48 protein-coding genes (1 of these 48 running past the window's edge) are annotated in these 57671 nt (G+C 32.4%); 28 read left to right on the top strand and 20 right to left on the bottom strand.

The window, feature by feature from the left end; all coding sequences use genetic code 11:
* Window positions 1-168: 168 nt before the first annotated feature.
* Together ABXT06_RS00005 and ABXT06_RS00010 are read right to left on the bottom strand one after the other, a co-directional pair.
* Window positions 169-1056: a cupin-like domain-containing protein gene (locus tag ABXT06_RS00005; RefSeq protein WP_354588915.1), complete on the bottom strand. Its 888-nt coding sequence runs from the start codon at window positions 1054-1056 to the stop codon at window positions 169-171.
* Window positions 1057-1145: 89 nt separating this feature from the next.
* The gene (locus ABXT06_RS00010) at window positions 1146-2393 is read right to left on the bottom strand and encodes an ABC transporter permease (RefSeq protein ID WP_354588916.1); all 1248 of its coding nucleotides are present in this window, start codon (window positions 2391-2393) and stop codon (window positions 1146-1148) included.
* Window positions 2394-2558: 165 nt separating this feature from the next.
* On the opposite strand from ABXT06_RS00010, the gene purH reads away from it, so the two are divergent.
* The 6 genes from purH (at window position 2559) to rodA (ending at window position 9825) form a co-directional block, all read left to right on the top strand.
* Window positions 2559-4085, top strand: a complete 1527-nt coding sequence (gene purH / locus ABXT06_RS00015; RefSeq protein WP_354588917.1) for a bifunctional phosphoribosylaminoimidazolecarboxamide formyltransferase/IMP cyclohydrolase — start codon at window positions 2559-2561, stop codon at window positions 4083-4085.
* A gap of 56 nt (window positions 4086-4141) precedes the next feature.
* Window positions 4142-5170, top strand: coding sequence for a rod shape-determining protein (locus tag ABXT06_RS00020; protein WP_008466528.1), 1029 nt, complete (start codon window positions 4142-4144; stop codon window positions 5168-5170).
* A gap of 110 nt (window positions 5171-5280) precedes the next feature.
* Window positions 5281-6105 (top strand): rod shape-determining protein MreC, encoded by an 825-nt coding sequence (mreC, locus tag ABXT06_RS00025; protein ID WP_111426075.1) that lies wholly within the window; start codon window positions 5281-5283, stop codon window positions 6103-6105.
* The gene (locus ABXT06_RS00030; protein WP_125723313.1) at window positions 6098-6604 is read left to right on the top strand and encodes a rod shape-determining protein MreD; all 507 of its coding nucleotides are present in this window, start codon (window positions 6098-6100) and stop codon (window positions 6602-6604) included. Before mreC ends, ABXT06_RS00030 begins: the two co-directional genes overlap by 8 nt.
* Entirely contained in the window at window positions 6601-8574 is a 1974-nt protein-coding gene (gene mrdA / locus ABXT06_RS00035; RefSeq protein ID WP_354588918.1) for a penicillin-binding protein 2, read from the top strand. Before ABXT06_RS00030 ends, mrdA begins: the two co-directional genes overlap by 4 nt.
* Window positions 8575-8589: 15 nt before the next feature.
* Complete coding sequence (gene rodA, locus ABXT06_RS00040; RefSeq protein ID WP_354588919.1) at window positions 8590-9825, top strand: rod shape-determining protein RodA; 1236 nt, start codon at window positions 8590-8592, stop codon at window positions 9823-9825.
* 258 nt (window positions 9826-10083) lie between these two features.
* Here rodA and ABXT06_RS00045 read toward each other — a convergent pair whose 3' ends face one another.
* From ABXT06_RS00045 to xrtF, 6 genes are all read right to left on the bottom strand, one after another.
* Window positions 10084-10764, bottom strand: a complete 681-nt coding sequence (locus ABXT06_RS00045; protein WP_354588920.1) for a DedA family protein — start codon at window positions 10762-10764, stop codon at window positions 10084-10086.
* A 133-nt stretch (window positions 10765-10897) separates the two neighbouring features.
* Complete coding sequence (locus ABXT06_RS00050; RefSeq protein ID WP_354588921.1) at window positions 10898-11239, bottom strand: heavy-metal-associated domain-containing protein; 342 nt, start codon at window positions 11237-11239, stop codon at window positions 10898-10900.
* Between the two features lie 29 nt (window positions 11240-11268).
* Window positions 11269-13275 carry a TonB-dependent receptor plug domain-containing protein gene (locus tag ABXT06_RS00055; protein WP_354588922.1) on the bottom strand — a complete coding sequence of 669 codons (2007 nt, stop codon included), beginning with the start codon at window positions 13273-13275 and terminating at the stop codon, window positions 11269-11271.
* A 119-nt stretch (window positions 13276-13394) separates the two neighbouring features.
* Window positions 13395-13793, bottom strand: coding sequence for an HYC_CC_PP family protein (locus tag ABXT06_RS00060; protein ID WP_354588923.1), 399 nt, complete (start codon window positions 13791-13793; stop codon window positions 13395-13397).
* A 46-nt stretch (window positions 13794-13839) separates the two neighbouring features.
* Window positions 13840-14286 carry an exosortase F system-associated membrane protein gene (locus ABXT06_RS00065; RefSeq protein ID WP_502909018.1) on the bottom strand — a complete coding sequence of 149 codons (447 nt, stop codon included), beginning with the start codon at window positions 14284-14286 and terminating at the stop codon, window positions 13840-13842.
* Window positions 14276-14812 (bottom strand): exosortase family protein XrtF, encoded by a 537-nt coding sequence (gene xrtF / locus ABXT06_RS00070; RefSeq protein WP_354588925.1) that lies wholly within the window; start codon window positions 14810-14812, stop codon window positions 14276-14278. The genes ABXT06_RS00065 and xrtF overlap by 11 nt, the downstream gene beginning before the upstream one ends.
* A gap of 70 nt (window positions 14813-14882) precedes the next feature.
* Here xrtF and ABXT06_RS00075 point away from each other — a divergent pair, with 70 nt between their 5' ends.
* From ABXT06_RS00075 to rpe, 15 genes are all read left to right on the top strand, one after another.
* Window positions 14883-15338, top strand: a complete 456-nt coding sequence (locus ABXT06_RS00075) for an XrtF-associated fRMsr-like GAF protein (RefSeq protein ID WP_354588926.1) — start codon at window positions 14883-14885, stop codon at window positions 15336-15338.
* Window positions 15339-15371: 33 nt separating this feature from the next.
* Window positions 15372-16058: a toxin-antitoxin system YwqK family antitoxin gene (locus ABXT06_RS00080; RefSeq protein ID WP_354588927.1), complete on the top strand. Its 687-nt coding sequence runs from the start codon at window positions 15372-15374 to the stop codon at window positions 16056-16058.
* Window positions 16059-16241: 183 nt separating this feature from the next.
* Window positions 16242-16508, top strand: a complete 267-nt coding sequence (rpsO, locus tag ABXT06_RS00085) for a 30S ribosomal protein S15 (protein WP_008466503.1) — start codon at window positions 16242-16244, stop codon at window positions 16506-16508.
* Between the two features lie 179 nt (window positions 16509-16687).
* The gene (locus ABXT06_RS00090) at window positions 16688-18832 is read left to right on the top strand and encodes a polyribonucleotide nucleotidyltransferase (RefSeq protein WP_354588928.1); all 2145 of its coding nucleotides are present in this window, start codon (window positions 16688-16690) and stop codon (window positions 18830-18832) included.
* Window positions 18833-19184: 352 nt separating this feature from the next.
* Complete coding sequence (locus tag ABXT06_RS00095; RefSeq protein WP_354588929.1) at window positions 19185-19898, top strand: hypothetical protein; 714 nt, start codon at window positions 19185-19187, stop codon at window positions 19896-19898.
* A gap of 19 nt (window positions 19899-19917) precedes the next feature.
* Window positions 19918-22680: a TonB-dependent receptor gene (locus tag ABXT06_RS00100; protein WP_354588930.1), complete on the top strand. Its 2763-nt coding sequence runs from the start codon at window positions 19918-19920 to the stop codon at window positions 22678-22680.
* An 18-nt stretch (window positions 22681-22698) separates the two neighbouring features.
* Window positions 22699-23871, top strand: coding sequence for a DUF4249 domain-containing protein (locus tag ABXT06_RS00105; RefSeq protein WP_354588931.1), 1173 nt, complete (start codon window positions 22699-22701; stop codon window positions 23869-23871).
* 71 nt (window positions 23872-23942) lie between these two features.
* Window positions 23943-25535 carry a hypothetical protein gene (locus tag ABXT06_RS00110; protein ID WP_354588932.1) on the top strand — a complete coding sequence of 531 codons (1593 nt, stop codon included), beginning with the start codon at window positions 23943-23945 and terminating at the stop codon, window positions 25533-25535.
* Between the two features lie 291 nt (window positions 25536-25826).
* The gene (locus tag ABXT06_RS00115) at window positions 25827-26570 is read left to right on the top strand and encodes a hypothetical protein (protein ID WP_354588933.1); all 744 of its coding nucleotides are present in this window, start codon (window positions 25827-25829) and stop codon (window positions 26568-26570) included.
* The gene (locus tag ABXT06_RS00120) at window positions 26571-29354 is read left to right on the top strand and encodes a TonB-dependent receptor (protein WP_354588934.1); all 2784 of its coding nucleotides are present in this window, start codon (window positions 26571-26573) and stop codon (window positions 29352-29354) included.
* A 4-nt stretch (window positions 29355-29358) separates the two neighbouring features.
* The gene (locus tag ABXT06_RS00125) at window positions 29359-30585 is read left to right on the top strand and encodes a DUF4249 domain-containing protein (protein WP_354588935.1); all 1227 of its coding nucleotides are present in this window, start codon (window positions 29359-29361) and stop codon (window positions 30583-30585) included.
* 13 nt (window positions 30586-30598) lie between these two features.
* On the top strand, window positions 30599-31789 hold the full coding sequence (locus ABXT06_RS00130) for a DUF4249 domain-containing protein (protein ID WP_354588936.1): 1191 nt from the start codon (window positions 30599-30601) through the stop codon (window positions 31787-31789).
* Between the two features lie 17 nt (window positions 31790-31806).
* Complete coding sequence (locus ABXT06_RS00135) at window positions 31807-33594, top strand: hypothetical protein (RefSeq protein WP_354588937.1); 1788 nt, start codon at window positions 31807-31809, stop codon at window positions 33592-33594.
* Window positions 33595-33767: 173 nt separating this feature from the next.
* Window positions 33768-34631, top strand: coding sequence for a sigma-70 family RNA polymerase sigma factor (locus ABXT06_RS00140; RefSeq protein WP_007804760.1), 864 nt, complete (start codon window positions 33768-33770; stop codon window positions 34629-34631).
* A 435-nt stretch (window positions 34632-35066) separates the two neighbouring features.
* Complete coding sequence (rpe, locus tag ABXT06_RS00145) at window positions 35067-35729, top strand: ribulose-phosphate 3-epimerase (protein ID WP_354588938.1); 663 nt, start codon at window positions 35067-35069, stop codon at window positions 35727-35729.
* 64 nt (window positions 35730-35793) lie between these two features.
* On the opposite strand, the gene glsA is transcribed toward rpe, so the two are convergent.
* The 3 genes from glsA to ABXT06_RS00160 form a co-directional block, all read right to left on the bottom strand.
* Window positions 35794-36819, bottom strand: coding sequence for a glutaminase A (gene glsA / locus ABXT06_RS00150; protein ID WP_354588939.1), 1026 nt, complete (start codon window positions 36817-36819; stop codon window positions 35794-35796).
* A 44-nt stretch (window positions 36820-36863) separates the two neighbouring features.
* Window positions 36864-37649 (bottom strand): DNA/RNA non-specific endonuclease, encoded by a 786-nt coding sequence (locus tag ABXT06_RS00155; protein WP_354588940.1) that lies wholly within the window; start codon window positions 37647-37649, stop codon window positions 36864-36866.
* A gap of 92 nt (window positions 37650-37741) precedes the next feature.
* Window positions 37742-39925 (bottom strand): carboxy terminal-processing peptidase, encoded by a 2184-nt coding sequence (locus ABXT06_RS00160; protein WP_354588941.1) that lies wholly within the window; start codon window positions 39923-39925, stop codon window positions 37742-37744.
* A gap of 214 nt (window positions 39926-40139) precedes the next feature.
* Between ABXT06_RS00160 and surE the strand changes: the two genes are divergently transcribed.
* The 5 genes from surE (at window position 40140) to ABXT06_RS00185 (ending at window position 44938) form a co-directional block, all read left to right on the top strand.
* A complete protein-coding gene (surE, locus tag ABXT06_RS00165) occupies window positions 40140-40919 on the top strand; it encodes a 5'/3'-nucleotidase SurE (RefSeq protein WP_111426051.1) in 780 nt (259 codons plus the stop codon).
* The gene (locus tag ABXT06_RS00170) at window positions 40912-41181 is read left to right on the top strand and encodes a hypothetical protein (protein ID WP_354588942.1); all 270 of its coding nucleotides are present in this window, start codon (window positions 40912-40914) and stop codon (window positions 41179-41181) included. Before surE ends, ABXT06_RS00170 begins: the two co-directional genes overlap by 8 nt.
* Before the next feature lie 62 nt (window positions 41182-41243).
* Entirely contained in the window at window positions 41244-42365 is a 1122-nt protein-coding gene (gene lpxB / locus ABXT06_RS00175) for a lipid-A-disaccharide synthase (protein ID WP_111367702.1), read from the top strand.
* Window positions 42366-42371: 6 nt separating this feature from the next.
* Entirely contained in the window at window positions 42372-42857 is a 486-nt protein-coding gene (locus ABXT06_RS00180; protein WP_354588943.1) for a C40 family peptidase, read from the top strand.
* A gap of 50 nt (window positions 42858-42907) precedes the next feature.
* Window positions 42908-44938: a ComEC/Rec2 family competence protein gene (locus ABXT06_RS00185; protein ID WP_354588944.1), complete on the top strand. Its 2031-nt coding sequence runs from the start codon at window positions 42908-42910 to the stop codon at window positions 44936-44938.
* 2 nt (window positions 44939-44940) lie between these two features.
* Here ABXT06_RS00185 and ABXT06_RS00190 read toward each other — a convergent pair whose 3' ends face one another.
* The 6 genes from ABXT06_RS00190 to ABXT06_RS00215 all read right to left on the bottom strand — a co-directional run bounded on the left by ABXT06_RS00190 (window position 44941) and on the right by ABXT06_RS00215 (window position 52204).
* Entirely contained in the window at window positions 44941-45390 is a 450-nt protein-coding gene (locus ABXT06_RS00190; RefSeq protein WP_354588945.1) for a thioredoxin family protein, read from the bottom strand.
* Between the two features lie 261 nt (window positions 45391-45651).
* Entirely contained in the window at window positions 45652-46104 is a 453-nt protein-coding gene (locus ABXT06_RS00195; RefSeq protein ID WP_111367694.1) for a thioredoxin domain-containing protein, read from the bottom strand.
* Window positions 46105-46317: 213 nt separating this feature from the next.
* Window positions 46318-46785 carry a thioredoxin family protein gene (locus ABXT06_RS00200; protein WP_354588946.1) on the bottom strand — a complete coding sequence of 156 codons (468 nt, stop codon included), beginning with the start codon at window positions 46783-46785 and terminating at the stop codon, window positions 46318-46320.
* Window positions 46786-46832: 47 nt separating this feature from the next.
* Window positions 46833-48317 (bottom strand): peptide MFS transporter, encoded by a 1485-nt coding sequence (locus ABXT06_RS00205; RefSeq protein WP_354588947.1) that lies wholly within the window; start codon window positions 48315-48317, stop codon window positions 46833-46835.
* A gap of 3 nt (window positions 48318-48320) precedes the next feature.
* Window positions 48321-49994, bottom strand: coding sequence for a peptide MFS transporter (locus tag ABXT06_RS00210; RefSeq protein ID WP_354588948.1), 1674 nt, complete (start codon window positions 49992-49994; stop codon window positions 48321-48323).
* A 38-nt stretch (window positions 49995-50032) separates the two neighbouring features.
* On the bottom strand, window positions 50033-52204 hold the full coding sequence (locus ABXT06_RS00215; protein ID WP_354588949.1) for a S9 family peptidase: 2172 nt from the start codon (window positions 52202-52204) through the stop codon (window positions 50033-50035).
* Between the two features lie 180 nt (window positions 52205-52384).
* On the opposite strand from ABXT06_RS00215, the gene ABXT06_RS00220 reads away from it, so the two are divergent.
* Window positions 52385-53698 carry a hydroxymethylglutaryl-CoA reductase, degradative gene (locus ABXT06_RS00220; RefSeq protein WP_354588950.1) on the top strand — a complete coding sequence of 438 codons (1314 nt, stop codon included), beginning with the start codon at window positions 52385-52387 and terminating at the stop codon, window positions 53696-53698.
* Between the two features lie 95 nt (window positions 53699-53793).
* Window positions 53794-54702 (top strand): GYDIA family GHMP kinase, encoded by a 909-nt coding sequence (locus tag ABXT06_RS00225; protein ID WP_354588951.1) that lies wholly within the window; start codon window positions 53794-53796, stop codon window positions 54700-54702.
* Window positions 54703-54721: 19 nt separating this feature from the next.
* On the opposite strand, the gene ABXT06_RS00230 is transcribed toward ABXT06_RS00225, so the two are convergent.
* The 3 genes from ABXT06_RS00230 to ABXT06_RS00240 form a co-directional block, all read right to left on the bottom strand.
* On the bottom strand, window positions 54722-55162 hold the full coding sequence (locus ABXT06_RS00230) for a hypothetical protein (RefSeq protein WP_201998900.1): 441 nt from the start codon (window positions 55160-55162) through the stop codon (window positions 54722-54724).
* A 270-nt stretch (window positions 55163-55432) separates the two neighbouring features.
* The gene (locus ABXT06_RS00235) at window positions 55433-57532 is read right to left on the bottom strand and encodes a peptidylprolyl isomerase (RefSeq protein ID WP_354588952.1); all 2100 of its coding nucleotides are present in this window, start codon (window positions 57530-57532) and stop codon (window positions 55433-55435) included.
* A gap of 107 nt (window positions 57533-57639) precedes the next feature.
* A protein-coding gene (locus tag ABXT06_RS00240; protein ID WP_354588953.1) for a hemolysin family protein crosses the window boundary here: on the bottom strand, window positions 57640-57671 show its end. Its footprint extends 1225 nt past the window's final position; the window shows 32 of its 1257 coding nt (coding positions 1226-1257); the start codon falls outside the window, past its right edge — the gene reads right to left on this strand; the stop codon is at window positions 57640-57642.

A 57671-nucleotide genomic window follows, 5' to 3' on the forward strand; every position in this document is an offset into this window, starting at 1 on the left:
CTATTACAATCATGAAAGACCGCATCAGGGAATTGATGGAAAAAAGCCAATCGAAATGATAAATCCGTTACCGAAATAAGTAACTTTTACAGAAATGACAAACTTTACGGATGATCAATGGAATAAATTCCGTTGCTACCGATATTTAATTCCTACGGAATTTTGAAACTAACTCGCTTTTCTCAAATCCTTCTTTAATTCTTTCTCCGCAATTTTAAAAGCTAGTTTTTCTCGCCATACAGCATAACGCTCCCTAAAAATCACTTTTATACCGCTGTCTACAGCTCCATGCATAAATAAACTCCAAACGCTGGCAATTTTCCTAGAAACAGATTGATCCCATGCACGAAGTGTTAAAGAAAAAGAACCATCTATGTAACGCATCCAATGCCACATTCCTGTTGGCATAAACAACGTATCACCATGCTCAAGAAAAACTTCATAACCCTCTACTCCTTTCAAAGCAGGAAATTTTTCAAAATCGGGATTCGCAACATCATAATCTTCTAAGGCATAAGTGGTATTTGGAAGACAATACAATCTTTTTTTCCATTTATTATCAAATAATATAATATGTTTTCGTCCGCCAAAATGAGTGTGAAAAAGATGCGGCAAATCGATATCATAATGCAGAAAAGTAATCGCCTTTGAACCTCCAAAAAACATAGCTGGCATACTTTCTATAAAACCTCCCATTAATTCTTTAGGAACTTTCACATCGTCAATTAATTCAGGTCTGTGTTTGAAAAGATTGAAGAAAAAAATACGCAATTGTGTTGGTTCGCGTTTTATCAAATCCAGATATTCTCCAAATTTCATACTTGCTATAGAAGCGTTAATCACTTTTGCTGGATCTGCTTTTGAGTTGTCTACAAGTTTAACCTCTATATCTCCAGCAATCTGCTTGAAATACTCTGTTGACCATTTTTCTCTTGCTGGCCAATCCTTAGTGAGTCCCTTTATAATTAAAGGTTTTCTTTTGTCTAAATAATTCTTTTTGAAATCTTCTCTAGAAATAGACTCAACGGTATCGACAGATCTAAGATTAAAGCTCATATATTTAGCGATTTATGTTCTTGGTCTATCAAAAATATCTAATTATTTTGAGTCATCAAAATTTACAGTAAAATAACACAAAAGCAATATTACATTCCTGTTCGAATTGCTTCAACCGGATCTAAATTTGCCGCAGAAACCGCTGGCAGAATACCAGAAACTAAACCAATAAAGGCCGCTAAACTTGTTCCTAAAATTATATTGCCAAAACTCAAAACAAATTCAAAATCCAACAGTTTTGTCAAAATCAAAGCAATTCCCCAAACCATAAGAAGGCCAATAATTCCACCAATGACTGATAAAATAATGGCTTCAAACAAAAATTGGAATAAGATGAATTTATTTTTTGCTCCTAATGATTTTTGAATTCCGATAAGATTTGTTCTTTCTTTTACCGAAACAAACATAATATTAGCAATTCCGAAACCTCCAACTAAAAGAGAAAATCCGCTGATGATCCAGCCTACAAAATTCATCTGACCTAAAATTCCATCAATAAAATCAGTAAATCCAGAAAGCACATTAATAAAGAAATTATCCATTTCTCCAGCTTTCATTCCGCGGATTGCTCGAAGTTTCTGAGCAATTTCTGCTTTGTACGCATCCATGTCTACACCTTTTTCTGGCTTTAAAACTATAACCGGAGTCATCGAATCACTGTCTCCATACATTCTTCTTAAAAAATTTGCTGGAAGATAAACCGAAGTGTCATTACTGTCTCCAAAGAATCCGGCTCCTTGTTTAGCCATTACACCAATTACTGTAAATCGCTGTCCGTATAAGCGAATGTTTTTTCCGATTGGATCACTTGACCCAAAAAGTCCATCAGCTATATCATATCCTAAAACAATAACTGGAGATCCAGAGTTAGATTCAGATTCATTATAAAATCTTCCTTTATCAAAACTCAGTCCGTCAATATCGACCATTTCGCTTGACGACGGAATAATATTTACATCACTTACAGTTTTAGAATCGTATTTTAAACTTTCTCTGTTTACAAAAAGCTGATATGCTACTTGATCAGTATTATTCATTGAGTTCTTCAGTCCAATATACTCGTCGTATTTTACATTTGGAAACTGTTCTCTCTTCCATTGCGGAATTTCAGACGGTCCAAAGCAGTATTTCATTAAATAAATCGTATTTTTATCTAAACTGCTCAAATCTTTAGAGATTTTTTTGTCTAATGAGTCAACGGCAGCCAAAACAGCAATAATTGAAAAAATACCGATTGTTACGCCTAAGAGCGACAATAAAGTGCGTAATTTATTATTTCGCAAAGCATTGATGGCAAAGCTCAGACTTTCCTTTAATAATCTTAGATAAACAATCATATTTTTGTATTTTTCAATAAAGTAAAATTCAATAATTTAAATTCAAAAACCTAATAAAAGTTAACTTACTCATCAGTAGAATTTTTTAGCATTTTGTTACACTTATTTTCTTTAATATAATATATAAAAAAACTACTTTTGCAGTCTCAAAATCATAACTACACAATGAGCACAACAAAAAAAATACAATCGGCATTAATTTCTGTTTTTTCTAAAGATGGATTAGAACCAATTGTTAGAAAATTACACGAACAAAATGTAACACTTTATTCAACTGGAGGAACTGAAGATTTCATCAAAAACCTTGGTATTCCAGTAGTTCCTGTTGAAGATATTACTTCTTTCCCTGAAATTCTTGGCGGAAGAGTAAAAACTTTGCACCCAAAAATCTTTGGAGGAATTTTGAATCGTCAGGATAACGAAAGTGATGTTCAACAAATGAAGGAATTTGACATTCCTCAAATTGATTTGGTAATTGTTGATTTATATCCTTTTGAAAAAACGGTTGCTTCTGGAGCAAGTGAGCAAGATATTATCGAAAAAATTGATATCGGTGGTATTTCATTAATTCGTGCTGGTGCAAAAAATTTCAAAGACACTGTAATTGTAGCTTCGGTAAATGAGTACAGCTTACTTTTAGATTTGATTACAGAGCAAGATGGAGCAACAACTTTGGAGAACAGAAGATTGTTAGCTACTAAAGCATTCCATGTTTCATCTCATTATGACGGGGCTATTTTTAATTATTTCAATACAGACGAGACTATTTACAAAGAAAGTATTGCAAACGGTCAAATTTTAAGATACGGTGAAAACCCTCACCAAAAAGGATTCTTCTTTGGAGATTTTGACGCTATGTTCAACAAACTTCACGGAAAAGAATTATCATACAACAACTTGCTAGATGTTGATGCTGCAGTTAACCTAATTGCTGAATTTAAATCTGACGGACCAACATTTGCAATTTTAAAACATAATAACGCTTGCGGATTGGCTTCAAGAAAAACAATCAGCGAAGCTTATTTAGCAGCTTTAGCTTGCGATCCTACTTCAGCTTTTGGAGGAGTGTTAATTTCTAATACTAAAATTGATTTAGAAACAGCACAGGAAATCAACAAATTATTCTGCGAAGTGGTAATTGCTCCAGCTTATGATGATGAGGCAGTTACAGTTTTACAAGAGAAGAAAAACAGAATCATTTTGGCTCAAAATGAAGTTGAATTGCCAGCTCGTCAAGTTAGAACTTGTCTTAATGGTTTGTTAATTCAGGACAGAAATAATATTACGGATAATAAAGAGCATTTAAAAACCGTTACAATTACAGAACCTACTGCTCAAGAGATCGAAGATTTGATCTTTGCTTCTAAAATCTGCAAGAATACAAAATCAAACACTATTGTATTTGCTAAAAACGGAACATTGATTTCATCAGGTACAGGTCAGACTTCAAGAGTTGACGCTTTAATTCAAGCTGTTGACAAAGCAAAAGCTTTTGGATTTGATTTAAATGGAGCTTCGATGGCAAGTGATGCATTTTTCCCATTTCCGGATTGTGTAGAATTAGCTAAAAAAGCAGGAATAACTGCTGTAATTCAGCCAGGAGGTTCGATAAAAGACGAATTAAGTATAAATTATTGCAATGAAAATAATCTTGCGATGGTATTTACAGGAACTCGTCATTTTAAACATTAATTTGTTTAACTTTGTTCGATAAATAATTTATAACATTTTAAACCCCTAAAAAACTTATGGGATTTTTTGATTTCATGACCGAGGATATTGCGATAGACCTTGGAACCGCAAACACTTTAATCATTCATAATGATAAAGTTGTCATTGATAGTCCATCTATCGTTGCACGTGATAGAGTATCAGGCAAAATCATTGCTGTTGGTAAAGAAGCCAACATGATGCAAGGTAAAACACATGAAAACATCAAAACTATAAGGCCTTTGAAAGATGGTGTAATCGCTGATTTTGATGCTTCGGAAAAAATGATCAACATGTTCATTAAAAGTATTCCTGCATTGAAAAAAAGAATGTTTACCCCAGCTTTACGTATGGTTGTATGTATTCCTTCTGGTATTACTGAAGTGGAGATGAGAGCGGTGAAGGAATCTTGTGAGAGAGTAAACGGAAAAGAAGTTTACTTGATTCATGAACCAATGGCGGCGGCAATTGGTATTGGTATTGATATTATGCAACCAAAAGGAAACATGATTGTCGATATCGGAGGTGGTACAACAGAAATAGCTGTTATCGCTTTAGGCGGAATTGTTTGTGACAAATCTGTAAAAATTGCGGGCGACGTTTTCACAAACGATATCGTGTATTACATGCGTACACAGCACAACTTATTTGTTGGAGAAAGTACTGCTGAAAAAATTAAAATTCAAATTGGAGCGGCAATCGAAGATTTAGATGGCCCACCAGAAGATATGTCTGTCCAAGGTAGAGATTTGCTTACTGGTAAACCAAAACAAGTTGATGTTTCTTACCGTGAAATTGCAAAAGCATTAGACAAATCTATTCAGCGTATCGAGGATGCAGTAATGGAAACATTATCTCAGACTCCGCCTGAGTTAGCAGCAGATATCTACAACACTGGTATTTATTTAGCAGGTGGAGGATCTATGTTAAGAGGTCTTGACAAACGTATCTCTCAAAAAACAGATTTACCTGTTTATATTGCCGAAGATCCGTTAAGAGCTGTTGTTCGCGGTACAGGAATGGCTCTTAAGAACATTGCTAAATTTAAAAGTATCTTAATCAAATAAGATTCCAAATAATAATCAATTTACTTTTATAAGGGTCAAATTTTATTGTTTGACCCTTGTAAAAACTGAAACCTTTAAGCATATCCTGAAACAAAATAACCAGACAAGAAATGCAGCAAATATTTAATTTCCTTATAAGAAACAGTAATCGATTACTGTTTTTGCTGCTTTTAGGTATTTCGTTAGGACTCACGATTCAATCTCATTCTTACCACAGAAGCAAAATAATCAGTTCTGCAAATTTCTTAAGCGGAGGTGTTTATGAAAAAATCAATCGTGTTAATGAATACATGAATTTAAGAGCTGAAAACGACGAACTTGTACTTGAGAACGCAAGATTAAAAAGTCTTTTATTCAACAAAGAAGACACATCAAAATTACCTTTACCTGATACCATTAAAGGAGTAAAGCCTGCTGATATTATTGTATCAAAAGTAATTCATAACACATACAGCACACACGAAAACTTTCTTACTTTAAATTCTGGATCTAACGAAGGCGTAAAACCAGATATGGGAGTAATAAACAGTTTAGGAATTGTGGGCATCATAGATGATACATCTCCAAGATATTCTACTGTTGTGAGTATTTTGAACATGAAATCCAGAATTAATGCCAAGTTAAAAAAATCAAATCATTTTGGTTCTTTAACATGGGATGGAAAAAGCACAGGTTTTGTACAACTTAGAGATGTACCGAGACTTGCTTCAGTTAAAAAAGGAGACACTATTGTAACAGGAGGGCAATCTGTAATTTTCCCTGAAGGAATTAACATTGGAACTGTTGAAACAATTTACAAAGAAACTCAAACAAGTTTTTATGTTATAAAAGTTAAGTTATTTAACGACATGACTAACTTAGGGCACGTTTATATCATCAAGAGCAAGGACAGAGAGGAACTTATTAATTTAGAAAACAAAGAAAAAAATGAATAGCGCTCTGTTAGTCAATATTTTTCGATTTATTATGTTACTGGCAATTCAGGTTGTTATTTTTAACAATATGAATTTCTTAGGATATATAAGTCCTTTTCCGTATATCTTGTATATCATTCTTTACCCTGTAAATAGTAATAAAGCCGGATTAATTATTTCTAGCTTTTTCCTCGGATTAATAATGGATATGTTTTGTAACTCAGGAGGAATACACGCAACTGCTTGTGTTATCTTAGCTTATTATAGGCCGTACATTTTTAAATTTTCTTTTGGTCTAAGTTATGAGTATCAAACCATTAAACTAAATGAATCTTTAACACCAGAGCGATTTTCATTCATACTGGTTTCGGTTCTAATGCACCATATTGTATTGTTTGTTTTAGAAGCATTTCAATTCAAATTTATCTGGGACATTTTGCTCCGAACCTTATTTAGTTCTATCTTTACTATAATCACCTCAATAATAATAATTTATCTTATTAAGCCCAATAAACGATGAGAAAAGTCCTGCTGCCCACTATAATTATTATTGCAGCGTCTTTGCTACTGATTAGGATTTTTTACCTGCAGATTATTGATGATTCCTTTAAACTGAAATCAGAAAATAATGCGATAAAAAAAGTGTATGACTATCCTGAAAGAGGTTATATTTATGATCGTAACGGAAAACTTCTTGTTGCGAATCAGGCTTCTTATGACATCATGGTTATTCCGAGAGATATAAAAAAAGACCTTAATATTGGTGAGTTCTGTGCTCTTTTGAATATTACTGAAGAAGAATATCATAAACGCATTGAAAAAGCAAAAGTGTACAGCCCAAGGCTTCCTTCTGTTTTTTTATCTCAGCTGAATAAAAACGAATTTGCCGCTTTTCAGGAGAAAATTAGAAAATATGATGGTTTTTACTTCCAGAAAAGATCACTTCGTGATTATGAAGTAGATTATGGTGCAAATATTTTTGGTTTTATCACACAAGTTAACGAGAAATTTATTGCCAAGAATCCGTACTATAATAGTGGAGATTTACATGGAATGCAGGGTGTAGAACAAAGCTATGAAGAAATTTTACGCGGAATAAAAGGAGTAAAATACATTCAAAAAGATAAATACAACAGAGAAATAGGCCCTTATAAAGAAGGAAAATACGACACCATCGCCGTAGCTGGAGAAGACATTAATTTAACAATTGACGCTGAACTTCAGAAATATGGCGAAGAATTGATGATTAATAAGCGCGGAGGAATTGTGGCTATTGAACCTAAATCTGGAGAAATTCTAGCATTAGTTACCGCTCCTTCTTATGATCCAGGTATTTTAGTAGGACGTCAGAGATCTAAAAATTATACTCTTTTATATCACGATTCTATTGCAAAACCATTGTACGATAGAGGACTTTTAGCAGAATATCCTCCAGGTTCTCCATTCAAAATCTTGACCGGTTTAGTCGCACTTCAAGAAGGTGTTGTTAATGAGCAGACTACTTTTATGTGTCATCATGGATTTAGTTATGGTGGAGGCCGTTTTATGAAATGCCACGGTTTTGGACCACACCAACTACATAACGGAATTTATAATTCTTGCAATACTTATTTTGGACAAGCTTATATGCTTACCATCAACAAGTACAAAGACCCTGGCCATGCTGTTGATGTTTGGAGCAGTCACGTAAAAAGTTTTGGTCTAGGTCAGTTCATGGGTTATGATTTACCTACAGGTAAAAGAGGAAATATCCCGACTTCAAAAACCTATAAAAGAATTTACCCTAACGGAGGATGGAGAAGTTCAACTATTGTATCGAACGCAATTGGTCAAGGAGAGGTTTTAATGACGCCTATTCAATTGGCCAATATGATGGCTACTGTTGCAAATCAGGGTTATTATTATACGCCTCATATCATTAAAAAGATTGAAGGTGAAAAAATAGACGAAAAGTTTACCACGAAACACGTAACTACAATTGATCAAAAATATTTTCCTCCAGTTATAAGCGGACTTTTTGATGTTTACAACAAAGGTACAGCATACAGTCTTAGGGTAGAAGGAATCGATATTTGCGGAAAAACAGGTACTGCCGAGAACTTTGCCAAAATAAACGGTAAAAGAACACAGCTTAAAGACCACTCTATATTTGTTGCCTTTGCGCCAAAAGACAATCCGAAAATTGCTATTGCTGTTATGATTGAAAATGGAGGTTTTGGAGCAACAGTAGCGGGTCCGGTTGCTAGTTTAATGATTGAAAAATATCTAAGAAAGAAAATTACAAGAACCGATCTAGAAGTAAGAGTATTAAACAAAAGCTTACTTTCAGAATATGCTAAAGTAGGCGGAATAAGCGAGGCTCTTAAAATTGAATCTGTTCCAAAAGATTCTGCATTACAAGCTAAAATTATAAAGCCAAAAGTACCAGTTACAACAGCACCAAAAACTGAAGTTAAAAAAACAGCGGTAGACACAACTAAGAAAAACTAAGAAAGATTATTTCAAATGAAAAATCAAAGTGTAAAAAATAATATTGATTGGATAAGTGTCTTTATCTACATTGCGCTGGTAACTTTAGGTTGGCTTAATATTTACTCGTCTTCTTTATTATCTACCGATGGAACGTACCAAAAACAGCTGATTTTTATCTGCTGTACTATTCCATTGATATTTGTTGTGCTTTTTGTTGACGGAAAATTTTACGAAAAATATGCCAGTATCATCTTCGGAGTTTCCTTATTATCTCTTGCTGGATTATTCCTTTTCGGAAAAACCATAGCGGGACAGCGATGCTGGTATGCCATAGGAAGCTTCACTTTACAGCCATCTGAGTTTGCAAAAGCCGCCACTTCTTTGGCATTGGCCAAATACCTAAGCGACACACAAATCAATCTAAAAGAGACCAACAGACAAATTCAGGCTTTGGCCATTATGCTGTTACCCGTACTTTTGATCTTGCCACAGCCAGACCCTGGAAGTGCTTTAATTTATAGTGCGTTTATCCTTGTTTTATATAGAGAAGGATTGCCTTCTTGGTATGTATGGACGGCATTTATAACGATTATCCTGTTTGTTCTTACTTTAGTTTTAGAGCCATACGCTGTTATTGGAATGGCTTTTATCGTTTTAGCTATTATACATTTTAAAGGCAGGGTTGTTGATCGAAATATAATTTTAAGCGGTATTTTATTAGTTTTAATCTCTGGATTCGTTTTTTCTGTTGATTACGTATTTGATAACGTTTTTAAACAGCACCACAGAGACCGTTTTAATATTTTACTAGGTAAAACTGTAGATATGAAAGGTATTGGATACAATACCAACCAGTCTGAAATTGCCATTGGATCTGGTGGATGGATTGGAAAAGGTTTTCTTGAAGGAACACAAACAAAAGGAGGATTTGTACCTGAGCAACACACTGATTACATCTTTACCACTGTTGGCGAAGAATGGGGGTTTGCAGGTTCATTAGTCGTAATTTTACTTTTCACAGGTTTACTTCTTAGGGTTATTTATTTAGCAGAAAGACAAAAAACTAAATTCAGCCGGGTTTACGGATATTGCGTTGCTGCAATACTTTTTATACATTTCTTTGTAAACATTGCCATGGTGATTGGAATTTTCCCAACAATCGGAGTCCCTCTGCCTTTCTTTTCTTATGGAGGTTCTGGACTCTGGGGGTTCACTATCTTGCTGTTTATTTTCCTTAAAATGGATGCAAATAAAGTGAACGAATGGTAGGTAACTGTTTTAAATATTAAATTCCAATTAAAACATCTCTTTATTAAACAATAAATAAATTTCATCTAAAAGCTGCAATTAGATTTTAAGAACTAATTGCAGCTTTTTTTGATTTTATATATTTTAGCTCTGATGCTTCTTTTTACCTTCGAAGAGAATATATATAGATACGGTAAGGATATTTTTGATAAGCTTTAACACAAGCATAAAAAAAATCCGAAGTTAAAAACTTCGGATTTTTTATTATTCTTTACTTGACTATATCTGTTCGTTTGGGGTCTTTTTCAAAAGTTTTACTAGAACTGGAAAAGTTGAAATAATAATGATAATAATAATGATATATTCAATGTGTTTCTTTAAATCTATTCCTTGTTTTAAGAAAACGCCATATAAATAATGCCCTGCGAAGATCAATATAAACGACCAAAGGAAAGAACTCAGAACGTTATAAAACATGAACTTCTTTCTGTCCATCGAAACGATTCCAGCTACAATTGGAGCAAATGTTCTGAAAATTGGCAAGAAGCGCGCATAAATAATTGCCTTTCCTCCATATTTTTCAAAAAAGTCTTTTGATTGAAGCAGATACTTTTTCTTAAACCAAAATGTATCTTCTTTTTTAAACAAATAATAACCGCTTTTTGCACCAAACCAATAACCAGTCATATTACCTAAAACTCCCATTATAGCAACAGCTGTTGCAAGCAGAAATACATTTAGAAAGTCATTTGGAATATAGGCAACATTTTCAATTAGATCACGACTATAGATACCCGCTAAGAAAAGCAAACTATCTCCAGGCAGAAAAAAACCTGCAAAAAGTCCTGTCTCAGCAAAAACTATAAACAGAACGATAAACAACCCAATCTGAAAACCTCCGACGCTTAACGTAATATAAAATTCAGGGTTTAGTAACTGAGTCCATTCAAAATTATTCATAAATGTGATTGGTTATTTTTTATAGTTCGTGAAAGTAACAATAATTTACCTTAACCACAATAAAATGCGGTATTTTAAACATAAATTAACTATTAAAAAAAGCCCAAACTCATTGTTTAGGCTTCTTTAATTATTATTCTCTTACATACTTACAACAGCTGTGAAGATTATCATAATCTTCAGTTGTGGCTTTAACTTCCTTAGTATCATGACCTGCCTTTGCGATTGCTTTGTTCAAATCTGAAGGAGAACATTTTTCTTCATTTAAAATAACCGAAAGCTGATGTGAACCAACATCCCAACTTGCTGTTTTTACACCCGGAACGCCGTAAGCTGCTTTTTCAATTCGTTTCTTACATTGTTCACAATTTCCATTTACTTCTGTTGTATATTTTAAATTCTTGTTCTTTTTAGTTTGAGCCTGAGCTGAAAACCCTAGAAAAACCATCATTGCGATTAAAACTATTCTATTCATTGCATTTAATTTTATTGTTGTTGAAATTGTTATTTAATTTTAAATCTAAGTCCAGCATAATACATCTGTCCAAAAATTGGCGCGTATGCAATCGATGCATCAAAATTAGGTCCAAAAGGATCATTTGCTCCTAAAATTGCTTTTTCTTGTTTATAATTCCCAATATTTTCTCCTCCTATATATACTTCAAAAACTGGAGAAAAAACGCGGGTTACTTGTGCATTCATCACAGCAAATGCAGGTGAAAAATCAGGAAATTGATCTTCGGCAGGATTTGATGCCGTATAAGGCAATTGCTGTTTTCCAGACCAATTATAAGTAAAATCAAACTTCCATTGCTTGTCATTATTCATAGTCGTTTCGTATTCTAAATTTCCTAGAAAACGATGTTTAGCCTGAAGCGGACGCTGGAATGTTCCTCTCAAATAATCAGTTTGAATGTCATAATATTTATAAGCTGTTCTTAAGTTCAAATTGTGAATCAATTCATAATTGAACTCAACTTGAAGACTGTTTGCAAAAGAACTTCCTTTCAAATCGTAAAACAAAACTTGTTGCGGACTTTGCATAACGTCTACGATAGCCTGATTTTGGAAATCGGTTCTATATAGATCAAAACCTGCATCGGCATTTCTATTGAAAAGACGGAATTTCTGAGAAAAACTCACTCCATAATTCCATGCTATTTCTGGATTTAAACCATATATTTTTCCGTTAGAATCTAAAATCGAAAAAGTTCTTGAGCTAGCAAAAAGTTGCTGATTTTCTGCAAAAATATTAGCAGAACGTTTTCCTCTTCCCGCAGAAAAACGAACTACTCCATTCTTCCAAGGATTATATCTCATGTGCAATCTTGGCGTAACAAAAAGTCCTAATCGGTTATGGTTGTCAACTCTTCCGCCTAAGATCAAACTAAAATTGTCTGTATTATCATAAGTATATTCAAAGAAAGCACCAACTGAGTTATCAATTCTGCTTACATCTGTCAGGTTTACAAATTCCTGATATTGATCGTAAGTAAAATTCAGACCTGTTGAAAATTTATGCATCGTATTATTGATGATCGAATTGAAAATCAAGTTAGAATAAAAACTATTCTGTTTGATGTCGTATTGATTTAAACCATAATAAGAATCCTGCTTATGACTGTTAAATGCATTTTGAAAACCAATACTTTGGTATGGCATATCTTTAAATACATATCCGATTTTTGTCGAAACATCAAAACGTTCCGTATTAATCTCTGAGCCCCAATAATTGGTTGTTCCACGATCTCGATCTTTATCAAAATCCAACTCTCCGGTTTGTTTTTTATCATTCATATATCTGAAATTGATAAAACTCACCAAACCACTTTCTGGATTGTAATATTGGTAACGATTTAAAACATTGATTTGTTTTCCTAACGGATTATCTAGAAAACCATCTTTGTTCATATCGTTTTTCGCTACACGTGCATTTCCATGAACAAATAGGCTGGTTGCCCATTTGTCTGATAGTTTTTTATTGAAATGCGTATTTAATTCAAAACGAGAATCTGTTGACCCATAAGCATTCAGAAAGAATGGAATATCACTTAGAGGCTTTAAAAGTTCTGTATTAATCTGGCCCGAAATACTTTCATAACCGTTTATAACACTCCCCGCCCCTTTTGTAATTTGAACGCTTTCAATCCAAGTTCCTGGTGTAAACGACAATCCATAAGCTTGAGACGCTCCTCTAACGGAAGGAATATTTTCTTCTGTAATCATTAAATATGGGCTCGTCAGACCTAGCATTTTGATTTGCTTAGTTCCCGTTAAGGCATCAGAAAAATTGACATCGATTGATGGATTGGTTTCAAAACTCTCAGCCAGATTACAACAAGCTGCTTTAAGTAATTCTTTGCTAGTAATTACAGATGTATTGGCTGTTACGGTAAAGGATTTTTTAATCCCTTTTTGCTTTTTAGTGATTTTTACTTCTTGCAGATCTTCTTGTGAAAAAGCAGAAAAAGAAAGCAAAATCATTGCAAAAAGCATTATGTTTTTTTGCATAAAAAATTGATTTTAATGTTGAAATAGAATTACATTTCCGTTTTTGCGTAAAGCAAAAGACAGCAAAAATGTAAACGCAAAGTCTTAATTAAGACTTGCAGTGCATCTTAACATTAAAATCAGGAATAGAAAATATACTGATGGTATAATTTAAATAAGGGTGGAGCATTCGCATCAGCGTAATACGAAAGAACTTCTTTCTTTTTAAAATTTGGAATTTCTAAAAAGACTATAGGTTTATAATCTTGTATAACTGCTGGGAAAGCAAATTGAAAAAAGAAGAATTTGATAGTAGCATTGTCTGATTTCTTTTCGAAATGAACAACTTTGTCTTTACAACAAGAGTTTTCCTTCTCTTTAGAACCACAACATTTCTTTTCAACAACAGGTTCTGCTGTAGTTTTTAAAGAAACCGAAGCAATTTCTCCGCCACAATAATGTACGTCAAAAGCAAACCCTATATTGGAAACCAATAAAAGGAGCGCCAAAAATAGACCTGTACACTTTTTCAAATTCATATTGCAAAGCTATTTAAAAACTGCCGATAAAAAACTAAAACAAATGTTATTTTTTTGATTTTTCAAGCTGATAATAGAATCCTGGAATGAACAACAGTACTAAAATAGGCTGAATCAAAAATCGACGCACATAAAAAAGAAGCCAGCTACTATCTGGAAAATACTCGAGAATGACGTAAAAAGCTATTAAAAACAAAACTAAAAATAAGCCGTATATAAACAAACTGAATTTAAAAATGTCTCGATCCTGAAACAAAACGAAGATCAGCCAAAGTGACAAAACCGAATTTAAAAAATAACGAAAAAAAAGCCCTGCAAAAAGCTGTAAGGTTTCAACTTGAGGATATGGTATTGAATGAAAATCGGCATTGAAATATGCTAGAAAAGGATCATAAAACAATTTTGTTTCAAATGTCCTGATCAAAGCAAAACCCATTACAACAACAATTGCAACAAAGATTGTTAATTTATTTTCTTTTAATTTATTTAGCATACTTTGAAAATCTATTAATCCAGAAAACCCATAAAATAAAAACATATCCATAAATCATCAATGGAAAGAAAATATCATGCAGGAAATGGGTATATCGCGGAAAATGATACATAAGTACAATCAAAAGCGTGATCCTAATAATATTCAAAATATAAATAGATATAAGTCCCAATATTATAAATAGCGATGTCTTTTTTAAATTCCCCGAAAAAGCACTCACAAACGACACAAACAATATCATTACACTTACAGCATTACAACCTTCGGTAATGCGTGCTATAAATCTACCCTTCAAGATTATCTCCTGCCATGGATTTTGAGAGCTTTTTTGAATGATTACATCATAATTTAAGAACTTTAACAACTGTTCTGAATTTTGACCAGAAATCATTGTTATGGCGTCAAGATCTTGTAATTGATAGCTATTTAAATAAAACTTATAAAGTATCGTAAGGACAATATAGGTCAGAAAAAAAATGCTTATAAAAATTAGGAATGGCTTAAACTGGATTAAATATTTTTTCAAGAGATTTTTTTTTCAAATTTATATATTTTTTGAGTTCAGCTTTAAATACTTTTGTATAAAATTTTATATCATGACATTTCAAGAATTACAACCACAGATAAGCAGTATTATTACTGATAATCAAAAAAATAGAGACGAAAAATTATTAGCAGTTTGCAAACTTTTAAACGAAAATGTAGAATATTACAATTGGGTTGGATTTTATTTTGCTAATCACGACGCTAAAACTTTACATTTAGGACCTTATGTTGGTGCAGAGACTGACCATACTGTTATTCCTTTTGGAAAAGGAATTTGCGGGCAAGTTGCCGAAAGCAATGCTAATTTTGTAGTACCCGACGTAAAAGCTCAAGACAATTATATTGCCTGCAGTTTAACTGTGAAATCAGAAATTGTAGTCCCTCTATTTGTTAATGGAGTAAACATTGGTCAGATTGACATTGACAGCCACGTAATTGATCCGTTTACAGAAGCCGACGAAAGATTTTTAGAGTTTGTTAATCAAGAAGTTGCTAAATTATTTTAGAAGAACTATTTTTAAGATAAAAAATAGCACTGAATGAGAAGAATCCTGCTCTTTTTCCTTCTGATAATCTCAGTTCATCTGTCTGCACAAATTAATATGGTTTCTAAAAAAATCTTTTTAGACTCCTTAAATCATGAATGCGCTCCAGAAAATTATGCCTATACAAGAGTAATTACCAATTATTCTCAGAAAAGCATACGCTACGTTGTAACTGATTTCTACAAAAACGGAAGAAAGAAAATGACAGGATCAACCTTGGATCGAGATATTTTAAAAAAAGACGGAGAGTTTATTTACTACTATAAAAATGGAGCAAAAGAGTCTGTTATAAATTATTCTGAAGATCATAAAACAGGCAAAGAGATTAGCTGGTACGAAAATCAGAATAAAAAATGTGAAAAACAGAATGTCTGGGATCCGAAGACAAAAAAACTTCAGACTTTGGTTCTTAATTGTTGGAACGAAAATAAAAATCAGACTGTATTAGATGGCAATGGTGAGTTTGAAGAAACTGATACATTTATAAGACAAAAAGGCATTCTTAAAAACGGATTGAAACAAGGTGTTTGGGAAGGAAGCGATAGTTTACGAAAGATTGCGTTTGTTGACAATTACGATCGAGGAATTTTAATTTCGGGAGTAAGCATAGATGAAGACAATGTCAAATTTTCTTATTCTTCCTTAAGCGAAAAACAATCTGGTAAAAAAATCAGAAACTAAAACATAGAAAAACGACTTAATTTAAGCAGAAAAAACGGGCGTAAATATTTAAAAACAAATTTCTTATATTCATTTTTTAGATTCTTCTATTTTTTTTTGATTTTTCTGTTTTTTTAATCTAATTTTGCACCCGTCTTACAAAAGTTGTATTGACATACATAAAAATCATTAAATAATATTGGAATGTATTTAACTAAAGAAAAGAAAGAAGAAATCTTCGCACAACACGGTGGTGCAACAAACACTGGAAGCGCAGAAGGACAAATCGCGTTGTTCACTTACAGAATCTCTCACTTAACTGAACACTTGAAAAAAAATCGTCACGATTACAACACTGAGCGTTCTCTTGTACTATTAGTAGGTAAAAGAAGAGCTTTGTTGGACTACTTGAAAAAGAAAGATATCAACAGATATCGTGAGATTATCAAAGTATTGAATATCAGAAAATAATCAATATAGAAAAGAGGTGCGAAAGTGCCTCTTTTTGTTTTTACATTACAGCTATTTATAATAAGCAAATTACAAGAAAAAAAGTTTGGTTTTTCATTGGGTTTTAGATAACAACAACTACACACAACAACAACTACAACACAACTAAAACCCATTGTATAATCAAAAAGGAAAAATTTATGATTCCACAAGTTTCACAAGAAATTATCGATTTAGGAGATGGAAGAAGCATCTCAATCGAAACTGGTAAATTAGCAAAACAAGCCGATGGTTCAGTTGTTGTACGTTTAGGAAACTGTATGCTTTTAGCAACTGCAGTTTCTGCAAGAACATCTAACCCAGGTGTTGACTTTTTACCATTAACGGTAGATTACCGTGAAAAATTTGCTGCTGCAGGACGTTTCCCTGGAGGATTTTTCAAAAGAGAAGCAAGACCAAGCGACAGTGAGGTATTAACAATGAGATTAGTAGACCGTGTTTTGCGTCCGCTTTTCCCAGACGACTACCATGCTGAAACTCAGGTTATGATTCAATTAATGTCTCACGATGATAATGTTATGCCAGACGCCTTAGCTGGTTTAGCAGCATCTGCAGCATTAGCTGTTTCTGACATTCCATTTTATAACTTAATTTCTGAAGTACGTGTTGCACGTATCGACGGAAAATTAGTAATCAACCCAAGCAGAGAAGAATTAGAAAAATCTGATATCGACATGATGATTGGAGCTTCTATGGATTCTGTGGCAATGGTTGAAGGTGAGATGAAAGAAATTTCAGAAGCTGAAATGGTTGAAGCAATTAAATTTGCTCACGAAGCTATTAAAGTTCAAATTCTTGCTCAACAAAAATTAAGAGCAAAATTAAACTCTCAAGAATACAGAACTTACGAAGGTGAAGTTGAAGACGAAGCTGTTTACGCAAAAGTAAAAGCTGCAGCTTACGATAAATGCTACGCAATTGCTCAAGAAGCTTCTGGAAAAGCTGAAAGAGGTGAAAAATTTGCAACTGTAAAAGAAGAAGCAAAAGCTTTATTTACTGAAGAAGAATATGCTGAAAATGCAGATCTTGCAGGTTTAGTTGGAAAATACTTCTACAAAACAAACAAAGAAGCGGTTCGTAACGTAATTCTTGAAAAAGGAATTCGTCTAGATGGTAGAAAAACTACAGAAATTAGACCAATCTGGTGCGAAACTGATTATTTACCTTCTGTACATGGATCTTCTTTATTTACACGTGGAGAAACTCAAGCTTTGGCTACAGTAACTTTAGGAACTTCTAAAGAAGCTAACCAAATCGATTCTCCATCTGAGCAAGGTGAAGAGAAATTCTACTTACACTATAACTTCCCTCCTTTCTCTACTGGTGAAGCAAAACCATTAAGAGGAACTTCAAGAAGAGAGGTTGGTCACGGTAATTTAGCTCAAAGAGCTCTTAAAAATATGATTCCTGCAGATTGTCCTTATACAATCCGTATTGTTTCTGAGGTTTTAGAATCTAATGGTTCTTCTTCTATGGCAACAGTTTGTGCCGGAACAATGGCTCTGATGGATGCTGGAGTTCAAATGACAAAACCAGTTTCTGGTATCGCTATGGGATTAATTACTGATGGTGAGAAATTTGCCGTATTGTCTGACATCTTAGGAGACGAAGACCACTTAGGAGATATGGACTTTAAAGTAACTGGAACTGCTGACGGTATTACTGCTTGCCAAATGGATATCAAAATCGAAGGATTGCGTTATGATATTATGGAACAAGCTTTGGCACAAGCTCGTGATGGACGTTTGCATATTTTAGGAAAATTAACTGAAACTATTGCAGCGCCAAGAGCAGAAGTTAAAGCTCATGCACCAAAAATCATTACTAGAACTATCCCAGGAAACTTTATTGGAGCATTGATCGGGCCAGGAGGAAAAGTAATTCAAGAATTACAGAAAGCTACAGGAACTACTATCGTAATCAACGAAGTAGACGAGCAAGGAGTAGTTGAAATATTAGGAACTAATCCAGACGGCATCAAAGCTGTATTAGCTAAAATCGATGCATTAACTTTCAAACCACAAGTTGGGGAGGCTTACGAAGTTAAAGTAATAAAAATGCTTGATTTTGGAGCTGTAGTAGAATATACTGCTGCACCAGGAAACGAAGTATTGCTTCACGTATCTGAGTTAGCTTGGGAACGCACAGAAAATGTTGCTGACGTAGTTAAAATGGGAGATGTTTTCCAAGTAAAATACTTAGGAGTTGACCCTAAAACTAAAAAAGAAAAAGTGTCTAAAAAAGCACTTGTTCCAAGACCTCCACGCGAGGATAAAAAAGAGTAATCAGATCTTAGTTTACTAAAGGTTTATTTATAGAAAACCCCGTTTCATGATTATGAAACGGGGTTTTTCGATTTTTACATTTACTTCAAGTCTAAAAATCATACAGTTAAAACACTAAGCTACAACGTTTTCAAGAAACACATTATTGATTAAATAGTGTTGTTGGTTTAAAAATCAATGTTGTTGGTTTAATTTATTTTTTAACAAAACCTCATTAACATAGTTTTATATGGAAAATAGCCACACAAAAACTAAAATATTGATGAGAAAGGATATTGAAAGGTTAAGAATTAAAACAATACTATTTATTATTATCTCTTTTAAATTCAAACTAGACTGCAAAAATCTATCATTGAAGAATACAAATTACTCAACAGTAATTTTCATCCTGCTATTACTTTCAATTAACAGTTTTTCTCAAACTAATGCAAAAAAGGAAGTTTCTAATTATTTTGACAAAGCAATTGGCAAAGAAATTTTAAACATCAATAATGGCAAAATTCATATTGATCCTTACAATTTAAAAAACAGCCACAACTATTATTTAAACAAAAACTTTGTTAACGGATCTGTTTTTTATGACAATCAATTATACGAAAACGTCTTAATAAAGTACGACACATACAAAGATGAGCTTGTTAAATCATTTGAGAATAATAACGCATTTGCAATAACTCTCATAAACGAAAGAACAGATTATTTTTTGATTGAAAATAAAAAATTTGTCAATATTGACAATAAGTATAAATATCCGAAAATCATCACTGGCTTTTTTGAGGAAAAATATTTAGGAAAAAATATCTCTCTTTATATTAAACCCATTAAAACAGCAAAAGAAATTATTATTGAAAATAATTTGTATAGAGAATTCAAAGAATACAATAACTACCAACTTCTTTATAATTCAAAATTTACATCTGTAAACACACAAAAAGAAATTCTCACGATATTTCCTCAACTAAAAAAAGAAATAAAAGAGTATTACAAAAAAAATAAAATCCCAGAAGAAACAGACCCATACCGGTTCAAAGCAGATTTAATAAAATTTATTGATAACAATTTATAAGCTCTATTCCAAAATCTAAATGAAAAAATACTTTATCTTCTGTTTATTTTTGTTATCGCCAATCTTTCTTTTTTCTCAGGAAAAAAATATTTCTATAGAATACTCAAATGTAACACGAAAAAAAGCTATTGAAATACTCGAAAAAAATACTTCTTTCCATTTTTATTTTAAAGATCAATGGCTATCAAATAATGAGCTTATTTCTGGTGAATTCAAGAACACCTCTATTTCTGTTGTTTTAGATGCTATTTTTGTTAACACAACCATAAATTATATTATTGATAACAACAATATTATTCTAAGCAATGGTCTTTTAATCTCAAACATTATAACTGAAAGTTATTTTGAGAACACTGACGATAAAAGTGGTATTAAGGCCACTAATTCACAAATTGTCCCTATTTACAATAAGCAATACTTAAATGATTCTAAGAAAGATTCGGACTCTATTATTTCTCTTGGAAAACAATCTTTAATAAATGCCTCTCAGACCTATACCCTATCAGGCTACATTAAAGACAGAGTTTCAGGAAAACCAGAATATAATATCACCATTAAGGTAAAAGACAAAGACATAAGCACAACAACTGATGCAAATGGTTATTACAGCTTTAGAGTTCCCGCAGGTATTAACATAATCGAGACACAATCCATCAGTCATCAGCCAAAAACAAAAAAAATTGTACTTTACAACAATGGAAAAGTTGATTTTAATTTAGACGAAAACGTAAATGCACTTAAAGAAGTTGTCATCGAAAACAAAAAAACAAGAACTATAACCTCAGCAGTTGCGGGCCTCACAAGTATTGATGTCGAAAATATCAAAAATGTACCTTTAATTTTAGGCGAAAGAGACATTTTCAAAGTTGCCACAACTCTTCCAGGAATAAAAACGGCAGGAGAAGGCTCTGCAGGCTTTAATGTCCGAGGAGGAAAAGACGATCAAAACTTATTTTTATTAGACAACGCTTCTTTATACAATCCATCTCACTTTTTAGGTTTCTTTTCTTCTGTAAATCCATTTACTACCAAAACAGCCGATATCTACAAAGGAAGTATTCCTGCTGAATTTGGAGGGCGCCTTTCTTCTGTTTTTGATATTAAATCTAAAAGCGGAAATACGGAAAAAGTTTCTGGCGAAGCTGGCATTGGTCCTGTAATGAGTAATGTTACACTTGAAATTCCGGTAGTAAAAGGAAAATCAAGCTTGGTATTTGGCGGTAGAGCAAGCTATTCTGATTGGATTCTAAAAACTATCAAAGAGCCTGAATTAGACAATAGTCAAGCTTCTTTTTATGATGTGCTTTTAAAATACAACCACAAAATTACGCAAAAAGACGAATTAGAAACCTCTGTATATTATAGTCATGACAAGTACAGTATCAATTCAGATTCCATCTACAAATACAGCAACTTATTGGCAACCTTAAAATGGGATCATGATTTCAATGCAAAAAACAAATCTTCATTAATTATTACCAATAGTCAGTATAAATTCAACATCGACTACGATTCTCAACCTGAAAAATCATTTGATTATGGTTATAAAATCAATGAAACTCAGTTTGTTTTTAAAATGAAATACAATCTGAATGAAAAGCATTTGTTTAATTATGGCATTAGTAGCAAAATATACAATGTTAATCCGGGTTTTCTGAAACCAACAGGTGACAACTCTCTAATTAAAGATATTACACTTGAAAAGGAAAAAGCTTTAGAGTCGGCTTTGTTTTTTACCGAAAATTACAAAGTCAATGATAAACTTTTACTTAATGTCGGTTTACGTTATTCTTTTTATTCTGCACTTGGTCCTTCTGCGCAAAACATTTATCCGGATGATCGTCCTAAATCTGACAGAACTGTAATCGATACCAAAACCTACGCCAACAATGAGTCCATAAAAACTTATGGTGGTTTTGAACCTAGAGTTTCTGCTCGTTATTTTATACTTCCTGACTTATCCGTAAAAGCAAGTTTTGACAGAACATATCAATATATGCATTTACTGTCGACGAATACCACGCAATCTCCAATGGATGTATGGAAACTTTCGGATTTAAATACTGAGCCACAATCTTCTAATCAATTCTCATTGGGACTTTTCAAAAATATAATTGACAAATCGTTAGAACTAAGCGTCGAGGGTTATTATAAACGTTCTAAAAATATTTTAGACTATAAAGTCGGCGCTGAATTATTTTTGAACCAAAACATAGAAACTGAACTTCTTCAGGGAGAAGGAAAAGCCTATGGTGTTGAATTTTTAATCAAGAAAGAAAAAGGAAGTTTTAATGGCTGGTTAAGCTATACTTATTCGAGAGCCCTTATAAAACTTGACAGTAGATTTGATGCTGAAAAAATAAATAACGGAGATTATTTTCCTACGAATTATGACAAACCGCATGATTTTAGTGCTATTTTAAACTATAAATTCACAAAGAGATACAGCTTGTCAACCAATTTTGTTTATCAAACCGGAAGACCAGTCACTTTTCCAATTGGATCTTATGATTTAACAGGCGAGCAATTTACTTTATATAGCAATCGCAACCAATATAGGATTCCAGATTATTATAGGTTAGATATTGGTCTCAATTTTGAAGGAAATCACAAGATAAAAAAACTCGCCCATAGTTTCTGGAATCTTTCAGTCTACAATGTTCTTGGGAGAAACAACCCTTATAATGTTTATTTTGTTACTGAAGACAGAAAAATCAAGGCTTATAAAACATCTATTTTTTCTGTTCCGATTCCGACAATAACATATAACATTAAATTTTAATTCATTTACCAGATCCATATGAATTTATCAATAATCAAAAAAACGACATTGACCTTTTTTGCATTTGCTGTTTTGTCAAGTTGTACGGAACAATATGTATATCAAAATCAAGATTTTGAAGATGCTCTGACTGTTGAAGCCACATTAACGAATGAATTAAAATTTCAGGAAATAAATATTTCACGAACAAGACCTGTTAATGACACAGTAAAAATAATCGAATCTGGAGCTAATGTTACTGTTGTTGATAGCGATGGGAAGGTATTTAATTTTGATGAAAAAGACGGAAAATATATTTCTGCAAATGAATTTAAAGCTGAACCAAATAAAACCTATCAATTAAAAATAACAACAAGTTCTGGAAAATCATATGTTTCTTCAACGGAAGCTTTGCCTACACAAAATACTATTGATCTAGAAACAACAATTGCAGACAAAGACGGTGTTAGAGGCGTTCAGGTTAACGTGAAAAGTTTTGATCCTACAAATACTTCCAAATATTATCGCTATGAATATGACGAAACTTATAAAATAATATCTCGATATTCCATCGATGAGCGAATCAAATTAGTACAACAAAACGGCCATTACATCTACCAAAAAGTTCCTGTCGAAACAAACATTAAAGTTTGCTATACAACCAAACACTCTACAGGAATAAGACAGGCTAGCACTGTTGATTTAGCAGAAGATCGGGTAAAATATGCTGTTCGTTTCATTAGTGACACCGATTATATGCTAACAAATCGATACAGTATTTTGGTTTCTCAATTTACACAGAATCAATCTGCATATGATTATTATTATAAATCAAAAAAAATAATTGATTCAGGAGAATTATTGTCTCCAAATCAGCCTGGATATATTGTCGGAAACATAAAATCGACAACAGATTTGCATGAAAAAGTTGCTGGTTATTTTGAAGTTGCATCTGTCTCTAAAAAAAGAATCTTTTTTAGTTTCAAAGATTTTTTTCCTTCAGAAAAGCCAATCGAGTATTTCACAACTTGCGATGCCAGATTTTATGGCTTTGATGAAATACAAAGTAATAATTATGACATACTTAAAACACATGAATATATTGGAGATGGTCCTGGAATGACACCTACAGGATTCTACATGGTTGAAAAAGTATGCGGCGATTGTACATCATTTTCTTCTAACGTAATACCTTCATTTTGGGAAAATTAAACATAAAATTAGCTTTTCTACTTCTATTAGTAAATTTCACTTATAAAAGCAGTGCTCAAAATAATATTGTTTTGAGTACAGAATCATTATTAGTTAAAACCAATGCCTCGGTAGTCTTAACGGGAGAAACATTATACTATCAATTATTCTGTTTAAATAAAACGAATGTGTTTTCTGATATAAGTGAAATTGCATATTTAGAAGTAATTAATGATAAAAAAGAAAGTGTCTTTAAAAATAAAATCTGTCTGAAAAATGGAATTGGATCAGGCGATTATTTTATCCCGACAACACTAACAACAGGAAACTATAAACTTATAGCATATACGAACTGGATGTTAAACAATAGTCAAAATAACTTTTTCGAAAAAGACTTTACTGTCATAAATCCATTTCAGGAGCGTATCAATATGACAATTGATACAACTTCTAAAAAACCTGATGCTTATAAAAACACATCTGAAAATATTCTTTTGAGCCTTAATAAAGAAAAATATTCTAAAAGAGAAAAAGCAACTCTTGTATTGCCCAAAACATTAGATCGAGGAAATTATTTTTTAAATATTAGGAAAATAGATCATATTCATTCATATACAGATAATGAAACTATTAATACTGATATAAATTTAAAACAAGAAATAAAGATACTTCCAGAAACAAGAGGCGAAATTATAACTGGGTATATAACTCCGAAAGTCGCAAATTCTAATTTAGATTCCAAAATAGTTACATTATCTGTCCCAGGAAAAAATTTCATCTTCAAGACTGCCGAAACAGACATCAACGGAAAATTTGTTTTTTTAATAGATAAACAAACCAGTACATCAGACTGTTATGTACAGTTATCAGGACCTGACAGAGAAAATTATACTATTGCAATAGATAAAACACCAAGTCCGGATTTATCAAATTTAGTTTTCTCCAAGAAGACCTCTATTTCTAGCAAAAATTTAAAAGCGATTCAGGATCGTTCCCTAGCAACTCAGGTCGAAAACGTTTATTTTTCAGAGAAAAAAGACAGTATTATTGAAGCTGCTAATACAGATTTATTTTTTCAACCTACCGAAAAAAATTATAATCTTGATGATTTTGAAAGATTTAGAACCTTTAAAGAAACAATAATAGAAATCGTTACTGAACTTAATTTTAAAGATTACAATCAAGTCCCTTCGTTATATTTAAGCGATTCCAAATACAATATCATACAATCTACCGAACCATGTCTTGTTTTGGTTGATGGATTACAAATTCAAGATATAAGTGCCTTGTTAAATTACAATGCTTATCAAATTCAAAACATTAGCGTTGTTGACAGACTTTACTGTTATGGCCCTAAAATATATAATGGAATCGTTAGTATCACTACAAAAAATAGCGATTTTGCCACTATTTATACTGATAAACATATTTTAAAAACGACAATTTTACGGCCGGAACCTGCAAAAGTATATTTTGAACCAAAATATGAAGCATCAAGTACCCGTAGCCGAGTTCCTGACTATAGATATCAACTACTTTGGAAACCTAATATAGTTTTAAAAAATAGTGACATGATGATTTCTTTTTATACATCTGATATTTCCGGTGATTACGAAATCATCTTAGAAGGAGTTACCGAAACAGGAAATTATGCTCATTTTTACAAAATATTCAAAACGGAATAAGCAATCAGATTTTAGTTTCCTATTATAGAAACCCTCATTCTTTATCGAATTGGGGTTTTCAGTTTAAATAAGCAAATATTATTTTTAATTAAAATGATCCGAAAATTAGAGGCTTAACACTGCCTGCCTTTTCAACCCAATTTCCTTTTTTATTCAAAAAATATACTGTAGATATAATTTTAAATCAATTCATATAATTTTTATTACATTTTAACAATATTACGTTATTTTTATAACATTTTTTTAATACTTTTGAAAATCATCAATCCAAAAACAAAAATTACATTTCCTTTGAAAAATTATCAAAAAAAAGTCATTTATCTGTCGATATTTGCAAGCCTGTTAAACATATCGTATGCGCACTCTCAATCTGCTGAAAAATCCTCACTATACGATTACTTCGACGAAACAGTCGGAAAAGACAATTTAAATATTAATAATGGAATAGTTCATAGCGAACCTTTTCGTCCATTAGCTGGAAAACACAGATATTATACTGAGGAATTTAATATTGGTGACATCAGCTTTGAAGATCAGATTTATTCTAATGTCAATCTTAAATACGACATTCTTCTTGATCAAGTCATCTATAAACAGAATGGTAGTTCGGAAAATTTACCTATAAACCTAATTAGCTCCAAGGTTGATTATTTCTTTATTAAAAACAAAAAATTTGTTAACCTTAAAGAAGAATCAGAAAAATTTCCTTCTACTATAAAAGGTATTTATGAGGAAACATACATTGGAGACAATGTTTCTCTTTACATCAAGCATTCTAAAGAAAAGGTAAAGTCTTTTCAGGCAGATATTGTCTATTATAATTTCATTTATAAAATAAATTATATTTTAAAATACAATAACTATTTCTATAAGGTTGAAACAGAAAAGGATTTCAAGAAAATTTTTCCAAATTTTAAGAAAGAAATAAACAATATTTATAATACCGATAAAAATTTAGAACGTTCCAACAAGCCCCAATTCATGGAAAATCTAACGAAACAAATCAATGGTCTTTTAAAAAAAAGTTCTAATTAAATGAAAAAAATTACTCTTATTCTATTTCTAATTGCCTTTCAACAAATAATATATTCTCAAGTAATCAGTGACAAAATATCTGTTGATTTTAAAAATGCCAATATAAAAACTGCTATTCAAGACATTGAAAAAGTATCTTATTACAAATTCTATTTTGATGAAAAATGGTTTGAAAACGATAGCACTTCTATAACTAAACAATATAAAGAGGTTAAAATTGGTGAAGTTCTTGAAGACGTTTTTCAAAATACGAGCTTTAACTTTTATATTTCTGAAAACAAAGTTATAGTAACTAATAACAGTATTATCTACAGTCAATTACCCGATGATTATTTTGGTATTCCGATTGAAAGAGACGAAAACGGGCAAATTACCCCAATATTTTATCAGCAATACGACTCGATAAAAAAGACAAACTCACGAAATCCAAATAAAAATATTCGAGATCTTGTTCTTATTGGTAAAGAAGTCAAAAACCAAAAAAAGAAATCTACTTATACCCTATCTGGATTCATAAAAGGAGGAAAAAACAATTCTGGCCTTGCCAATATTGTGGTAAAAATACCAAATTCTGAATTTTCTGCTGTAACAGACAAAAAAGGATTCTATAGCTTGCAAGTGCCAGGAGGATTAAATGTAGTGGAAACCGAAAGTTTCTCCTATAATAAGGTCACTAAAAATATAATGGTTTATAACGATGGTGCATTAAATTTTTCTTTGACAGACAATATAAACCAACTGGACGAAGTACTTATTAAAACCAATAAAAGTAAAAGCGCAAAATCTGCTATAACTGGAGTAACAACAATAGATTCTGAAGGAATTAAAAATGTTCCTTTGGTACTTGGCGAACGTGATATTCTTAAGGTTGCATTGACTATGCCTGGAATTAAAACGGCTGGAGAAGGTTCTGCAGGATTTAATGTTAGAGGAGGTAAAGAGGATCAGAATTTATTTTTATTAGATCATGCTACTTTATACAATCCGTCACATTTCTTTGGCTTTTTTACAGCGCTAAACCCTTATACAACCAAAAAAGTAGACATTTATAAAGGAAGTATTCCTGTTGAATTTGGAGGAAGGCTATCTTCTGTGTTTGATATTTCGTCAAAAAGCGGAAATGTCAACGAATTTCAAGGTGAAGGTGGCATTGGTCCTGTTACCAGCAATTTAATGGTTTCAACTCCTATCGTAAAAGGAAAATCAAGTTTAGTTGCAGGAGGAAGAGCAACTTATTCAGATTATATTTTAAAAAGTCTAGATGATGAAAATTTAAAAAATAGCCAAGCTTCGTTTTATGATTTAATTCTAAAATACAATCATAAAATAAATACAAATAATGATATTGAGTCTACGCTTTATTACAGCCACGATAAATTCAGCGTGTCTTCAGATTCATTGTACAAGTACAGCAATAGATTAGCAAGCTTAAAATGGAATCACACTTTTAATGAGAAAAACAAAGGTTCTCTGATTGTTACAAATAGCGAATATAAATTCAACATTGATTATCAGTCTGAAGGAGTAAACAATTTTGATTTTGGATATAAAATCAATGAAACTCAGGCAATGATCAAGATGAATTATTTATACAACCAAAAACACAAATTTAGTTACGGTATTTCAACAAAATTATATTCTGTTGATCCTGGATATTTAAATCCGGCAAATCCTGAATCTTCTTTAGTCCCTATTGATGTAGAAACAGAAAAAGGACTAGAATCTGCAGCATACATTGGTGACAATTTTAAAATAACCGACAAATTCCTTCTTGATTTTGGTTTGCGCTATTCTACTTTTGCTGCCTTAGGAAAATCTACTCAAAGAATTTATCAAGATAATGCACCTATTAATGATGCAACTGTAATTGATACAAAAACATATGGCAATAATGAAGTAATTAAAAGGTATGGTGGACTTGAACCGAGAGTCGCTGCTAGATATTTTATTACAGATGATTTTTCTGTAAGAGCGAGTTACGACAAAACATATCAATATATCCATCTACTATCTAACAACACCACACAATCGCCAACTGACATTTGGAAGCTTTCAGATTTAAACGTTAAACCAGAAAGTGCGCAGCAAGTTTCTTTAGGTTTCTATAAAAATTTAAAAGGTGGTGATGTTGAACTTAGTTTAGAAGGATATTATAAAAGATCTAAAAACATTCTGGATTACAAAGTTGGAGCCGAATTATTGTTAAATGAAAATATAGAAACTGAACTTTTACAAGGCGAAGGCAAAGCTTATGGCGTCGAAGTTTTGTTAAAGAAACAAGTTGGAAAATTAAATGGATGGCTAGGATATACGTATTCAAGATCTTTAATAAAATTGGACAGCCAGTTTAACGAAGAAAAAGTAAATAACGGAAAATACTTTGCTTCAAACTTTGACAAACCGCATGATTTCAGTGCTGTTTTAAATTATAAAATTACTAAGCGTTATAGTTTTTCAAGTAATTTTACATACCAAACCGGAAGACCAATTACATACCCGATTGGAAAATACGATTACGGTAATGAGCAATACACCTTATATAGTGATCGTAATAAATTTAGAATCCCAGATTATTTCAGACTTGACATTGGTCTAAATATCGAAGGAAATCATAAAATTAAAAAGTTAGCTCATAGTTTTTGGAATATTTCAGTGTATAATGTTTTAGGAAGAAACAATCCTTACTCGGTATTTTTTGTTACTGATAAAGGACAGATTAAAGCTTACAAAACATCTATTTTTTCTATTCCAATTCCTAGTATTACTTACAATTTCAAGTTCTAAAATCATGAAAAATTTCATATATAAAATTAGTCTTTTATTCTTTCTTGTACTTGTCGCTAGCAGTTGTACAGAACAGTATGTTTTTCAGAACAATGATTTTGAAAGTGCTCTTGTTGTCGAAGGAACTATTACAAATGAAGTTAAAAATCAAACAATAAGACTTTCTCAAGTGTATCAACTTGAAGAAAGTGGCCCAAAAATGGAAAAAGGGGCAAATGTTTTTATTTCTGATGATCAGGGTAATGAATATCAGTTTGAAGAAAAAGATACTATATACGTATCTGTAACTCCTTTTAAAGCAGAACCTGGAAGAAAATACCAATTAAAAATTAGAACAAGTGCGGGTAAAAACTATACCTCTGACGAACAGATTCTAACTACCGAAACCAAAATTGACAATGTCACTGCAATTGCAACAAGTGTAAATGGACAAAGGGGTGCACAGATTAATGTAAAAAGTTACGATCCGAGCAATACCTCAAAATACTACAGATACGAATATGTTGAAACGTACAAAATAGAAGCCCCATTATGGAGCCCTTTTGAAACTAATATAGTTAATGTTCCTGCAGTTCCTGCAAACCCTGCTGAAGATTTTCCTGGTTCTCCAGCAAGAGAAGACATTGTAATAAGCCTCAGAAAAAAAGAAACCAGAACTTGTTTTTCTACAAAAAAATCTAATGAGATTATTTTGAATAGCACAAATAATCTTAGTGAAGACAGAGTGAATTTCCCTGTACGATTTATTAGCAATCAAAACTACATAATCACCTATCGCTACAGTATTTTCGTAAAACAATATGTTCAAAATTTAGCAGCGTACACTTACTACGAAACTTTAAAAAATTTATCGAGTTCAGGAGGTATCCTTTCTCCAAAACAACCTGGATTTTTCTATGGAAATATTAAGTCTGTAGAGAATCCATCTGAAAAAGTAATTGGCTTTTTTGAAGTATCATCTGTTTCTTCAGAGAGGATTTTCTTTAATTACGCGGATTTATTTCCAAGAGAACCGCTTCCGCCTTATTACGAAAGTGATTGCGCAGTTAGAGAATTCAGAGATTGCATAGGAGACCCACCATGTAGCGGTGCTCAATTACGTTCTGGTATAAGTAGTCGTTATCTAGTCTATTTATCTTCTGCTGGACTTGATTATTCTATGGTTAAAGCTCCATGTGGCGATTGTACAACGTTTTCATCTAATATTGTTCCTCCTTTTTGGGTAGAATAAATTTCAAAAAAACATGAAATATTATATTAAATATAAAATATTAGTCATATTTTTTCTGTCACTTATTTTTAATAGCTGCACAGAACAATATGCTTTTAAGAATGGTGATTTTGAAAGTGCACTAGTCGTTGAAGGCACGATTACAAATGAGTTTAAAAATCAAACAATTAAAATTTCTAAAGTTTATCAACTAGAAGAAACAGGGCCGAAATTTGAAACTGGCGCAAACGTATATATCTTAGATGATCAGGGAACAGAATATCAATTTGAAGAAAAAGACACTGTTTACGCATCTATAACTCCATTCAAAGCAGAACCAGGAAGAAAATATCAATTAAAAATTAGAACAAAAGAAGCCAAAAATTATTCTTCAGATCAACAAACTTTAACGACAGAAACAAAAATTGATAATGTAACCGCAACCGTAGAAACGGTTAACGGACAAAGAGGTGTTCAAATAAACGTAAATAGTTATGACCCTACTAATACCTCAAAATATTATAGGTATGAATACACAGAAACTTATAAAATTATAGCTCCGATGTGGGATTCTCGGAAAGCAACAACAAATGGAACTTCTATCATCATAAGTCCGAGAACAAAAGAAACAAGAACATGCTATTCTAGTAAAAAATCTGAAGAAATTATCTTGAATAGTACAAATAATCTCAGTGAAGACAGAGTTCATTTCCCTGTTCGTTTCATTAGTGACCAAAATTATATTATATCTCATCGATATACAATTTTCGTAAAGCAATATATCCAAACTTTAGCCTCTTATAGTTTTTACAAAACGATGAGAGATATATCCTCAACTTCAGGAAATATACTTTCCCCAAAACAACCAGGCTTCTTTTACGGAAATATAAAATCAGATGAAAATTCGGACGAGAAAGTTATTGGTTTTTTTGAAGTTTCTGCGGTTTCGTCTGAAAGAATTTATTTTAATTATGCTGATTTATTTCCTAAAGAACCATTACCGCCATATTATGAAAGCAATTGTCTAATGCAGAATTTTAAAAATTGTGATGATGCAGCGAACCCCGAATGTAAAGGCGCTATTTTACGCTCACGAATTAATACTTACACACTAGCATACTATTCTTCAAGCGAAGTTGAAAATCTTTATTATATGGTAAATACTCCATGTGGAGACTGTACTTCATTTTCTTCTAATATCATTCCTCCTTTTTGGGTAGATTAATACAATTTTAAAATCTCATGAAACACTTTTCTATACATAGCCAAAATAATTTTTCAATTAGAATCAAACAATTACTGCTTTTGATGCTTTTGTTTACTCAAATCGAATTTGCTAGCGCTCAGAGCTTACAAAACAAAAATTCATTACCTAATATTACAGATCAGGAAACTATTTTTATCCATTCAAATACAACAACTTTTTTGACTGGTGAGACATTATATTTCAAATTATATTGTCTAAATCCATTAAATAATAAAACTAGCCTAATAAGCAAAATTGCTTATGTTGAATTGATTGACAGTGAAAAAAAATCACTCCAAAAGAACAAAATATACCTTGATAAAGGAATTGGAACTGGAGATTATTTTATACCTACAACCTTAAAAACAGGGAATTATAAAGTTGTAGCTTATACAAAATGGATGCTTAATAATGTTAATTCTCAAAAGTATGAAATTGATATTTTTATCGTTAATCCATTTCAGACTCAAGAACCAAATGACAATATCACTTTCGACATTACCAATCCAGCAAAATCGAATGCAATTCAGACGACAAATTCTAACATTGCAAATGATAAAAGAATAGATTTTGCATTTGATAAAGAAAGCTACTATACGAGAGAAAAAGTCAGTTTAAAACTAAAACATTTGACTGAAACTATTGAAAAAGGAAACTATTCTGTTTCTATACGAAAAACAGATCAAATTCCAACATTACAGCAATTAACAGCAACGGAGTTTGCAAAAAAAACTACTGAGAACTACGTTAATACACCAAACAGTTTAAATTATATTCCAGAAATTAGGTCTGAATTAATCACGGGAAGCCTGACTTCAAAAAACAACCGAGATATCGCCAATAAATCAATTGCATTATCTCTGCCTGGAAAAGAATATGTTTTGAAAATTGTTAAAACAAATACTCAAGGAAAATTTGCATTTTTACTGGATCAGTTTCCAAATTTTCCAAACGCGATTTTGCAGGTAATTGATGAAAACCGAAATGATTATACGGTCAATCTTGACCCATTTCCAAAATTTGATGTCGCATCATTACAATTCACTTCAAAACTGAATTTGTCGCCAGAATTAAAAAATGACATTGAAGAAAGATCAACAGCAAGTCAAATTCAAAATGCCTACTATCAAATCAAGAAAGACAGTTTGGTAACAGAGGCTGTTATGAATCCTTTTTTCACTACAATAGAGAAATCATATGTTTTAGACGATTACACCCGATTTCCAACTTTAAAAGAAAACATAGTAGAGATTATTGTAGAACTTTATTATAGAAGAAATAATGGAAAATATCAGCTCTTTATAAGAAACAATCAAAAAGATTTACAAATTTTTGGGCCACCATTGGTACTTGTTGACGGACTTTTAATTCAAGATCCGAGTGATCTTTTTGAGTACAACATGGCAAATGTCAATAAGGTTAGTTTAATTACAGAACCTTATGTATATGGTCCAAATTTATATGGCGGATTAATTAGTTTCGAAACCAAAAACAATGAATTTTCAGAGAATTATGCGAAGAAGTATCTAAAGACAATGGAACTTCAACGCCCTAATCCTGAAAAAGTTTATAATAATCCTGATTATTCATCAGGAAATAAATTACAGAGAATTCCTGATTACAGATATCAATTATTATGGAAACCAGATATTAAACTAAATACAAAAGAAGAAAATTTGTCATTTTACACTTCTGATATTAAAGGAAATTTTGAGGTCGTTCTAGAAGGTTTTACTGAAAATGGACACCCAGTTTACGTTTCTAAAAATATTACAGTAAAATAATTACAGTAAAAAACAAATAAATAAAAGCCTTGATTATATTGTAAATCAAGGCTTTTGTATTTTCAGACAATTAAAATTTTTAATTTTAAAAAAAATAAGATAATTTTTTGTAACTTTTTCGATACTCCTTACGTATAACCATTTGTACACTTTAAAAATAGGGAGACAACAACATGAGACAACTTAAAATCACCAAGCAGGTAACTAATCGTGAAACTGCATCGTTAGATAAATATCTACAAGAAATTGGAAAAGTTGACCTAATTACCGCTGATGAAGAGGTAGAATTAGCACAAAGAATAAAGGCTGGTGATCAAAGAGCTTTAGAAAAACTAACAAAAGCCAACCTACGTTTCGTAGTATCTGTGGCTAAACAATATCAAAACCAAGGATTAACTCTTCCTGACTTAATTAATGAAGGAAACTTAGGTTTAATTAAAGCGGCTCAACGTTTTGATGAAACTCGTGGTTTCAAATTCATTTCTTACGCTGTATGGTGGATTCGTCAATCGATTCTTCAAGCTCTAGCTGAACAGTCTCGTATTGTACGTTTACCATTAAATAAAATTGGTTCTATCAATAAAATCAACAAGATGTATGCTTTATTAGAGCAATCTAACGAGCGTCCGCCTTCTGCTGAGGAAATTGCAAAAGAACTTGACATGACTGTAAACGACGTAAAAGAGTCTATGAAAAACTCTGGGCGTCACCTATCTATGGATGCACCTCTTGTTGAAGGTGAAGATTCTAACCTATATGACGTATTACGTTCTGGTGAATCTCCAAATCCTGATAGAGAATTAATTCACGAATCTCTTCGTACTGAAATCGAACGTTCTTTAGAAACATTAACTCCAAGAGAAGCAGATGTTGTACGTTTGTATTTTGGTCTTGGCGATCAACACCCAATGACTCTTGAAGAAATTGGAGAAACTTTCGACCTTACTCGTGAGCGTGTTCGTCAGATTAAAGAAAAAGCAATCCGTAGATTGAAACACACTTCTAGAAGTAAAATCCTTAAAACTTATTTAGGATAATAAACAATATAAATTTCAATATTTTAAATCCCAAATTACAATTGGCTTGGAATTTGGTTATTTTAAATTGGAATTTTACCGCAAACAACAGTTTGATTGACTGTTCGTTTTTTGATTGATGATTGAAACTCCGGCTGATTACCGGAGTTTTTTATTTTTATCATTTAGCTGAAATGTTTGTAACGCGGAGTACACAAAGTTTTTTCGCAAAGTTCACAAAGATTTTATTTAAGTATTTGAAGCAAGCAAAGTTCACAAAGCTTTGTGAACTTTGCCTTCTTAAATAATTTCAGAAGCTTTGTGAACTTTGCGAAAAAACTTTGCGCTCTTTGCGTTATTTATTAAACAAAAAAACCTTGCGTACTTTGCGTAAATCTTAGCGTACTTTGCGGTTAAACTTTATCTTTGCAATCAAACAACACACAAACAAATACAATGAAAAATACACTTATTGCCCCTTCAGTTCTTGCTGCCGATTTTGGCAATTTACAGCGTGATGCAGAAATGATTAACAACAGCCAAGCTGATTGGTTTCATATCGATATTATGGACGGAGTTTTTGTTCCAAACATCTCGTTTGGAATGCCAGTTTTAGAAGCAATTTCAAAACATGCTAAAAAATATATCGATGTACATTTAATGATTATCGATCCAGATCGTTACATTAAAACTTTTGCCGATTTAGGAGCAAACGGATTAACCGTACATTATGAAGCTTGTACACATTTACACAGAACACTACAGGCAATTAAAGCTGAAGGAATGAAAGCTGGAGTAGCAATGAATCCACATACAAATGTTGACTTATTAGAAAACGTTATTAATGACATCGACGTAGTTTGCATAATGAGTGTAAATCCAGGATTTGGAGGACAATCATTTATTGAAAACACTTACGACAAAGTAAAGAAACTAAAAGCGCTTATAACACGTAAAAACGCTTCAACACTAATAGAGATTGATGGTGGTGTGACTAGCAAAAATGCAAAACAATTGGTAGAAGCTGGCGCAGATGTTTTAGTAGCCGGAAGCTTTGTTTTTAAAGCTGAAAACCCGACCGAAACCATAGCTAATTTAAAAAGTCTTACTGCTTTTTAAATTTTCAAAAAACAAAAAAGAAAAGTCCAAAAATAATTTTGGACTTTTCTTTTTTATATAAAACCTACTTAGGCTCGATCCAATAAGGATTTACTTTAAGTTTTTCTACAACATATTGAATGACTTTCTGAGCTTTCAAACTATTTCCAGATTCATCTAATGGCGGTGAAATGACAGCAATTCCGAATTTACCAGGACATACAGCCAAAATTCCACCTCCAACTCCGCTCTTTGCTGGAAGTCCCGAATTAAATAGCCAAATTCCAGAATTGTCATAAAGGCCTGCAGTTGCCATTACAGGCAAAGTATACATTACAGTTGTCTGACTAACCACCTTATTCTTTGTAATAGGATTAACGCCACCATTTGCCAATGTGGCCGCCATTGTAGCAATATCCTTTACATTTACGTTCAATGCACATTGTTTCGTATATAGATCTGTTGCTTGTACCGGATCAAAATATATTCTGTTATAAGCCAATAACAAATGTGCAATAGCTTGATTTCGCAAATTATCACTAGCCTCACTTATATAAACAGGACGATTCATAGAAAGTTGCCTTCCGGCAAAGTCACTCTGAATTTTCTGGATTTCCTTCCATTTTGCTATAGAATCATTACCTCGAATAAGACTCGTGGTTGCAATAGCTCCAGGATTTACAAGAGGATTTATTTTATCACCTTTATGCATTTCTACTGCAACAATAGAATTAAATGGCAATCCAGTTGCGTTTACTCCTATTTTGTCTTGCAAAAACTGTGAACCTTCTTGCTCAATCACTTTTGCCATCGTAAATACTTTCGATATACTTTGAATTGAAACCATTGACGTTATATCACCTTTTGTATATACAGCTCCCTCTGCAGTAACAATTGCAATACCAAAAATATTGGGATCAACATTAGCTAGCTCTTTAATATAGTCGGCATTTTTTCCTTCTTTTAAATCTTTAAATTTGTTGAAAGCGTCGTTAAGAGTATTTTCTATATTTTGTTTATTCAGTGCTGTTTGGCTATAGCCGTGGTTTATGATAAAAGCAATCATTAAACCAGCAAAAATCAATTGCTTGTTCATTTTAAAAAAAGGCATTCTTATTTATATTCTAGATTAATTTGTAGGTAAACAGTATTTAATTAAAAATCTTTACTGCTTTTTAGATTTTTAAGATTTGGAAAGAAATCAATTCCAGTCATTTTTTCTAAAGTTTCGATTGGAACAACAAAATCATAAATGGATTGATCACTTTTCTCGTTTGGCACTAAGAAAGCAATTGCTTTGTGCTCTTTGCCAGTTTTAGCCAAAACAATTTTATAAAAATATTTAGGGACAGCAACCTTCTCCATACCTATTTTTTTATCCGAATCTTTCACAATTCCGCCAGTTACTACGTAAATATCGTTGTATTTTCCTGCCCAATAGCGAGTCTTCTGCTCTATTCTATTCCAAATTCCAGCATTAAACTCTTTTTTCTGAGGAGAAATATTCGACGTATAAAAAGTATCATTATAAGCATCTTTACTGAACTCCATATCACCAGCAGGACAAAGATGACCTTTATCGTAACCTGATTTTTTATAATTTCTCCAATCAGCAGAGCCTGTAGTTACTTTTGGATCTTCAATAAAGTAAGGTCTTTTGTAATCATTGTTTTTTAAATATTCCTTCTTCAGTTCGTAAGCTACCCATTCGGCCTGCTCAAACTTTTCATTATAAGAAAGCGTGTAATATTGATGTTTTACAATCTGTTTTGTTGTCGAAGTCGGAAGATAAGCAATGGTATATAAAGAATCTTTGTGAGTTGAATTTGCTTTAAAAGTAACCACTTCATTACTATTCATCTCTTCATTAATTTTTGCATTTTCTTTTTTACATGATAGTAATGCAAAATTCAGCAAAATCAAACTTAAAAAACCTTTCATATTTCTATTTTTAAAAGCGAACTTACAAAAAAACGCTCCATAAATTCAAAATTTATAGAGCGTTTTTAAACAAATTAAATTCTTTCTCGAACTTAAGACTTCACTAGTTTATCCTTTTTCATTTTTGGACTAACTGTATTTTTTACTAAACTTTTTGTTTGTAAATCATCTAATACATTTAAAGCCTCTTCTACATAAACATCTTTAGATAATGCTTGGTGCCATGCATCTCTTTTCTCTTTTAAAGAAGCATCTGCTTTCATTTCTTCATCTTCATAAGGAAGCGATTTAAAAATCAGATCGTTTTTGTAATCAGAAATTGGCTTATATTTTTTTCCTTCGTTTTCAACTTGTTCTTGAGTTTCTTTAAAACTCTTAATATTCAAGCTATAAACGTTTTCTTTGTTTTTAACATCAATCCATTTTGCATTATCATCAATTAATTTGAACTGAGGATTTTGAGCGATTCTGTTTTTACTGTTATTAATAGCTTTAGCAAAATTCTCATTAGAATTCCAAGTGCTGTAATCAGCTGGATCAATTTTATCCCAAGGCATTGCATTATCAATATCTCTTTCACCCATTTTTAGGTAAGCATAACGATCTGGCATTACAACATCACTATGAACTCCTTCAAGCTGAGTTGAACCTCCGTTAATTCTATAAAACTTCTGTCCAGTAATTTTTAATGCTCCAAGATCTCCATAATTTGCATTACGCACAAACTGATTTAAATCTAATACATTTTGAACAGTTCCTTTTCCGTAAGTCTGTTTACTTCCGATAATTACACCACGTTTGTAATCCTGAATTGCCGCCGCTAAAATCTCAGATGCCGATGCAGAAAAACTGTTTACCATAATAACCAATGGACCATCCCATTCGATTTTTTTGTCTTTATCGTATAAAACTTCTTTCTTTTTACCAGCAGATTTAACCTGTACAATTGGTCCTTCTTCGATAAATAAACCTGCAATATCAACAACTGTAGAAAGAGATCCCCCACCATCATCACGAACATCTAAAACAATACCATTAACGTTTTCTTGTTTCAATCTCTCTACTTCGCGAGCAATATCTTTTCCTGCATCACGTCCGTCTTTATTTTCAAAATCGATATAGAACTTCGGAAGATAAATCACTCCGTATTTCAGTCCGTTTTTCTCAACAACACTAGATTTAGCATAAGTTTCTTCAATTTCAACAACATCTCTAATGATAGAAATCACTTTGATAGAACCATCAACTTTTTTAACGGTCAATTTTACTTCAGTTCCTTTGTGGCCTTTAATTTTTTTCACAACATCATCCAAACGCATACCAACAACGTCAACTGGCTCTTCGTTCCCTTGTGCCACTTTCAAGATTAAATCTCCAGCTTCAAGCTGTTTACCTTTCCAAGCAGGGCCTCCAGAAATTAATTCGTCAATTTGAGTAAAATCATTTTTCTTAGTCAGACGAGCTCCAATACCTTCTAGTTTTCCGCTGATATTTACATCAAAACGATCTTTTTCTTCTGGTGCAAAATAACTTGTGTGCGGATCAAAACGAGCCATAATAGAGTTCAAGTAAACTGAGAACCAGTACTCTCTATTCAAATCTTTAATTACACTAAAATTATCATCAAGAGATTTTAAAGAGCTTTCGCGAGTTTCTTTTTCTAAAGTTTCAAAAGATTTCTCTTTGTAAGCTGGATCTTTTTTCTTCTTTTCTTCTTCAATTTTTTGTTTGGTAACTAAAGAAGAAAGAGTCGATAATTTAATTTGTTTTCTCCATCTTTCATTAATCTCAGTTAAGTTTTTTGCATACGGCATTTTCTCATAATCCGCATCAAAATTCTCATCTACATTATAGTTAAATGGCTGAGCTAAAATCGTTTTGTAGCGTTTTTTGCTTTCTTCCATACGCTTCATCAGCCTTGTATAAGTAAGGTTGAAGAAAGTGATATCTTTATTCAAAAACTGATCATCAAGCATTAATTCATACTGCTTAAACTCATCAATATCTGATTGAAGGAAAAATCTTTTTGAAGGATCTAAAGCATCAATATAATCCTTGAAAATACCTTTCGAAAACTCATCATTTATTTCTGCTGGACTATAATGTCCTTTTTCAATAACAAATGCTAGTAATTCTAAAAGTGTCTTGTCTCTATTCGGATCTGGGTCGATTGTCCTATCAGCATTCATCTTAAATGCAAATAATGTAAGCGATAAGCACAATACGGCTATGAGTATCTTATAATTTCTTTTCATAAACTTTATAATAGCATTCATCAATTTTTTTATCTAAGTTACGTTAAAAACTATGCCACGAGAGCTAACGCTTCGATAATTTTTTGTTAAAGATATAAAAATGTTTAATTCGCAAAAAAGTTCTTTACCTTAGTTGACAAATTTTGCACTATTTGTGACTTATCGCAAATAATTGTGATTAATTTTGTTCTTAAAATCCTACAATTGTTAAAACCACACATAAATATTTATTATAATGAAAGCTGAGAAACCACTTATATTAGTGACTAACGATGATGGTATTTTGGCTCCCGGAATTAGAGCTCTAATCAGCGTCATGGAAACCATAGGCGATGTCATTGTTGTTGCTCCAGACAAACCCCAAAGCGCAATGGGACACGCCATCACAGTCAACAATACTTTGTTTATAGATAAAATCTCCAAAGATGATGACACAATTGCAGAATACAGTTGCTCTGGAACTCCTGTAGATTGTGTAAAACTGGCAGTAAACGAAATCTTAAAACGCAAGCCCGATTTATGCGTTTCGGGAATAAACCACGGATCGAATTCTTCTATTAATGTTATTTATTCGGGAACCATGAGTGCCGCTGTTGAAGCTGGAATTGAAGGCATTCAGGCAATCGGATTTTCTCTTTTAGATTTTGATTGGAACGCCGATTTTGAACCGATTAAGTCTTTCGTAAAAAAAATTGCTTTAGAAACCCTGACAAACAAACTGCCTCCAGGAGTAGTTTTAAATGTCAACTTCCCAAAATTAAAAGAATCTGAAATTAAAGGGATTAAAGTTTGCCGTCAAGCGAAAGCCTACTACGCGCAAAAATTCGATAAAAGACAGACTCCTTTTGGAAAAGATTATTACTGGCTTGCAGGCAAATTTGTAAATGAAGACAAAGGCGAAGATACCGATGAATGGGCTTTGGCAAACGGATACATTTCAGTAGTTCCGGTACAATTTGACTTGACTGCCCACCACTCTATTCAGCAACTTAATACTTGGAAATTAAATGACTAAAGAAATACTAATCGGTTTTTTAATCGGAATTTTTACGGCTCTTTTAGGAAGCTATCTATTCATCACATTTTTTACCACATTTGACATTTCACAAGGATTTCAAATGATTCGAGAATACGGATATCTTGGAAAAATAATCACTTTAGGAACACTTTTAGATCTTGGCGTATTCGCTATTCTTCTTAAAAGAAATAAAGAATATATGGCTCGAGGCGTAATTTTAGCCGTGATTGTATTGGCAATTTCTACATTAGTTATTTAAATCTTATCTTTGCTAAGTTCCCTTTAGGAGTTACAAATTAGCACATTTACAAAAAAACCAACATGAAGTATTACATAATTGCAGGAGAAGCCTCTGGAGATTTACATGGTTCAAATTTAATGAAAGCATTATATGTTGAAGATCCGGAAGCTGAAATTAGATTTTGGGGAGGAGATTTAATGCAGAAAGCAGGCGGAACTCTAGTAAAACATTATCGCGACTTGGCTTTTATGGGCTTTATTGAAGTGGTTTTCAATTTAAAAACCATTTTAAACAATATTAAAATCTGTAAAAAAGACATCACAGAATTTAAACCAGATGTGATTATTTTTATTGATTATCCAGGTTTTAATATGCGTATTGCAAAATGGGCAAAGGAACTAGGCTATAAAACGCATTATTACATTTCTCCGCAAATTTGGGCTTGGAAAGAAAACCGAATTAAAGCCATCAAACAAGACGTTGATAAAATGTATGTTATTTTGCCTTTTGAGAAAAGTTTCTACGAAGACAAACATCATTTCCCTGTAGATTTTGTTGGGCATCCGCTTATTGATGCGATTCAGAATCAACCTGCTTTTGATGAAGCTTTGTTTAGAAAGGAAAATAATCTAGGCGAAAAACCAATCATTGCTGTTCTGCCAGGAAGCCGTAAACAGGAAATCACCAAAATGCTTAGTGTGATGCTGAGCGTGGTAGATGATTTTCAGGATTACGAATTTGTTATTGCGGGTGCTCCAAGTCAAGAATATGAATTCTATCAGCAATTCTTAAAAAACAAAAACATCGCATTTGTTTCAAATAAAACGTACGATTTGCTTCGTTCTTCGACAGCTGCATTAGTGACTTCTGGAACTGCAACTCTTGAAACAGCTCTTTTTAAAGTGCCAGAAGTAGTTTGCTATAAAGGAAGCGAAGTTTCATATCAGATTGCAAAACGAATTATCACTTTAAAATACATTTCTCTCGTCAATTTGATTATGGATCAGGAAGTTGTGACCGAATTGATTCAGGGAGATTGCAACAAAAAACGAATCAAAGAAGAGCTTCAAAAATTATTAGAGCCTAGTCATCGCAATAAAGTGCTGCAAAATTACGATATATTAGAACAAAAACTTGGCGGAGTTGGTGCAAGTAAGAACACTGCAAAACTCATTGTTGCCGATTTAAAACAAACTAATTAATCTATTTTGAAAAGAATACTCCTTTTTCTGCTTTTAGCGATAGCTTTTACTTCTTGTAAATCAACCTCTTCGGTTGTAACCAAAAACGAATTCAAAAAAGAGAGTAAAAATTTAGCCAATCATCTTGTAGAAAAAGCAACTGACAATATTGGTGTACGCTACAAAGCTGGAGGAACTACAAAAAGCGGATTTGATTGTTCTGGATTGGTTTACACTACTTTTGAAAGCGAAAGCATCAATCTTCCGAGAAGTTCTTATGAGCAAGCAAAAATTGGTAAAGTTATTCCGTTAAATGATGCTAAAAAAGGTGATTTAATTTTCTTTAAAACCAACAAAAGCAGACAGATTAATCATGTTGGATTAATTACAGAAGTCAATTCTGATGAAGTAAAATTTGTGCATTCTTCTACTTCAAAAGGTGTAATTATTTCTTCTACAAAAGAGCCTTATTATAAAAACTCTTTTGAGCAAGTAAATAGAGTTCTTCCGTAAAAGAATATTTTTTTATTATTTTTCTTACAAATAATTAATACTTTTATGCCATGAAAGTATTAGATTTTCCGTTAGTAAAAATTACAATTGCCTTTACGCTTGGTATAGTTGCCTCATATTATCTGCATTTTTCTGTTTCGACAATTACTTTTTCGGTCTTATCAGGCTTCACTGCATTTTGTATAGCTTTCTTTTGGCATTTTAAATACAATAAGAAATCTATCTTACTTGGAGTTTTAAGTTACTTTTTATCTTTCTGTATCGGCGCTTTTACAATCATTAGCCACACCGAAAAACTTCAAAAAAACAATTACACCCATTTTAAATCTGCATTTGAAAAAAAACAATCCCTCACCTTAATTCTTAGAGAAAAACTAAAAAGCAATGATTACAGCGATCGATATATTGGCCTTATAAAAACAATTTCAGGGAAAACATATTCAGGCAAAGTAATTGTAAATGTTCAGAAAGACAGTATTCAAAATCGTTTAATAATAGGGAATAGTATTAAACTTGAAACTGTACTTCAACAAAATAAGCCAAATAAAAATCCGAATCAATTTGATTACAGCCGTTATTTGGCAGACAAACAAATCTATGCACAGATCTATTGCCAGAAAAAAGAAATTTTGGTCAACAAAACAATTCAAAAAGACATTTGGTATTATTGCGCCAAATTGCATTCCAGAATAATTTCAAATCTTGAAAAATCTAAATTTAATAACGCTGAAATGAATGTTGCTTTGGCCTTAATTTTAGGTCAGCAGCAAGAGATTTCACAAGATATTATTCAGGATTATCAATATTCTGGAGCAACACATGTTTTATCTGTTTCGGGGCTTCACGTGGGCTTTATAATGCTTTTCATTGCTTTTATTCTTAAACCAATTCCAAATACAAAAAAGGGTTCTTTTATAAAACTAGCCTCTATTTTAATTTCCTTAGCTGGTTTTGCCATAATTTCTGGATTATCGCCTTCAGTTTTAAGATCTGTGGTTATGTTCTCATTTGTTGCAATTGGAAATCATTTACGCCGAAATGGCAACATTTATCATACCTTATTAGTTTCTATTTTATTGATACTGCTTTTCGAACCGTATTTTCTATTTGATGTTGGTTTTCAATTAAGCTATATCGCATTGTTTTTCATTCTTTGGTTGCACCCTATTTTAAAAAACATCTACAAACCAAAACACAAGATAACAGTTTATATTTGGGAAGCTCTCACCGTTTCTTTTGCCGCACAAATTGGTACTCTTCCTTTATGCCTTTACTATTTCCATCAATTTCCGGGCTTGTTTTTTGTCACCAACATTATTATACTTCCAGTTTTATCATTTATTATGATTGCCGGAATTGTCGTCATGATTGTTGCTATTTTTACCAGTCCGCCGTTGTTCATGACAATGATTTTTGAAAAAAGCATTTATTTGCTAAATCTCATGATTCACGCTGTAGCATCTGTCGATTCATTTGTTATTAGAGACATCAGTTTCAATTATTATCATTTATGGGCATTTTCACTCTTTATAATTGGCACAATAATTTGGGTTAAAAAACCAAGCTTTAATAAACTAACATTAGTTTTGGGTTCCGTTATTTTAGTTCAGCTTGCTTTTATTTTAACGAAAATAGAAACCGAAAATAAAGAAGAATTAATTGTCTATAATGAAAAAAACAATACGATTATTTCTGAGCGTTTTGGAAAAAACATAATGCTTTTCACCAGAAATACTGCTGACAAAAGCATCAAAAGAAGGAATATAAATTCTTATTTGGTTGGAAATTCAGTTACACTCTCTAAAATCAAAGAGATCAAAAATGTGCTTTACTTTAAGAAAACCAAGATTTTAATTATTGACAGCACTAAAACTTTTCCAGAAAAAATTAAACCAGATATTTTAATACTTACTCAAACCTCAAAAATAAACCTGGACCGAGTACTGGAAAATATTCATCCAAAAGTTGTTATTGCAGATGGTTCAAATTCCAATTCAATTCAGAAATATTGGAAAAAAAGTTGTCTTAAAAAAAATATCCCTTTCCATTCAACAAAAGAAAAGGGATATTATCAATTATAATTTTATTCTGGATTTAAAATCGAATTAGATTCAGAAATCCAGGATTTAACTCCAGAGCCTGTATAAGCAATAAGCCCTAATTTATTAAAATTTGTTTTCCCTTTTCTGACCGTCACTTCAGAAAAACATACTTGAGGAATATCTTCGATACCAAAAGCGTTCTTCAACATTAAATTTTGTTCTTTAACGGCATCAGAAGCTGAAGGATCCGAAAGGTCCAGTTTTACTAAGATAACATTTTTGCGCGACCATTCTTCAAAATCACGCGTTGCGAAAACTTCATTTTGCAGGTGAGGACTTACTCCTTGAGCAGTAAAGAAAATCAATAATGGTATTCTTTTTTCTGCACTCACAGTTACAGCATCGTTAATGTCGGTTTTCCATATTATATTTTGAGAATTCATACAAAATGGACTTAAAAACAGCAGTAGGATAAGTAGATTTTTTGGCATATAATCTTGGTTTTGGTTATGTTAATAAAACTAAAATAATACAAAAACAGAATCCAATAAAGATTTTAAGCGATTAAAAATCAAGTTGTAAGAATTAAAATCAAATTGACAATATATGCGCTATTTTTTAATAAATGTAAAATAAACACTATTTAAAATAATCAAATTCTCTATTACTGAGTTTAAGAGCAAAAAAATCCCCTTCTGAAAAACAGAAAGGGACTAAAAAAAATTAAAATAAAAGTCGAATGAAATCGTTTACTATTCTACTGGATGCAAAATTGCATTTGATTCTGCTATCCAAGCTTTTGCTCCTCCAGGTTTATAGGCTATTTTCCCTAAGGCGCTAAATGTCGTTTTGTTTTTTCTTACTGATGCCATTGCGAAACATACTTCTGGAAGATCTTCAACTCCAAATGCATTTTTCAATTTTACATTTTGTTCGCGATCGCTATCTGAAGCATTCATATCAGATAAATCTAATTTTACTAAGACCACGTTGTCTCGTGACCATACAGCAAAATCAGGTGTTTTAAAGATTTCGTTTTGAAGATTTTCTGGTACACCTGAGGCAGTGAATAAAATCAGCATTGGTTTTTTCTGGTCATTACTTATAGCAATAGCATCTGTCATGTTTGTTCTCCATGCTAAGTTTTGTGCTTGCATCATAAATGAACCTAAAAAAAACAGTAGGATAAGTAATTTTTTAGTCATATAAATTGGTTTTGGTTAGATTAGCAAGACGAAATTAACATTATATTTTAGTTATCCAAATTTTATTAGCACAAAAAATATATTATGTGTTTTTTTATATATAATAAAATATAAAATATTCAATTTAAGGATTTTTTCTAAAGAATTTTTCCTACTAAACAAAAAAGGTCTCTTACAGTGTAAGAGACCTTTTCATTATCTTTTAAATACAATTTATAATTTTTTCGGATGCACTATTTCCTCTGCAACAGTTAACCATGCTGATGGTCCACCGGCCACATATCCTGTTTTACCAAGACCTTTAAAGTTAACCCTCCCATCTTTTGTCTCTGCACTTGTGAAATAAACAGTTGGAAAACCTTGAATTCCAAAAGCTTGCTGCAATTCATTATTCTGGCTTTTAAGTTCTGGGGTCTGCGCAACAGATCTAGGATAATCCAATTCAACTAAAACCACATTATCTGTTGCCCATTTTTTAAACTCAGCAGTCTTTAAAACTTCATTTTGCAAACGAATACACCATCCGCACCAATCACTACCTGTAAAGAACATAAGCATAGGTTTCTGTTCTTTGTTACTCACAGTAATTGCTTCTCTAACATCTGTATACCATTTTAATTCTTGTGCCTGAAGATTTGCCGCGCTAACTAAAAATAAAGCAATAAGTACTATTTTTTTCATATTGGGAAATTTTAAACAAATTTATGCAAAAACTAATTACAATATAATTATTTAACTTCTTGCATTAATTTTCTAATCAGTGGAGTAAAAACAATTAAAACAATTCCAGCAATTAAAGAATACAATGCTAATTGATAATATCCGTCTGTATAAGCAATAAGCTTAGACATTAATGTAGTTCCAGTATTGGCATTAGATATTTCTGCTCCCAATTTCCCAGCAGCAAACTGACCAAATGCACTTGACAAGAACCATAATCCCATCATCATTCCAAACAATCTTTTAGGTGATAATTTGGTAATTACCGACATTCCTATTGGCCCAATACACAATTCTCCTAGTGTATATACAAGATATCCTAAAGCAAAAACATCTAGAGAACTTAATCCATTGGCATCAACAAAAAATCTAGCAGAGTAAAAAATAAAAAAACCTGCCGCAAGCAAAACAAATGATAAACCAAACTTAATAACGGTATTAGGTTCAATTTTTCGCTTGGCCATAAAAATCCATAACAATCCTACCAATGGACTAAAAATAACAACATATAATGAGTTGACACTATTATTTACCACATTTGGATCAATATTAAAAAACAACAGTTTGTTAGATAAATTATCTTTTGCAAACAACGACAATGAACCTCCAGATTGCTCTGAAATTGCCATAAACATAAAGTATCCAAAAATGAACACAAATGCTGCTAAAAGTTTTCGTTGCTGTTTTCGATCCTTTAACATTATCAGCTCATATGCAAAATACAGTAACGCTACTATTCCCATAGTATACATAAAGTACTCCGTAAAATCAGAATTGATTACCATTATGTAAACTAATGGTATTACAACAAAAGAACCTACATAAACCGCTATTTCATAAAGATTACGTTTTTTAGGCGCCTTATTTTCTAACGGAGAATTTCCAATTGGAGCTAAATGCTTTTTAGTCAAAAGAAAAGTTATAACCCCTATGATCATAACAATTGCAGCAGAAAGAAAACAAAGGCTCCAAGAATAGTTCTTTCCTAAATAAATAGGAATAGCTCCACCAAGCATTCCGCCAATATTAATTCCCGCATAAAACAGCCCGTAACCTGCATCACGACGACCATCGTTTTCATGATACAATTCACCTACCATTGAAGATACGTTTGGTTTAAAGAAACCTGTACCAATAATAGAAAGCGTTATTCCATAATAAAAGAAATCGTGAGGAGAAGCTGCAATAAGCAAATTGCCCAGAATCATCACAATTCCACCAAAAAGAAGCGATTTCTTAAAACCTAATATTTTATCAGCAAAAATTCCGCCAATAAAAGTGAATGCATATACAAAAGCCTGAATTGCTCCATATTGCAAATTTGCTTTTCCTTCCACTAGACCTAATTGGTCTACCATAAAAAAAGCCAAAACCCCTCTCATTCCGTAGAAACAAAAACGTTCCCACATTTCAACCAAAAATAAGTACCACAATTGTTTTGGGTACTTACCCTCAAAATTTTGAATTTCTTCTAAAGTAATATTGTTTTCCATTTTTTATCTAACACCGTGCATTAATTTTTTCAATAGTGGTGTTAAAGCAAATAATAAAATTGCAGCAATACCTGTCAGCACAACAAATACCATAAAGAATTCATATAAATTATGGATTTCAAATCCAGCAAAAATCGGATTTTGTGCACTAATCTGATGATGATCCAACAAAGCCAATTGGTCTGCTGAAAGCGTTATTTTTTTATCTAAAACCGCTTGAAGATCGATTCCTAATTCTTTTGCTTTTGCAAATTTATCACCAGTTGCAGGTAAGATAGAACCTAAAGTTCCTCCTAATGCATATCCTGAAGCATTAGACAAAAAGAATACTCCGTATAATAATGATGCAAAACGTTTTGGAGATAATTTACCAACCAATGATAAACCAATTGGAGACAAACATAATTCAGCACATGTATTTAAGAAATATAATAAAATCAACCATTTTAACAATAACCCAGATGTTCCAATATAAGAAACTTGAGTCGCAATCATGAAGAAACTCACAGAAATAATTACCAATCCTGCAGCTAATTTTACTGGAGAAATTGGCTCTTTCCCTTTAGCTCTCAAAGTGTCCCAAAGAACACTGAAAGGAACAGCTAAAAGCACAACAAACATTCCGTTAAAAATCTGAACCATCGATGGTGGCATTGCCCATCCAAAGAAGTGTCTGTCTGTTTGGTTATCTGCAATAAAAGTTAAAGAAGAACCTGCCTGCTCAAACGCCGCCCAGAAGAAAATAATAAAGAACGACACGATGTAGATTACATAAATTCTATCTCTTTCCACTTTAGTCAAAGACGTGTCTGAAATAATTAATCCTGCTAATGCCAAACCACTTGAATAAATCAAAGTATAGATCAAGTTCTGACCAACCACATAGTGGAAAAAGAATCCTAAAGCAACAAAAGCAATTCCTGCACCAATAAGGGCTTTAGTAGAAAAGTTTGCTTGTTGCGCTTCTCCTTCTTCAAAGTCTGAAGCATCATTTTTAGAAGGAAGTCCTCCTAATGGTTTTCCTTCTGGAGAAACCACATATTTATTTTTTAAGAAATAGAAAAGAACCGTTCCTAACAACATTGCAGTAGAAGCTGCCAAGAATCCCCATCTGAAAGCGTGGATATCTCTAATTCCGCCTGCATCTTTAACATCTCCTAATAAAGGACAGATAGACTGACCTAAAAATGCTCCGATGTTAATTCCCATATAGAAAATAGTAAAAGCACTATCTAATTTTGTTTTTTCTTGTTTTGGATACAAACTTCCAACCATACTAGAAATGTTCGGTTTGAAGAATCCGTTACCAAAAACAATTACTCCTAAAGCAGAGTACATGATGATTTTTGCTAAACCTAAATTAGATCCAAAAACACTTCCGCTGGTAAACAAAAGCAATTGTCCTATTGCCATTAATAATCCTCCAAGTAGAATACAATTTCTGTTTCCTAAATAACGGTCAGCAACAAAACCACCTAACATTGGCGTTAAATAACAAAGTCCAAGAAAACCTCCATAAATTAATGACGCTTCCTCTTCCTTCATCAATAATGAATTCACAAGAAATAAAGTCAATAAAGCTCGCATTCCATAAAAATTGAACCGCTCCCACATCTCCGTCCCAAACAATACCCAAAGCCCTTTTGGATGCGCAGTTTTTACTTGATTTTCTCCCATATTATTCGTTTATTTAATTAGGTTAAATTATTTTTGGATTATAGATTTTCTTTGATAAAGTTGGTCATTTTAGTATAAAGTTGAACTCTCGTTTTTCCACCATAAATACCATGGTCTTTATCTGGGTAAATTTGAGAATCAAATTGCTTATTTGCCTGAATTAAAGCTTCCATCATCTGCATTGTGTTCTGAACATGAACGTTATCATCTGCAGAACCGTGAATCAATAAGAACTTCCCTTTCAATTTATCAACGTGATTTATTGGAGAGTTTTGGTCATAACCACTTGCATTTTCCTGCGGAGTCTGCATGTATCTTTCTGTGTAAACACTGTCATAAAACCTCCAGTTTGTAACTGGCGCAACAGCAATTGCCATTTTGAAAACATCGTTCCCTTGGAAGATACAGTTAGAAGCCATAAATCCACCATAGCTCCATCCGAAGATTCCAATTCTTGAAGCATCAACATAAGGGTAAGCACCAATTACTTTTGCTGCATCAATCTGGTCTTCAACTTCATATTTTCCTAGTTCCTTCTGAGTTACTTTTTTAAAATCAGCTCCTTTATAACCCGTACCTCTTCCGTCAACACAAGCTACGATATAACCTTGTTGTGTTAATGAAGCAAACCAGTAATCATTAGAATTATTCCATTGATTTGCTACTTGTTGAGATCCTGGACCTGAATATTGGAACATGAAAACAGGATATTTTTTTGAAGGATCAAAATCTTTTGGTTTTAAAATCCATGCATTTAGTTCGTTTCCTTTAGCCGTTTTTAAAACAAAATACTCTTTTAAAGGAAGGTCATATGCTTTCAATTTATCAGCAAGAGCCTGATTGTTTTCGATAACCTGAATTTCTTTTCCTGTTTTAGCTTCGTTTAAAGTATACGTTGTAGGCTGTGTATTACTTGAGAAAGTTGTAATAAAATATTGGAAATTTGGACTGAAAGTCGCTGCACTTGTTCCTGTTTTTGAAGACAAACGCACTTTATTCTTTCCATCTAAACCAATTCTGTAAAGATCTCTGTTGATAGAACCATTTTCTGTAGATTGATAGAAAATAGTTTTTGTTTTTTCGTCAAAACCATAGTATGAAACCACTTCCCAGTTTCCTTTTGTAACTTGATTTTTAAGTTTTCCGTTTTTGTCATATACATAAATATGATTAAAACCATCTTTTTCACTTGTCCAGATAAAACTGTTGTCTTTTAAGAAAGTTAAGTTATCAGTAATATCTACATAAGCTTTATCTTTTTCATTTAAAACCACTTTTGAGTTAGCAGTAGTACCATCAATAAACAGTATATCTAAATTATCTTGATGACGGTTTAAAACCTGTGCAGAAAGCACATTGGCATCATTTGTCCATTGCATTCTCGCAATGTAGAAATCATTATATTTTCCTAAATCTACTTTTTTGGTTGCTCCCGCAGCTACATCATAGATATGCAACGAAACTTCCGAGTTCTTTTCTCCTGCTTTAGGATATTTAAAAGTTTCAATTTTAGGGTACAAATCTTTATGGAAAATTGACATTGAAAATTCAGGAACCTGGCTTTCGTCAAAACGAATATAAGCTACTTTTTTACTGTCTTTACTCCAGTCAAAAGCACGTACAAATGCAAATTCTTCTTCGTAAACCCAGTCAGTAATACCGTTTATAACCGCATTTTTCTTCCCATCTGTTGTTATAGGCGTAGATTTTTTTGAAGCTACATCATATACATATAAGTTATTTTCTTTTGCGTAAGCAATTTTAGTTCCGTCAGGTGAGAAAGTTGGTTCTTGAATCTGAAAATCAACAAGTTTAACCAATGATTTTGCTGCGATATCATAAAGAAAATAATCAGCAGTAAATGAGTGACGAAAGATTTTATTAGTATTACAAGCAATTAAGATCTTTTTTTCAGAAGCATCGAAAGTATAGCTGTTAATTCCGCTAGCAAGTTCTTTATAGTTTTTAGTATCGATAAGATTTGATACTTTTTTCAGTGTAGCAAAATCATATAAATCAATCTGCATACTTCTGCTCGCTTGATCAACATTTAAAACAGTATATTGATTTGTATTTTTTAGCGATTGTAGTTCATCCATTCCTTTAGCCCGGAAAGTACCACTAAAAACATTTTCGACAGTTATCTTCTGCTGTCCAAAAACAACTGCAGTTAAGAATAAAAGTACTGCAGTAAATTTGCTTGTATTCATTAGAATTATTTTAAATATAAAAAGAGCCCAATTTTAGTAAAAAAAATAAACATAATACACATTTTAAGTGTTAAATGTTAAAAAAAATAACGATTGCGTACTTTCATGTCTGAAATAGATTGCAATCAAAACTCTTAAAATAGTATCTTTGCCGCAACAATATTATTTAATACATTGAGAATGAACAACGCTGTTGCTGGATTTTCTAAATTATCCAAAAAAGAAAAAATTAACTGGATTGCAAATGAGTATTTTTCAAATCCTGAAGAGGCGCAAAATATTATAAGAAATTACTGGAATTCAGACCAAAAGCTTCAGCAGCTTCATGATGAATTTATAGAAAATACTATTACAAATCTTTATATCCCACTTGGTGTTGCGCCTAATTTTTTGATCAACGGAAAATACAAAACCATCCCGATGGCAATTGAAGAAAGTTCTGTAGTAGCTGCAGCTTCTAAAGCAGCAAAATACTGGTCAACAAGAGGCGGATTTAAAGCTACAATTATAGATACCGAAAAAATTGGTCAAGTCCATTTTACTTATAGTGGAGATGCCGAAAAATTAACTCAGTTTTTTGACCAAATCAAGCCAAAATTCTTTTCAGAAACGCAAAGCATTACCAAAAATATGCAACAGCGTGGCGGCGGTATTCTAGATGTCAAATTAAAAGACAAAAGAAGTTTACTAGAAAACTACTATCAGCTTCATGCTACTTTTGAAACCAAAGACAGCATGGGAGCCAATTTTATAAATTCTTGTTTGGAGCAATTTGCTACCACTTTAAAAGAAGAAGCTCAAAATTCTGACTTATGCCAAAATGGTGAAAAGCTGGAAGTTGTAATGAGCATTCTTTCTAACTATGTGCCTCATTGCCTTGTTAGAGCCGAAGTTTCTTGTCCAATAGAAGATTTAGCGGAAAAACACATTACAAATCCTCAAGAATTTGCAGAACGTTTTGTTCAAGCCGTACAAATTGCAGAAATAGAGCCTTTTAGAGCTGTTACACATAACAAAGGCATCATGAATGGTGTTGACGCCGTGATTCTAGCAACAGGAAATGATTTTAGAGCTGTAGAAGCTGGCGTACATGCCTATGCTTCCAGAAATGGTCAATACGCAAGTTTATCGCATGCCAAAATAGAAGACGGAATTTTTACTTTCTGGCTAGAAATCCCTTTGGCAGTTGGTACCGTTGGTGGCTTGACTTCTTTGCACCCTTTAGTGAAACTGTGTTTAGAAATTTTAGAAAAACCATCTGCTCCAGAATTAATGCAAATTGTTGCTGTTGCTGGTTTAGCACAAAATTTCGCAGCGTTGCGTTCCTTAACTACAACAGGAATTCAGGAAGGCCACATGAAAATGCACCTTAATAATATTATTAATCAATTTGAAGCTAGCGATGAAGAACGTCATTTAATTAAAACGCACTTCAAAAAAATAGCCGTTTCTCACAGCGCTGTAGTAGAATTTATTGAGAATTTAAGAAAATAATTTGAAGCTAATCCCGCTATCCGTTTCAATCTTTTGCTTTTCTAAAGAAAAAAAGCAAAAGGATTTCCACTTCTATCGGGGCTAAAAAATAAAGCATGAAGAATACCTTTTACAGTAACGGAAAACTTTTTATCGCTGGTGAATATCTAGTTTTGGATGGCGCAGACGCATTTGCGCTACCAACAAAATTTGGTCAGGATTTAGTGATTGAGGACTCAGAAGACAAACAAATCGAATGGAAAAGTTACGATTATGACAAACACCTTTGGTTTGAAGAAACTATTTCATTTGACGAAGTTGTAAAAGGTTCAGATCCTCATATTGACAATGTAAAATCAACTTTAGTTAACATTCTGCACGAAGCTTATATTTTAAATCCAAAATTTATTGATAATGCCAACGGATATAAAGTTAGCACACATTTGACTTTTCCAAAAAACTGGGGCCTGGGAACTTCTTCTACTCTTATCAATAATATTGCACAGTGGACTGAAATCAATGCTTTCACTCTACTAAAAAATAGTTTTGGCGGAAGTGGCTACGATATTGCGTGTGCACAAAATAACACGCCTATTTTATACCGTATAAAAGATAATTTCGTAAAGCAAGTTGAATTTAGCCCAGATTTTACAGAACATCTTTATTTTGTTTATTTGAATAAAAAACAAAACAGCAAATCGGCAATATACTCTTACAACAACCACAAAGGCAATCATCTAGCAGTTAGCGTTGCAGAAAACAATAAAATCACAAATGAAATTCTTCATGCCAAAACATTAAAAGAATTTGCATCGGCGATTCAGAAACACGAAATTCATCTGAGTAAGGTTTTAGAAATGCAGACCATAAAAGAGGCTGTTTTTCCGGATTTTAATGGTGTAATTAAAAGTCTTGGAGCTTGGGGCGGAGATTTCATTTTGGTGGTGTCAAAAGAAAACCCGAAAGAATATTTCTTTAATAAAGGATACGAGACTATTCTGACTTATGAAGAAATGATCTTATAAATCATTTCAAAAAAGTTATTTAGTTTACTTTTTTACTGTTCTTAACCTCTTTTGTCTCTAAACGGCGAACAGATTTATCTTGTTCATTTGACTCTATAAGTCTATTATGCAAGCGTTCTGCCATTTTTTCGATGCTGTTGGTGATTGAATCGTAAACTACTTCCATTCGACGATGTTTTTCTTCTTTTACTGCTCTTAAGACATCCTCCACAAAGATTTTATCATATTTCTCGGCAACCGAGTCATGTGTATTGGTTAATCTAATCACGTTATCGTTGCTCAAAATAGTAACTTTAAAATGCTGTTCTTCGTTACTCAAATAATACTTCCCACCCAATTCATCAACATTGATGTCGGTGCTGCCTACTTTTAAAAGCTCGATAATAATACCATAAATATGACTTTCTATTTTGGTATATACTCTCTGCTTTCTTCTAAAAAATTTAAAAGTAAAAAACATTAAATGATTGGTTATTAAAGCTTTTGTTTTTAGAAATTTATTCTTCTATATTTTATTGTGCGGCAAAAGCCAAAAATATGTTAAAGTTAAAAATCGAGCAAATTAACTGTAATAATTTGAAAATCACAAGTTTTTTAAATTAAATTTCGATAATCCCTATATACTTTAAGAAAATTAACACAAAGTAGATTTTCTGATTTTTGTACAAAAAAAAGAAACCCGAAACATATTAATGTTTCGGGTTCTTATATAATATAAATTACTTTTTAATTAGTAATTAAATTGTAATCTGTTATCTTCAATTTTAGCATTGTTTTTCAACGCTGGCAATACTCTGCTTGCATCAGATGCGCTTTGAGCTTTTACTTTCTCTACATAAGCAGCGTGATTAGCAATTGCAGGCGCTTTTACCGTTTTAATGTTTTTTACAACATATACTCCAGTATTTCCTTCAATTGGAGCAGAGATTTTGTTTGCAGTTAAAGCAAATGCATTACCCACAACTCTTGGCTCTTGCCCAACTCCACCAGGCAGAACTGGATTATCAAGAGTTACATCTGCAGCTTGCTGAACAGCAACTCCTGCAGCTTTAGCAATAGCCTCAAGACTTGAACCTTGCATTTTAGCTTTTAACAATTCTGCTTTTTTCTTGTTCTTCAAGATTGGCTCTACATAAGGTCTTGCCATATCAACAGAAACTAAACCAGATTTATTTTCACCTTTATATTGTGCAATAACGTGTCCGATGTTTGCAATTTCGAAACGCTTAACATCTCCTTTGCTTGTTTCTTTATCAAAAGCCCATCTTACAATGTTACGTTGGTTTCCTAATGGTCCAAACGCTTCATCCATAGCTTTTGCATTAACTGGCTGAGCAACTTTTAAACCTAATTCTTTAGCTGCAGCATTGAAATCTTTGTCAGCAGCATCCATTTCGAATTTGGTTGCCAATGTAAATACTTTATCAGAAGTAGCTTCAGAAGGCTCGATTTTTTGAGCAATTGTAGCTAAACGAATTCCGTCTTGTTTATCTGTAATTTTGATAATGTGAAATCCAAAAGGAGTTTCTACTAAACCAACTTTACCAATTCCGTTGCTGAATACAAAATCATTGAAAGGTTTTACCATTTGGTTAGGACCAAAATATCCTAAATCACCACCTTGCTGTGCAGATGAATCATCAGAACTTGTAAAAGCCAACATCATAAAACTATCTGGATTAGCTTGAACTTGTGCTAAAATTTCTTCAGCTTTAGCTTTAGCTTCTTCTTTAGTTCTTTTTTCTTTTGGATTTGGAGTTTGTGATCCTTCGTAACCAATTAAGATATGACTAGCTTTTGCATTAACCCCAGCTTTAAATCCTTGAGATTTAGAGATTGCATAATATCTTCCGTAAACGTATGGCCCATAGATTGCTCCAGCTGGCAAGCTGAATAATTTGTCAGCATCAACAGCTGGCAATGCATTTTTAGGAACATAAGTAGAATCGTAAGGCACATCAGAATTTGCGTTTACAAATTCAGCAACGTTTGTAGCGTTTCTAAATCCTGGCAATGTATCATTTTTACCTGTTTTTGCATTGTAAACAACACTTCCTGATAATAATGCAGTTAATTTAGCTTTAATTTCAGCCTCATCTTCTTTAGATGCTTTATCTTCAACTAATACATATTGAATTTCGCGAGTTGCATCAGCTTTAAATTTTTTCTCGTTTTTCTTCATGTAAGCTACGATCTCATCATCAGAGATTTTTACTTCACTATCTTTAATAGAAGAATAAGGAGCCGCTGCAAAAGCAAAACTTACTTTATTAGTTTCCATTTCATACTTTAATTTTCCTTCACTAGCAGTTGTGTAAAGTCCTGATTTAATTAAAGTATTATAGATTTGAAATTTTGCGTTCAATTCAGCATCTTTCTCTTTTTGAGAAATGTATTGTGCTGCTTCTGGATTTGATTTAAAATAATCTTTGAACTTAACAACATCAAACATTCCTGCTGCGTTTAAGAACATTGGGTTTTTACCAATATTTGGATCTGATTTTAAAACCTCTAAAATGTGTTTTTCACCAACTCTCAATCCTAATTTATCAAATTGCGATGATAATAGAGCGATTGAAACTTCTTGATCCCAAACTCTGTTTGCAGCTTCAGTGGAAGTTATTCCTTGCCCACTTTTTTCAACATTACTAACTTTAACTCTAAAGTCTTCAAATGAAATATCTTTTCCATCGATGCTTCCTACATCTTTTGAACTTTGACCGAATGTTCCTCTTGTAAATAGATCTTGTATTATAAATGCAAATAATGCAAGTGCAATAACTCCTATCAATAAAGCGGAACGCTGTCTAATTTTTGCTAAAACTGCCATTTTATTATCGTTAATTTTATATTCAGTTTGCGAAAATACAATTATCTAGTTAATAACAATACAACTAGCGTTTTATTTTCAACATTTTTTTTCATTAATTTAAAAAATCAGTCTTTAATTGTCAATTTGACTAGTTCTA

The sequence above is a fragment of the Flavobacterium sp. UW10123 genome (assembly GCF_040538975.1).
In the GTDB taxonomy this organism is placed as follows: domain Bacteria; phylum Bacteroidota; class Bacteroidia; order Flavobacteriales; family Flavobacteriaceae; genus Flavobacterium.

Coding starts and splice junctions, on each gene's coding strand:
- ABXT06_RS00005 (WP_354588915.1), bottom strand. CDS start 1,056: ATGAGCTTTAATCTTAGATCTGTCGATACCGTTGAGTCTATTTCTAGA.
- rpe (WP_354588938.1), top strand. CDS start 35,067: ATGAAAAATACACTTATTGCCCCTTCAGTTCTTGCTGCCGATTTTGGC.
- ABXT06_RS00205 (WP_354588947.1), bottom strand. CDS start 48,317: ATGGAAAACAATATTACTTTAGAAGAAATTCAAAATTTTGAGGGTAAG.
- surE (WP_111426051.1), top strand. CDS start 40,140: ATGAAAGCTGAGAAACCACTTATATTAGTGACTAACGATGATGGTATT.
- ABXT06_RS00160 (WP_354588941.1), bottom strand. CDS start 39,925: ATGAATGCTATTATAAAGTTTATGAAAAGAAATTATAAGATACTCATA.
- ABXT06_RS00120 (WP_354588934.1), top strand. CDS start 26,571: ATGAAAAAAATTACTCTTATTCTATTTCTAATTGCCTTTCAACAAATA.
- ABXT06_RS00185 (WP_354588944.1), top strand. CDS start 42,908: ATGAAAGTATTAGATTTTCCGTTAGTAAAAATTACAATTGCCTTTACG.
- ABXT06_RS00020 (WP_008466528.1), top strand. CDS start 4,142: ATGGGATTTTTTGATTTCATGACCGAGGATATTGCGATAGACCTTGGA.
- glsA (WP_354588939.1), bottom strand. CDS start 36,819: ATGCCTTTTTTTAAAATGAACAAGCAATTGATTTTTGCTGGTTTAATG.
- ABXT06_RS00065 (WP_502909018.1), bottom strand. CDS start 14,286: ATGCTAAATAAATTAAAAGAAAATAAATTAACAATCTTTGTTGCAATT.
- mreC (WP_111426075.1), top strand. CDS start 5,281: ATGCAGCAAATATTTAATTTCCTTATAAGAAACAGTAATCGATTACTG.
- ABXT06_RS00100 (WP_354588930.1), top strand. CDS start 19,918: ATGAAAAAATACTTTATCTTCTGTTTATTTTTGTTATCGCCAATCTTT.
- ABXT06_RS00030 (WP_125723313.1), top strand. CDS start 6,098: ATGAATAGCGCTCTGTTAGTCAATATTTTTCGATTTATTATGTTACTG.
- ABXT06_RS00090 (WP_354588928.1), top strand. CDS start 16,688: ATGATTCCACAAGTTTCACAAGAAATTATCGATTTAGGAGATGGAAGA.
- ABXT06_RS00235 (WP_354588952.1), bottom strand. CDS start 57,532: ATGGCAGTTTTAGCAAAAATTAGACAGCGTTCCGCTTTATTGATAGGA.
- ABXT06_RS00050 (WP_354588921.1), bottom strand. CDS start 11,239: ATGAATAGAATAGTTTTAATCGCAATGATGGTTTTTCTAGGGTTTTCA.
- ABXT06_RS00230 (WP_201998900.1), bottom strand. CDS start 55,162: ATGTTTTTTACTTTTAAATTTTTTAGAAGAAAGCAGAGAGTATATACC.
- ABXT06_RS00080 (WP_354588927.1), top strand. CDS start 15,372: ATGAGAAGAATCCTGCTCTTTTTCCTTCTGATAATCTCAGTTCATCTG.
- ABXT06_RS00075 (WP_354588926.1), top strand. CDS start 14,883: ATGACATTTCAAGAATTACAACCACAGATAAGCAGTATTATTACTGAT.
- ABXT06_RS00060 (WP_354588923.1), bottom strand. CDS start 13,793: ATGAATTTGAAAAAGTGTACAGGTCTATTTTTGGCGCTCCTTTTATTG.
- ABXT06_RS00225 (WP_354588951.1), top strand. CDS start 53,794: ATGAAGAATACCTTTTACAGTAACGGAAAACTTTTTATCGCTGGTGAA.
- ABXT06_RS00130 (WP_354588936.1), top strand. CDS start 30,599: ATGAAATATTATATTAAATATAAAATATTAGTCATATTTTTTCTGTCA.
- rpsO (WP_008466503.1), top strand. CDS start 16,242: ATGTATTTAACTAAAGAAAAGAAAGAAGAAATCTTCGCACAACACGGT.
- ABXT06_RS00190 (WP_354588945.1), bottom strand. CDS start 45,390: ATGCCAAAAAATCTACTTATCCTACTGCTGTTTTTAAGTCCATTTTGT.
- ABXT06_RS00215 (WP_354588949.1), bottom strand. CDS start 52,204: ATGAATACAAGCAAATTTACTGCAGTACTTTTATTCTTAACTGCAGTT.
- ABXT06_RS00155 (WP_354588940.1), bottom strand. CDS start 37,649: ATGAAAGGTTTTTTAAGTTTGATTTTGCTGAATTTTGCATTACTATCA.
- purH (WP_354588917.1), top strand. CDS start 2,559: ATGAGCACAACAAAAAAAATACAATCGGCATTAATTTCTGTTTTTTCT.
- ABXT06_RS00170 (WP_354588942.1), top strand. CDS start 40,912: ATGACTAAAGAAATACTAATCGGTTTTTTAATCGGAATTTTTACGGCT.
- ABXT06_RS00220 (WP_354588950.1), top strand. CDS start 52,385: ATGAACAACGCTGTTGCTGGATTTTCTAAATTATCCAAAAAAGAAAAA.
- ABXT06_RS00125 (WP_354588935.1), top strand. CDS start 29,359: ATGAAAAATTTCATATATAAAATTAGTCTTTTATTCTTTCTTGTACTT.
- ABXT06_RS00210 (WP_354588948.1), bottom strand. CDS start 49,994: ATGGGAGAAAATCAAGTAAAAACTGCGCATCCAAAAGGGCTTTGGGTA.
- ABXT06_RS00200 (WP_354588946.1), bottom strand. CDS start 46,785: ATGAAAAAAATAGTACTTATTGCTTTATTTTTAGTTAGCGCGGCAAAT.
- ABXT06_RS00010 (WP_354588916.1), bottom strand. CDS start 2,393: ATGATTGTTTATCTAAGATTATTAAAGGAAAGTCTGAGCTTTGCCATC.
- ABXT06_RS00195 (WP_111367694.1), bottom strand. CDS start 46,104: ATGACTAAAAAATTACTTATCCTACTGTTTTTTTTAGGTTCATTTATG.
- ABXT06_RS00055 (WP_354588922.1), bottom strand. CDS start 13,275: ATGCAAAAAAACATAATGCTTTTTGCAATGATTTTGCTTTCTTTTTCT.
- ABXT06_RS00105 (WP_354588931.1), top strand. CDS start 22,699: ATGAATTTATCAATAATCAAAAAAACGACATTGACCTTTTTTGCATTT.
- mrdA (WP_354588918.1), top strand. CDS start 6,601: ATGAGAAAAGTCCTGCTGCCCACTATAATTATTATTGCAGCGTCTTTG.
- ABXT06_RS00140 (WP_007804760.1), top strand. CDS start 33,768: ATGAGACAACTTAAAATCACCAAGCAGGTAACTAATCGTGAAACTGCA.
- lpxB (WP_111367702.1), top strand. CDS start 41,244: ATGAAGTATTACATAATTGCAGGAGAAGCCTCTGGAGATTTACATGGT.
- rodA (WP_354588919.1), top strand. CDS start 8,590: ATGAAAAATCAAAGTGTAAAAAATAATATTGATTGGATAAGTGTCTTT.
- ABXT06_RS00045 (WP_354588920.1), bottom strand. CDS start 10,764: ATGAATAATTTTGAATGGACTCAGTTACTAAACCCTGAATTTTATATT.
- ABXT06_RS00135 (WP_354588937.1), top strand. CDS start 31,807: ATGAAACACTTTTCTATACATAGCCAAAATAATTTTTCAATTAGAATC.